The organism is Actinoalloteichus caeruleus (assembly GCF_049311605.1).
Classification (GTDB): Bacteria; Actinomycetota; Actinomycetes; order Mycobacteriales; family Pseudonocardiaceae; genus Actinoalloteichus_B; species Actinoalloteichus_B caeruleus.
In genome coordinates this window covers 6,087,549-6,144,306 of the sequence record NZ_CP186005.1, presented here as the reverse complement: position 1 = coordinate 6,144,306, position 56,758 = coordinate 6,087,549, and the positions used below count along the sequence as shown (strand labels likewise).

Genomic DNA, 56,758 nt, shown 5'->3' with positions numbered 1-56,758 from the left:
ACCCGGGGAGCCGCTGCGCGTCCCGCCGCCAGCCGGCCGCGGTGGTCCACGAGCCCCGGGGACCTCGCCGCCCCGGAGCCCTCCTCCCCGCTCGTCCCCCGAGGCGTGCCCGTCCCGGAGTCGAGCGCGTGCCTAGTCGGGGTCGCGGTCCAGACCGTGCTCGATCGCGTACCTGGTGAGTTCGACGCGGTTGTGCAGCTGGAGCTTCCGCAACGTCGACTGCACGTGGTTCTCCACCGTCCGGTGCGAGATCACCAGCCGCCGGGCGATCTGCCGCGCCGTCAGTCCCTTCGCGACCAACCGGAGCACCTCGGTCTCCCGCTCGGTGAGCTGAGGGGCCTCCTGGCCGCTGTCCCCCGAGGCCGCCATCCGCCGGTACTCCCCCAGTACGAGCCCGGCCAGGCCGGCGGTGAAGACGGCGTCCCCCGCCGCCGTCTGCCGCACCGCCGCGACGAGTTCCTCCACGGAGGCCGACTTCACCAGGTAGCCGGACGCCCCGGCCTTCACCGCCTCCAGCACGTCGCTGTGCTCCCCGCTCGCTGAGAGCACCAGCACCCGGGTCTCCGGCAGCGCGGTCGTGATCTCCCTCGTCGCGTCCACTCCCGAGGAGGAACCCAGGTTCAGGTCCATCAGGACCACCGCCGGCCGGACGGTGCGGGCGATGCGGGCGGCGGCGTCCGCGTCCGACGCGGTCGCCAGGACCTCGAATCCCCGTTCGGTGAGGTCGCGGGCCACTCCGCCGCGCCAGATGGGGTGGTCGTCGACCACCATCACGGAAATCGGTGGGTCGGTCACCTGCTCCTCTCCTTCCCCGCCGGTTGTCGTCTTGGCACCCGCATCTCCCATTCGGTCCCCTCCCCCTCAGCCGTCTCCAGCGCCAGGCTGCCACCAAGCAGCTCCACGCGACGGCGCATGGAATGTGAAACACCCATCCGGCCCTCCACGGCGGCCGCCCCCAGCCGACCAGGTGGAATGCCCGGCCCGTCGTCGCGCACGCTGAGCACCACCTCGTCGCCGAGGTCCTCCAGCAACACCCAGGCACGCGCGGTGGGCCCCGCGTGCCGGTTGACGTTCGCCAGTGCCTCCCTGACCACCGCCAGCAGCTCCGAGGTGTCCGCCGAGGGCAGTACCACGGGCGTGGCCGGCACCGAGACGGCGACCCGGGAGGTGTTCAACAGCCGCAGCTCCCTGCCGAGGTCGGTCTCCCCGTCCACCGAGGACTCGGGAGGAGCCGTGGTCACCAGGGCGCGCAGCGCGATCTCCTGTTCCCCCGCCAGCCGGGCGAGCTCGGCGGCCTCGCCGCCCAGGTCGGCGCCACGGCGCCTGACCCGGGCGAGCACCTGGAGCACGCTGTCGTGCACCATCCGGGCCAGCCGCTCCCGCTCGGCGGTCGCGGCCTCGGTCCGCAGTGCGCGGCGCAACCGCTCGTCCGACGCGCGGGCCGTGCTCGCCGCGTTGCCCAACACGAAGCCCACCCCGACGAGCATGACCGTGTCCCTGGCGATGTCGGTGTCCACATAGCCCCGGATCAGGTAGCTCACCAGCGCGGTCAACGACCCTGCCAGCACACCGCGCAACGGCCCGCCCTGGACCGCGACCGCGACCACGGCGCCGGAGGCCCAGACCGTGGTCACCGAGGGGGTGGGCACGTCGAGTTGGTCCCTGCTCAGCACGAACAGGGACAACAGCACGAGGACGTTCGTCAGCGCCAGGTCCACGTAGGCCGCGGCGCCCCGCCACCGGGGCCCCCGCACGTACGCGTAACCGATGACGCCGGTCCACAGCACCATCACGACCAGGATCGCGGCCCCCAGGCCCTGGTTCGCGTACCCCTCCCGGTGGACGGCGAAGGCGACGACCGCGTAGGCCAGGGTGACGACACGGAGGATCACGGCGGCGATCCACAGCGGCCCGAGCAACCGCGAGTGGCGTTCACCAGTGGAAACAGTCACCGTCGCAACCTATCCGAGTGAAGCGGCTCCTGATCCGGGGCGGTGGCACGATCCCTCTCGCGGAGCAGCCGCGCCCCGCCGACCGGACCAACGGGCGGGCTGCCCACCCGATGCCACCCACTGGTCACGAACTGATCACGGTGCGCGACGTCGATGCGACGACCGTGCGACGGGTGGCGGTTGGCCTTCTGCCCGCCGCGCGACTGTGCCAGGCTGTTTTTCCAACCGAGCGGTGTCGGACCGCAGGGGACGGAGGCGTCAGCCACCGCGACGGACATCGTCGGGCGCCAGCTGACCGGGCGCCCACGTCGGTCGCCGACGACGAGGGCCGTGCCGTGCGACGCCCGCGACCCTCAGCACGCGGGAGGACTGCTTGCGTCACTGGGAGCTGTGGTCCCTGCGGTGGAGCGCGCTCGCCTACTGGCTGGTGGTCTGGGCGGTGGCGCTGGCCGTCTGCGTCCTCGCCGTCGCCGCGTCCGGACGGCCGGAACCCGAGGAGCTGCACCGCTTCGGTGCCATCGCGTTGACCGCCGCCCTGGTCATCGTCTGCACCCGGCTGGTCGGGCGCATCCGGGGCGAGCGGGAGCGCAGCCCGTGGGCCATCCACTGCTGCTACCTCCTCGCCGGGCTGCTCACGCTACCGCTGAACCTCGTCGTCCTCCTCCTGCTCGGTCCGGCCCTGCACGGAGTCCTCGGCGCGCGTCCAGCCCCGCACCGCTGGGCCTTCACCACCGCCGCCACCGTGGTGGCCACCTTCCTCGCCCGTGCCTTCGTCGGGTGGCACGACGTCACCGCCAGCCCCAACGACATCGTCCTGGCGGGTGTCGTCCTCGTGCTCACCCGGGCGCTGCTGGTGGGTGTGGGGTTCTGGCTGCGGGACCCCTCCGCCGGGGTGGTCCCGGTCGCCGGTGACCCGATCGACATCGTGCTCGGCGTGGTCGCGGTGTGCCTGGGCGGCCTGATGGGACTCGTCGCCATGTCCCACGGGGCGGCCTACGCGCTGCTGGTCGGCCCGCCGATGGCCCTGCTGGACCAGGTCGGTCGACTCCCGCACTGGCGGCGGTCCGCGCAGCACGACGCCAAGACCGGTCTGGCCAACGCCGTGCACTGGGACCGGGTGGCCAGGGACGAACTGGCCCGCGCTCGCCCGAGGAGGACCCCGGTCGCGCTCCTCCTCCTCGACATCGACCACTTCAAGCGGGTCAACGACCAGGTCGGCCACCTCGCCGGTGACGCCGCGCTCGCCGCCGTCGCGCTGCTCCTGCGCAGCAGCGTTCGCCGTGGGGACGCGGTCGGTCGTTTCGGGGGTGAGGAGTTCGTGGTGCTCCTCCAGGACGCCGGCTCCCAGGAGGCCAGGGCGGTGGCGGAGGCGCTGCGGGGCGCTGTCGCCGAACTGCGCGTCCCGGTGCCGTGCGCGGACGGCGAGTGGCGCGACCTGGACGGCATCACCATCAGCATCGGCGTCGCCACCTCGGAACGGTTCGGCTACGACCTGTCCAGCCTGCTGACGGCCGCCGACGCCGCACTCCTCTCCGCCAAGGGCGCCGGCCGGAACCTGGTGACGATGGCCTGAGCCGGACCCGATCGGGTGGACGGGCGGACCCCCGCTGGTGCGGGGGTGGCATGGGCGGGCCGGCGCGTGGGACGAGGAGGTGACGGGTCACCGCTGCCGGATTCGGCGGGGCGCCGGGGGCCGTCCGACCGCGCACGCTCGAGGCCGGCGCGCGCACCTCCCGGACCGGCCCCGCGACCCGGCCTCGAACGGAGCCCAGCCTCCTCGGCGGGCGGACCACCCCGCGCCGGGATCGCACCCCGCGACGGGATGCCAGCCGACGAGGCGGGTCACGGGTTCCGACGTGGCCGGCGGCACGGCAGGCTGGGCTCCCGGGGTCAGCTGTCCTTGCTCGCCGGGCCGCCGGACGGATCCGAACCGCCCGAGTCCTCCGAGGAGCCGGATCCGCCGGACCCACCAGCAGGACCGGACGACCCGGGACCGGAGGAACTCGGCTTGCCCCGGCGCCGCACGTTGGGCAGGACCGATCGTGCCTTCGCCGGGTTCAGCCGGCTCAGCTTGGGCAGGCTGAGCCGGGGCGCCGGCTCGTCCTCGGCCGGCCGGTTCTCGGCCTGGCGGCGCAGTGACTTGATCCCGGCGTTGAGGACGGCCACCAGCGGGACCGCGAGCAGAGCGCCGGCGATACCCGCCTGCACGACTCCGACCGTGATCGCGAGGACGACGGCGAGCGGGTGGAGTCGGACGGCCCGGCCGAGCAGCAGCGGTTGCAGGACGTGACCCTCCAGCTGCTGGACCAGCAGGACGACGCCCAGGACCAGGAGTGCCGTGACCAGGCCGTTCGCGACCAGGGCGACGAGGACCGCGACCAGACCGGACACCACGGCGCCGACGATGGGCACGAACGCGCCGAGGAAGACCAGCGCCGCGAGCGGGATCGCCAGCGGTACCTCGAGGACGACCAGGCCGATGCCGATGCCGACGGCGTCGACGATGGCCACCAGCGCGGTGGCGCGCACGTAGCCCACCAGCGACTGGAAGCCGTGCACACCCGCCAGCCGGACGCGCTCCCGGGTGGCCCCGGAGAACACCCCGGTCAGGTAGGTCCAGATCCGGGCGCCGTCGTGCAGGAAGAAGATGAGGGTGAAGAGCGCGAGCAGGAGTCCCGTGAGCAGTTCGCCGACGGTGGTGGCCGTGGAGATGGCACCGGAGGTGATCAGGTCCTGGTTGGACTGGAGCATCGTGGTGAGCTGGCCGAGGAAGTCGTCGATCTGGTCCTGCTGGAGTTGGAGCGGGCCCTCGACCAGCCAGGTCCGGATGGTCTCGATGCTGTCGACGACCTTGTCCACCAGGTCGGGGAGACCGGTGCTGAAGGCCGTGATCACGAAGGTGAGCACCCCGGCGAGGACCGCGAGCCCGCTCACCATGACCAGTGCGGTGGATACCCCGCGCGGCACCCCCCAGCGCACGAGCCGGTCGACGGCCGGCGCGAGGAGGGCGGCGAGCAGCAGGGCGATCGCCACCGGGACGACCACGACGGAGAAGGCGCCGATCAGCCAGGCCACCACCCAGACGGCGGCGGCGACCACCAGGAGACGTCCGCAGACAGCGGCCGCGACCTGGAGGGGACGTGGGACGGGGGGACCGGGGTCGACGCGCGCTTCCTGTTTCGCCTCACTCACCCCAGCTACGGTAATCGTCCTGGTGGGCCGGGTGGTGCGGGTTCGCCCCGGAAGCCGCTCGCGCCACCTCCCGCTGACCGTCGTGGGTCCGCCCGCCGAGCGGGGCCGGCCGGGCCCGCGACCGCCCCTCCCGATCGGACCCGGGTGGCATCGCCCCTGGTGGAGGGCCTCGGGTGCCCCGCGGCGTCATCCGGTCCGGTGATCTTTGCGGACGGGGCTGCCATTCCGCCGATGGCTGTGAGTAACGTATGTGTCGCAGCCGGTCCACTCCGGATCGACTGAAATTCCCTGACGTCGTGCCGATTCTCGCCGCGCCGGAGAGTGACCCAGGTCATCTCCCGCCGGTAGACCTGGAGGGTCCAGTTGTCAGCCGCCGACCAGCACACGGGATCAGGAGGCCGCCGTTTCCGGCGCCTGCTGTCACGTGCCGCGCTGGCCGCCGGGGGCACGCTGGCCGCCACGGCGATCGCCTGGACCCTCGGTAGCGGCACCGCCGCCGCCGACCAGAAGGACCCCGCTCCCCGGAGCCTCGTCGGAGTTCTCCGTGAGATCCCGGCGGCGCCGCCGGTCCGCTCCGTGCTCGGCACGGTCGACGAACTGGGGGGAGCCACTCTCGGTGCTCCTCGCCGCCTCGTCGCCGGTGAGCCCGAGGGGGCTTCGCCGGCGCACGCCGCTCCGGAGGAGGGCGAGCCGGCGGAGGACGGCCGGGAGAGCGCGTTGGGCCGGGTCGTCAAGCCGGTCGGTTCCGTGGTGAACCGGCTCTCCGACGCCGTGCTGCACGGCGGGCGGGACGACGCCGAGCACGACGACTCCACCGGGGCGTCCGACGGCGGGTTGCTCCCGCTGCCCATCGGCAAGGACGGCCTCGTGGGCGCGGTGCTGCCTGGCGGCGGTTCGGCCCAGGAGAACCCCGCCACGGACGCCACCGGTCCCGGCCAGGGCACGGGCGCCGAAGGTTCGGAGCAGCTCGGCGACCGCCCGGAGCAGGACCGCCCGGACGAGGACGACGACACCGACGAGGCCCGGGAGGCGGAGGACCGCCCCTCGGATTCCCGTACGAGCCGTCCCTCGACCGGTGTGGGCGTGGATCCCACGTCCCCCTGGGGCGCCACGGGCGTCCCGTCCCCCCTCGGCCACGGTGCCGAGCAGGAACACGGTGAGCAGGACACCTCCTCACCCAAGCTCCCCCGGGGTGCGTCCCACGCCCCCGCGACCCACCCGGCCCCCGCTGGTTCCTCGGCGAGCGCATCGCCGTCCGGACCGGGTGCCCTCATGCTGGGCCACGTCGTTCCGACCGTGAACGCTCAGCTCCTCTCCAGCGGCCTCGCCGTCCAGCCGATCGCGCAGGGCGTCGCCGCGGAGCAGCCGGAGCAGCCCGGCGTCACCCCCGACTGACACCTCGCGCGGATTCAGCACCCCTCCGCGGTGCGCTGGTTCTCCAGCCTGTGCGAGGTCCTTCGTGTTGAGTCCGCGAGCCACCACCCCCTGGGCAGGCGGCATCGCGCTCTGAGCGCCTTCTCCCGCCGCTGCCCCGTCGAACTGGGTGGCCGGACCACTTCCCCTCACGGTGCGCACTGGTCCGACTACCTGACCCACTCCCCCTCGGGTAAGCGAAACGGAAGGAGCCCCCATGCAGTCCTGGGCGAAGCGAGGCGTGCAGGCAGCTCTCGTCACCAGCGGCCTGCTGATCGTCGGCCAGGGCGGTGCCGCGGCGGCGGCCGAGTGCTGCCCCGACCGGCCGAGCTCTCCACTGACCGGCACGATCCCGCTGCCCCACGGTGAGAACGCCGCCGAGGTGACGATGCCGCTGGGGCGGGTTACCCCGGCCGGTGCGGCGGCCGTTGGCCAGTCCACCCGGCACGTCATCGAGCCACTCACGACCGCCCCGTCTCCCACCGACGGCGCCGACGACCTCCGTCCCGACCACGACCGTGCACCCCGAAACGAAAGCAGGACGAACATGGCCATGCCCGCTGCCGACGACGCAGCGCTGAACCACTTCGACGAGAGCCAGTACAGCCAACACCAGGAGGCCGCCGAGTACTGGCGGCCCGTCGCCGACGCGGCGGCGCTGGACGGGCTCCCGGGCGGTCGGTTGTTCAGCGGGCTCTACCGCGCGCTGGCCGGTGACATCTTCGCGGGCTCCCCCGAACAGCCGGCGGACAACTCCAAGACCACGGAGCTGTCGCTCCGCGACGTGCGGGCCGCCCTCGCCGCTGACCCCCGTGGCCAGGAAGCCGGAGTGGGGGTCGAGCACTCGGAGCGGGACTCGGAGGACGTCACCACCTCCGTCCTGCCGGACGGTTCGCTGCTGACCCTCAACGGGGTGCCCACCGAGGTCATCCGGTCGGCGCTCGGGCAGGCCCACCCGGAGACCGAGGACAGGGACCCGCTGGTCGTCTGGGGCGAGCAGCTGCCCGACGCTGGCGAGCTGCCGAGGATCCCCGAGATCAGCGAGTTCGTGCGCACCAGTGCCCTGTCGAAGGCCAGCGTGCTGCCCGGGATGGGACTGCTCGCCGGGCTGGGCGACGCCACCGGAGTGGCCCTACCCGCCGCCCCGCGGGCCCGGGACGCCGGTGAGGGCACCGAGGCCGACCCCTTCGTCGACGACCGGCCCACGGTCGAGTTCCCGAGCGTCGCGGCCACCGACGCGGCGGTGCTGCCCGAGGTCGGCAGCGGTGAACTGAGCAGCGTTCCGGCCCCTGCCCTGGGCCAGTTCACCAAGGACCTCGACGCCGAGCTGTCGATCCTCGACCCGCTGCGCTCGCTGTCCTGGGGGCTGCTGCTGCCCACCGAACTCCCCGAGTTCCCGGAGATCGGCCAGCTGAACTCGGAGAACGGGCTGCCGAGCCTGTCGGACCTGACCTCGGTTGGTGTCGCGTTGCCCGCGGTGCACTCCGAGGACGAGGTGGCGGGCCGGAGTAACATCCTGCCCACCAACAAGCTCGGCCTGGACGGGCTCCCCGACCTGAACGTGGGTCGCCCGAACCTCCAGGTCGGCCAGATCTCGGGTGCTGAGCAGCTGCTGCCCGCCTCGCTGGGGAGCGCTGACCAGCCCCGGCGGACGGCTCTCGCCACGGCTCCCGCCGGCCGCAACAACGAGACCGGAGTGCGGCTGCCCGTCGCCAACACCAGCGACCTCCCCCTGCGGGGCGCGCTTGACGCCGTGCAGATCGACGCCCTCAACAACATGGACGCGGTGCGGATTCCCCCGCGTACCTCCCAGGCTCCAGCGTTGAGCACGCTGGACACCGCAGTCCTGCTGCGGAGCGTGACCGGTGACGAGGAGGGCAGCAGCCGGCTGTCCCAGAGCTGAGCCGTACTGACCGGGAAGTCGCGGTCGGTCGTGTTGGGCGGCGCCACGCGCACGCGTCGACCAGCACGGACGGTCGCCCCGGTCGGTGGTTCGGGAAGGACGGGTCGGAGGCCGTTGCCCCCGGTCTCCGACCGCACCTTCCCACCGGATCCACGCGAACGGTGATTCCGATTCCGGCGGGCCCCGAGAGCGACGCTCTCGGGGCCCGCCTCCGTCGTCCGGTGGGGAGGCGGGGATCAGCCGCGCCCGGGCGGGCCTCGCTGCCACCGGCCACCCACGGGGCTCGTCGGAGCGTCGTGGACGGGCCCGGCGACCGCCGGTGGGCTCGCCTGGGGGCCGTCCCGCCCCCATCCCCGAACTCGCCACCGGAGCCGGCGGCCCTCCGTCCGATGCGGTCGTCGTGGTGCCAGGCGGCCCACCCTCCGGCGCTGGTGGAGACGAGGGTGATGCCCCTGCACGTCGGCCGGGGGCGCGGTGGGGGTGTTCCCGGGGGGGGCAGGGGAGGCGAGCTGGGCGGCCTCCCCGCGCGTTGGGCGAGCGGTGCGGTGGTGGTGGTCCTCGCGGGTCCCGCCCCACGCCCGGTGCCGGGTCGAGGGTTCCCGGCGCCGCTCCTCGCGCGAACCACCCGGCCACCAGGTCCTCCAGGCCTCCCCGTGGCCACGCACCACCTGGTCGCGTCTCCTGGTGCGCCTCCGGTCGGAGCCGCAGCGCCGGCTCTTCCCGGCACCTGCGGTTAGCCCCCGTATCCGCGCTGGTCCGCCGGGGTTGGTGGAGGTCGCGGAGGGATGGGTGCCTCCCCCGGCTGGTCGGCGCCACGTCGACGACGGTTCCCGGCGCTCCGGCGGGAGCGGCGCCCCGGTCGGGCGCCGCGTTCCCGGCTCCCAGACCGGCGCGCACCCCGGCTCCGCCGCCGGAGTCCAGGGGCGGAGCGGCGACGATCCAGGAGGGACTGCCCGAACACGCGGTGTTGTCGGGAGCAGCGAGTACCGGCCGTTGGTGGGAGGCACTGTTACCAGGCGGTGCGGGCACGGGATGGTGGTGCGCGGCGGCGGACGGCCCCCCGGTCGGTGGGTACCCCGCCCTCGCTGGTGTTCCGGGGTGCAGGCGGCCCGGGGCCGCCTCGACAGGAGGCAGGGCCGCCGGCGGCCTGGGCGGTCCGGGTGTTGACCGAGGGGGTCGAACCGTTCCCCGGGCGGGCCGCGCCGCCGGCGCGGCCGGTTTCGAGCGGCTGCTCCGCCGGCGGCGAGCCGAGTCGGCTGTCCCTCGGCGGGTGGCGGGTGGAGCGGGCCCGGCTCGGTGATCGTGCCGGGGACGCGGACGTCCGCCCGGGGCACGCGACGTCGCGGTGCCCTGGAGCCGCCAGCCGGTCAGCCGCTCTCCACCTCGGGCAGCTCCAGCCGGCCCGCGAGGTGTGGCACGGGCCAGGCGTGCGGTTCCGCCCGCAGCAGTTCCTCCGCCTTCGCCATCATGGCCAACACGGATGCCGAGCCGTCCCCGGTGACCCAACAGCTCCGGAGGCGGGGCCGCAGGCGGGCGCCACCGAGCCGCGTGGGCTGGCTGACGACCTCCCGGGCCCGGAGTGCGATCGGCGCCCCGTTGCCCCGGGGGTGTTCGGCGATCACGGCGAACTCGTCACTGCCGTATCGGGCGACGGTGTGGTCGCGACGCATCCCGGTGCGGAGCCTCATCGCGATGAGGTGCAGCAGCTCGTCACCCCGCTGGAAACCGTGCCTGCTGTTGAACAGCGCGAGTTGCTGCACGTCGAGCAGGACGAGGGTGACCAGGGTCCCGTGCACGTCGGCACGGGCGAGCGCCTGTTCCAGCCGGTCGAAGAGCAGGGCGCGACCGGGGAGACCCGTGAGCGGGTCCCTGCCGACGTCCTCGCCGAGCCCGGGACTGTCCACCGGGCGCAGCAGGACCAGCAGCGCCGGGCGGCCCCGGTGGCTCACCAGGTGGTAGGTGCCGATCAGTCGCGTCTCGGGGGTGGCCCGGTGCCGGACGACCAGGGGCAGCGTCAGGGTCCCGGGGTTCCTGCGGAGCTGGGTCAGCAGTGCGGAGGTGTCCGGGAGCGGGGCTCCCGAATCGTCACGCAGCGCCCAACCCGCCGGCCTCCTCCCGTTGAGCAGCCTTTCGCGGCTCAACCCGAGCAAGGCTCCGGCGAGCTCGTTCGCGGCGATCAAGTCGCCGCGTTCGTCCTCCAGCAGCACTCCCACCGGTAGTTCCGCGACGAGCTCGTCCCAGACCGTCCCGGTCCCCCGCCGTGCCGCCGTCCCCACGGCACCCATGTGGCCCCATACCTTCCGCCGAACGGAGCACTGGGGCTGAGCTTCCCCCGGAAGCACGAACAGTTCAAGCGCGCCGCTACCACTCGGAAGGGTGGGATTCTGCTGCCCCGTTGACGACGGGTAGCTGGTTCGTCGTGGGGACGTCCTCGGAAGCAGGATGGGAGTCGCGGCGTCTCCCGGTTTTGCCCAGTTCAGCCGCGACCGCGCGGGTGACGATCAGTCGATCGGGTAGCACTCTTCAACTGAAGGGCTAATCAGGCTTGCCTTGTCGGCCGGGCCTCGCCGGAGGAGCCACGTGGCCGTCCGAGGAAGCCGAGCCCTTCGCGGTCGGCCCCGGGGGAGGGGCCGCGCCCGGCGGCCCGGTCCGGTTCCGGCCGTGCCGTCGCCTGGGCGGACCGCGTCGGCGTGCGGGCTCGCTCGCCGGACGGCCGGGTCCTCGGAGGAACCGCGTCGAGCGGGCCGGCGTCCCACATCGTGGCGGCCCCGTGGAACGTCCGGTGAGGGGAGATGGTGTGGAGGACGAGCCGGCACTCGCCCGACTCCGGGAACTCGACGAGCGGGTGGTCGCGGTGTCCTGGCGGCACCTGACCTCGGTCGGTGCGGGCTCCCTCGCCGCGGGACTGGTGGGAACGCTGCTGGGTGTCGTGGTGGGCCTGGTCGCGGTGTTCTCCGCGCGGGACGCCGGCATGCCGACGTTGGGTCTCGTGGTGGTGGGCTGGGTGGCGCTGCTCGCCCTGGTGTGGTGGACGACGCTGCGCCCGCTGACCGCGCGGCACGGTCCGGTCGGGGCGGAGTACCGGCGGGCGGTGGCGGATCGGAACGCGGCGGAGGCCGAGCTGACGACCTGGGCGGCGCGGCCACCACGCGGCAGCGCCTCCCAGGACTGGGCGCGCATCGACGCGGTCCACGCCCGGATGGACGCGTGGTACACGCGGGCCACGTCCTTCGAGCAGCGGCATCGGGCCTCGAAGCCCGATTCGGTCCTCGTCGGGCTCGTCCTGGTGGCGCTCGTCTTCGTGCTCGTGCTCGTCTCGCTCCCCCCGAGGGGAGCGCTCGGGCTGCTGGTGGCTGGCCCACCGCTGCTGGTCGGCTGGGGTCTGGTGATGTCGGTCGCCCTCCGCCGGCTCTCCGAGGACGCCTTCGTCCGGTCCGCCCGGATCCGCGGTTGGCGTCGGGAACTGGACCACCTGGCCCGCCGGCTCCGCACCGGAGCCGGTGCGCCGGCGTGGCGGTTCCCCCGGTTCCGGGTGCAACGGCTGTGGTTCCGCCTCAAGGTCGGTCCCTCGCCCGCCGTGGTCCTGCGGTCGCTGCCCGCCGAGGGGAACCCCCTGCGCCGGTGGTTCTGGCGCTGGCTCGGCCGCTCGGCACTCGTTCCCGTCGGCGTCCTCGCGCTGCTGGTGGTTCTCGGGCTGTTCGCGAACCGGTGACCGGGCGGCGCGGGGGACGCGCCGTCGCCGGCCAGGGGCGCCGTTGGCGGACCGGGCCCGCTCCCGCACCTGGGAGCCGAAAGAACGACCGGCGCCGACCACGCCGGGTTACGATCTCCGCGTGCGGACCGGTGACCAGGACCTGGCCGTGTTCGAGGAGCAGCGCCCCCGCATCTTCGGGCTGGCCTACCGGATGCTGGGTTCGGCCACCGAAGCCGAGGACATCACGCAGGAGGTGTTCCTCCGCTGGTTCGGGGCCGATCGGGGAGCCCTCGTGTCGCCCCCGGCCTGGCTGACGCGGGTCACCACCAACCTGTGCCTGAACCAGTTGTCGGCCGCCCGGACGAGGCGGGAGCGCTACGTCGGTCCGTGGCTCCCGGAGCCCGTGCTCACCGGTGACGACGTCCCGGGGCCACCGGAGACGGCGGAACGGCGGGAGTCGGTCTCGATGGCCGTGCTGGTGGTGTTGGAACGGCTGACCCCCCCGGAACGTGCCGCCTTCGTCCTGCGTGAGGCGTTCGGCCACCCCCACCGGGAGATCGCGGAGATCATCGGTGTCAGCGAGGCGGCGTCCCGGCAGCTGCACCGCAGGGCCCGTGCTCGGCTCGCCGAGGAGCGGGGTCGGTTCGGCGCGGACGCCGACCAGCACCGCAGGGTCGTGGAGCGTTTCCTGACGGCCGCCACGGAAGGGGATGTCCGGGGGCTGGAGGAGCTCCTGGCCGAGGACGTGGTGTCCTGGTCGGACGGTGGGGGACGTACGACCGCCGCCCGCCGGCCAGTGGTGGGACGGGAGTCCGTGCTGCGGTACGTGCTCGGCCTCGCCGGGCACCGGGACGCCGCACTCCTCCACACCCGGTTCGCCGAGGTGAACGGCCAGCTCGGCGTGCTCCTGCTGCGGGGGGACGATCTCGTCGCCGTCCTGTCCCCCGACACGGACGGCCAGCGGATCACCACGCTGCGGGTGGTCGTCAACCCGGAGAAGCTGAGGTTCGTCGCCTCCCAGCTCGCGTGACGCACGTCACCGCCGCTGCTGTCACGGCGTGGTCCCCCACCTGGTCATCCCGGGTGAGGGAAAGGGGTACGACCATGACGCACCACATCGTCGTCCTGGGCGCCGGGTACGCGGGTTTGACGGCCGCTCGACGCGCCGCCCGGCTGCTGCGGGGCTCCGACGTCCGCCTGACGTTGGTCAACAGGTCCGAGCGGTTCGTTGAGCGGGTGCGACTGCACCAGCTCGCGGCGCGGGGGATTCCGCCCGGGCAGTCGTTGTCCCGCGTGCTCGCCGGGAGCGGGGTCGAGTTCGTCGTGGGCGAGGTGGCGGAGGTCGACGCCGAGGCCCGCGCGGTGACGCTGGTGGATGGCCGAGGCAGTCTCACCTACGACTCGCTCGTGTACGCGCTCGGCAGTGCCGCCGACCTCGACGCCGTGCCCGGGCTCCGCGAACACGGGTTCGCCGTGGCGGACGCGGAGGGGGCCGGGCGCCTCCGGGCCCGTCTCGACGAGCTGCCGGGTGGGGCGGTGGTGGCGGTCGTCGGCGCGGGGCCCACGGGTGTCGAGGTGGCGGCCGAACTCGCGGAGGCCAGGCCCGACCTGTCGGTCGAACTGGTGACCCGATCGGAGCTGGGGGGCGGGTTGTCCCCCGGGGCGCGACGTCACCTGCGTCGGACTTTCGCGCGGCTGGGTGTCGGGGTTCGCGAGCACCAGCGGGTCACGGCGGTCGAGCGGGACGGGGTGGTGACGGCCGAGGGGGCGCGGCTCGCGTGCACCGCCCTCGTGTGGGCCGGCGGTTTCCGGGTGCCGTCTCCCGCCGCGCGCTCGGCGCTGCGGACCGACGAACGCGGGCGCCTCGTCGTGGACGGGCGGCTGCGTTCGGTGTCGCACCCCGAGGTGTACGGAGTGGGGGACAGCGCGAGTGCGGCGACGGTGACGGGTGGGGAGACGCGGATGTCCTGCCAGGCCGCTCTACCGATGGGCCGCTACGTCGCGGTGGACCTGGCACGGACCCTGCGGGGGCGGCGGTCGGGGAGACCAGCCCGCATCCGTGACCTCGGGCTGGACGTGGCTCTCGGCCGTCGGAACGCCGTCGTCCAGCTGTTCCGGGGAGGCGGTCGCCCCGTGGGCGCCGTGCTGACGGGGCGACCCGCCGCATGGATCAAGCACAGGGTGGTTCGGGCCGCCGCGTGGCTGGCCGGGGCCTGACGACGGTCGTTCGGGCGGCGCGTTCGCGGTGCGTCCGGCCGGTTGGTCCCGGGGGTGCCGGGCGGGAGGTGGGTGGCGTCGCCGCCGCTCGGTGGGCACCGGGCCGTGCCCACCACCTCCGCTGCCCGAGGCGCGGGCGGGGTCCCCACCAGGGGGGGCGGCACGGCGGTCGGCGTCACGAGGACCGGTCCAGGGGCGTCGGGGCTCCTCCCGGTCGGATGGTCGCCGCGGCTCGGAGGGTCACGCCGGCGCCGGCGCCGGGGGCAGCGGTGCGCTGGCAGCTTCCGGGGACAGGCCGTCGAGCACGAGCGCGAGGTAGCGCGACCAGCCCCGTCCGACGTGGTCCGCGCTCGCGACGAGCATGGTGACCAGGCAGGGGAAGTCCTCCGGGGTCAGGTCGGCGCGCACCACGCCCGCCTGCCTGGCCCGGGTCAACACCTCGTCAAGGGGCCGCAGGTAGCGGCTGGCGATGGCGGCGGCCCGACCACCCCCGACCAGTTCGAGGATCCTCGGGTGCTCGACGAACACGGCGGTGCTCTCCGCCAGGGCGGTGGCCAGCGCGCGACGTGGATCGTCGTCGGCGGCGGCGCGCCGCAGGACCGGTTCCACCCGCTCGGAGAAGTAGTCCTCGAGCACCGCGGTGAGGAGGTCCTCCTTGGTGGGGAAGTGCCGGAACAGCGTGCGCGCGGTGACCCGCGCGTCCTTGGCGATCCGCTCCAGGGGGACCTCGCTGCCCAGTTCCTCCACTGCCGCCCGGGCCTGGGCCACGATGGCGGCCCGGTTGCGCCTGGCGTCCGCGCGTAGGGGCCCGTTCCTGCTCTCCGCCACCGCGCAACGCTAACACCCCTCCCAGTAAATGTCAGTTAAGTGACAGTTGTGTCATGATGCGTCCATGGAACACGGCATCGTCACCTTCCTGACCGACTACGGCATCGACCCGGTCCGCCTTGGCCATGCGGTGGAGGAGCGCGGGTTCGGGTCCCTGTTCCTCACCGAGCACACGCACATCCCCGCCAGCCGCATCACCCCGTGGCCGGTGGGCGCGCCGGTCCCGCGACCCCTGCCCCGCCACTACTCGCACACCTACGACCCGCTGGCCGCACTGGCCGCGATCGCGGCGACGACCGAGCGCGTCGGCCTCGGCACCGCCGTGTCGCTGGTCAACCAGCACCACCCGATCACGCTGGCCAAACAGGTCGCGAGCGTGGACCGCATCTCCGGAGGACGGCTCGAACTGGGCGTCGGCCCTGGTTGGAACAACGAGGAGATGGCCAACCACGGTGTCGACCCGGCGCGGCCGATCGCGCGGATGCTGGAGCTCGTCGCGGCCATGAGGGCGATCTGGACCGAGGACGAACCGGAGTTCCACGGCGAGTTCGTCGACTTCGACCCGATCTGGTCCTGGCCCAAACCGGTCCGCCGCCCACCGGTGCTCGTCGCGGGCGTCGGGCCGACCGTGCTGGACCGCGTGTTGAGCCACGGTGACGGCTGGTTACCGCTCCCGCTCTTCAGCGCGGAGCGGTTCGCCGCGCGCATCGCGGAGCTGCGTTCCCGGGCGGCTGACGTCGGGCGCGCGGTGGACGTCACCCTCTACGGCGGCAGCCCGGGGGCGCTGGGCTCGTACCACGAGGCGGGGTTCGACCGGGTCCTGTTCGAGTTGCCCGACCACGAGGACCCCGACGACACCCTCCGTGAACTCGACCGCTTGGCCGGCGTCATCCACGGGAGGCGGTGATCGCGGGTGGGACCTGGGCCGAGCCACGGCCGATCGGCCGACGTGGTCGAGGAGCAGAGGTGGTCGGACCCGAGTCACCATGCCAGCCCCGCGCCGGGTGACGGGTTGATCCGGGGCGTCCGGGGCCGTCTCCCACCGGCACCCGCGCGCCACGTGCCGGTGCGTGAGTGCCACCTCCGAGACACGTGCGATCAGGGGCCCGGGTGCCTCGTCCTCCAGCCAGTCGAAGCGGGGGTGACCGTCCCGTTCCTGGCCCGGCCTCCTGGCCGAGATGGCTATCAGGGCCTGGCGACGACCCACCTCCGTCGCGCGTGGGCATCGGTCGCGGCCGCCCGGGAGCTCGGAGTGGCGTCCACCCGGTGACCGGCGGAACCAGGAAGGCACCACACGGGCCAGGCCCTACGGGTGCCGGGGCTCAGGTCTGGGCCATGTCCACGAAACGGCTGTAGTGCAGCTGGTGGGCGACGGTGATCGTCGAGGTCGGGCCGGCGCGGTGCTTGGCCAGGATGAGGTCGGCCTCGCCCATCCGGGGGTCGTCCCGTTCCCAGGCGTCCGGGCGGTTGATCAGGAGGACCATGTCCGCGTCCTGCTCCAGCGAGCCGGACTCCCGCAGGTCGGAGAGCATGGGGCGTTTGTCGGTGCGCTGCTCGGGGCCACGGTTCAACTGGCTGATCGCCACTACCGGGACCTCGAGTTCCTTCGCCAGGAGCTTGAGGTTCCGGGAGAACTCCGAGACCTCCTGCTGGCGGGACTCCACCCGTTTGCCCGAGGTCATCAGCTGGAGGTAGTCGACGACGACGAGTTTGAGGTCGTTGCGCTGCTTCAGGCGCCGAGCCTTGGCCCGGATCTCCATCATGGTCAGGTTGGGCGAGTCGTCGACGAAGAGCGGTGCCTCGCTGACCTCGCTCATCCGCCTGGCCAACCGGGTCCAGTCGTCGTCGGACATCCGGCCGCCCCGCATGTCCTGGAGCCGGATCCGAGCCTCCGCCGAGAGCATGCGCATCACGATCTCGGTCTTGCTCATCTCCAGGGAGAAGATGACGCTGGTCATGCCGTGCTTGATGGAGCAGGACCTGGCGAAGTCCAGCCCCAGGGTGGACTTGCCGACACCGGGACGCGCGGCCACGATGATCATCTGGCCCGGGTGGAGGCCGTTGGTCACGGCGTCCAGATCCGTGAAGCCGCTGGGGACCCCGAGGGACATCCCCCCTCGCGACGCGATGGCGTCGATCTCGTCCATCGTCGGCTGGAGCAGGTCCTCCAGCACCGAGTAGTCCTCCGAGGTGCGCCGTTCCGTCACCTCGTAGATGGAGGACTGGGCGCGGTCGACCACGTCGTCGATGTCGGCGCCCTCCGCGCCGTGGTAGCCGAGCTGGACGATGCGGGTGCCGGCCTCGACGAGCCGTCGCAACACCGCCTTCTCCGCGACGATCTCCGCGTAGTAGCCCGCGTTGGCCGCGGTGGGCACGGTCGCGATCAGGGTGTGGATGTAGGGAGCACCACCGACCCTGGTCAGCTCCCCCCGGCGTTCCAGTTCCGCCGAGACGGTGATCGGGTCGGCCGGTTCACCCCGCCCGTAGAGGTCGAGGACGCAGTCGTAGATCGACTGGTGTGCCGGGCGGTAGAAGTCGTTGGGCGTGATGACCTCGACCACGTCCGCGATCGCGTCCTTGCTCAGCAACATGCCGCCCAGTACCGACTGCTCGGCCGTCAGGTCCTGGGGTGGCTGCCGCTCGAAGCCCTCCGGCGTGGCAGCTCGCTCGTCGGTCAGCGCCACCTGTCCCCCTCGAACTCCTGTGGTGTCGGTCTCGGTCTGGTCCCGGCCCCAGCTGGGCGCGACAGCGCAGCGCACCGCCGTGCGGGCACGCTAGGACGCCCCGGCGTGCCCAGGCAAACAGGCATGGGGGCAGCCTGTGGACAACCTGGGGACAACCTGGGGCGGGTTGACCACATTTCGGTGGAGAACTGGGGATAACTTGGGGACAACTCACGGCACCCCCGACATCAGTGCAGGTCAGGGGCTGTGGATAACTTGTGGATAAACCGACGGCCGGTTGTGCGGCGTGTCGGTCCAAGTTGTGAATTCGGCGTGTCGCGCCTGTTCCTCACCGGCACCGCCGGGAACGCACGACCTGTCGCGGAGGGCCGGAACGACACGGACCCCACGTGTCGCACCGATCAGGAGCGGGACACGTGGGGGTCCGTCAGTCACTACGGCACCGCTGCCGGGGTTCGCCCGGTCGCGGAGCCTCAGCTCGCGGCGACGACCTCGAGCCGCAGGTCGACCTTGACGTCAGGGTGAAGGCGGACGTCAACGCCGTACTTGCCGGTCTTCTTGATGTGGCCGCGCAGCTGCACGGCCCGCTTGTCGAGCAGGGGGCCACCGGCGGCCTTGACGGCCGAGACGACGTCGGCAGTGGTGACCGAGCCGAACAGCTTGCCGGAGTCGGCGCTGGCACGGACCTCGTACCGGACCGGACCCAGGTTGTCCAGCGTCGCCTTGACCTCCTTGGCGTGGTCGAGGTCGCGGATCCGCCGGGACTCCTGGGAGCGGCGGATCGTGGCCACCTGCTTCTCCGCGCCCTTGGTCGCCAGGATGGCGTAGCCGCGGGGAACGAGGTAGTTGCGGCCGTAACCGTCCTTGACCTCGACGATGTCGCCCGGGCCACCGAGTCCCGTCACGTCCGTGGTGAGGATGAGCTTCATCTTCGATCCTCTTCCTGGTCAGCGAGCGGTGGAGGTGTAGGGCAACAACGCCATCTCGCGGGCGTTCTTCACCGCGACGGCGACATCACGCTGGTGCTGGCTGCAGTTGCCGGTCACCCGACGGGCGCGGATCTTGCCGCGGTCGGAGATGTACTTCCGCAGCAGCGTGGTGTCCTTGTAGTCGATGTTCGTCAGAACACCCTTCCGGGCGTCCTTGCAGAAGACGCAAACCTTCTTCTTGGGCTTGCGAACGGGTGGCTTGGCCATCTGGTGTTACTCCCGAAACTCGTCAGATCTTCGACGGGGCGGCGCGTGCCGTGGTTGATCCGGGACCGGATCAGAACGGCGGCTCGTCGTCGTATCCGCCACTGTTGCCGCCGGAACCGGCCGGCGGTGCGGAGCCCCACGGGTCGTCCGAGGGCGCGGCGGCGGGCGCGCCGCCACCGAATCCGCCGGAACCGCCGCCACGGCTGACCTTGTTCACCTTCGCCGTGGCGTAGCGCAGCGACGGACCGATCTCGTCGACGTCCATCTCGATCACGGTGCGCTTCTCGCCGTTGGACTCGAAGCTCCGCTGCTTGAGCCGGCCCTGCACGACCACCCGCATGCCTCGCTGGAGCGACTCGGCGACGTTCTCCGCCGCCTGCCGCCAGATGCTGCACCGCAGGAACAGCGCCTCGCCGTCCTTCCACTCGCCGCTCTGGCGGTCGAAGGTGCGCGGGGTGGAGGCGACCGTGAAGCTGGCCACCGCCGCTCCGGTCTTGGTGAACCGCAGGTCCGGGTCGGCGGTGAGGTTGCCGACCACCGTGATTACCGTGTCACCGGCCATCGTGGGTCACGCCTCTCGCTGGTCAGGACTTGGCGGTCTCGCGGCGGAGCACCTTGGTCCGGAGCACCGACTCGGTCAGGGAGAGCTGGCGGTCCAGCTCCTTCACCGTGTCGGAGTCGGCACGCAGGTCGAGGACGGCGTAGATGCCCTCGCTGTGCTTGTTGATCTCGAAGGAGAGGCGACGGCGACCCCACACCTCGACGTTCTCGACCTCGCCGCCACCCGTGCGGATGACGTTGAGGAAGGTGTCGAGCGAGGGAGCCACGGTGCGCTCGTCCAGACTCGGGTCCAGGATGACCATGACCTCGTAATGACGCATGACTGACCTTCACCTCCTGTGGGCTTGGTGGCCACGGGCTCTCCGTGGCAGGAGGGTCGTCGCGTCAGCAACGGCGTCCACCGTAGCAGCGTCGGCCGGCACCGGGTCCTCGGCCTCCCCTCGTCCTCGGGGGATGAGGTGGGCCACACCAGCGACGACGTGCCGGTACCCCACTGGCCGGCCGCCGGCGAGGCGACGTCGTCGGCGTCGGGCGGACCACGGGCGGCCGGCGGCCACTGATCCGCCCACGGGGCCAACCGGGCAGCTAGGCTCGGGGCCATGCTCATCGGTGCCCACGTCGGTGACGACGATCCGCTCAACGAGGCCGAGGCCAGGGGCGCCGAGGTCGTGCAGGTCTTCCTCGCTGACCCCAAGAGCTGGAAGGCCGCCACGCCCCACCCCCAGGCGGAGCCACTCCGCGCCGCGGGGGTCCAGCTCTTCGTCCACTCGCCCTACGTCATCAACGTCGCCTCCACCAACAACCGGATCCGGATCCCCTCCCGCAAGCTCCTGCTGTCCCATGCCGAGGCGGCGGCGGCCTCGGGCGCGGCCGGTCTGGTCGTCCACGGCGGGCACGTCCGCAAGGGCGAGCCGGAGGACGTGGGGATCGAGAACTGGCGCAAGCTCTTCGGCCGGCAGCACGCCGAGGGGGGCTTCCCGGTTCCCGTCCTGGTGGAGAACACCGCGGGAGGTGACGGCGCGCTCGCCCGGCGGTTCGACGTGCTGGCCCGCCTGTGGGACGCGATCGGCGAGTACGAACCGGGCTTCTGCCTCGACACCTGCCACGCCTTCGCCGCGGGTGAGGACCTGGGCGACGTGGTCGACCGGGTCCGGTCCATCACCGGCCGGATCGACCTGGTGCACCTGAACAGTTCCCGGGACCCGTTCGGTTCCTCCCGTGACCGCCACGCCAACATCGGGGACGGCACGATCGACCCCGAGCTGCTGGTCAGCGTCTGCTCGGCGGCGAACGCCCCGGTGGTGGTGGAGACTCCGTCCGAGGGGCAGGCGGAGGACATCGCCTTCCTGCGCGGCAGGCTGGGCGCGGGCTGAACGGCGCGGGTGCCGCCGGCCGGGCCCGCGCGGACGACGACGACCAGCGACGGGACGACGGGACGAGTCCTCGGATGACGGGAGTTGGACCGGCCCGCCGCGTCCGACTCGCCACCGGTGGGCTGGTGCCCTCGCGGTGGCTGAGGGAGCGGGGGGAGACCGGCCAGTGGTCAGGCTGACGGAGCGGGCACAGTCAGGTGGATGAGATGCGGGGCGAGGAAGGGGTCGGCGCCGGCCCGGCGGCCGACGGAGCCGAGAACCGACCGGCTGGTCGGGCGCGCGGGTTGGCGGGACCGAGTACCGCCAACCGGCTCACCCGGTACGGGCTGGCGCTGGTGGTCCTGCTCAGCGGGCTGACGCTGCTGGCGGGATACGCCAACAAGGCCCGCTGCACCGGACCCGAGTTCGACGAGTACGGGCGCAGCGGCCCGATGTACAAGGAACGGATCGACGGCGACGTCTGCTACTCCGACATCCAGCACCTGTGGCTGGGCCGGGACATCGACAAGCACGTCTTCCCGTACCTCGACGGCAGCCTGAACGAGTACGGGCAGCCCGAGGGCGGCACCGTCGAGTACCCGGTGCTGACCGGCGTGGTCATCTGGGCTGGCGCGATCTTCGCCCACAACGACGCCGAGTTCCTGCTCGGGTCGGCGCTGGTGATGGCCCCCTTCGGCCTGCTGACGGCGTGGATGCTCGGTGGGCTCTCCCGGTGGCGCGCCCTGATCTGGGCGCTGGGACCGCCCGTCGTGCTGTACGCCTTCCACAACTGGGACCTGCCGGTGGTGCTCTGCGCGGTCGCCGCCGTGTACGTCGTGCACCGGGGCTGGGGGAGGCGGGGCGCGCACCGGCCGCTGACGGATCGGGCGTTGGTCGCCTCGGTCCTGCTCGCGCTCGGGTTCGCCTTCAAGATCTACCCGGGTGTCTTCGTCCTGCCGCTGCTGCTCTACGTCCTGACGGGGGGCATCGGTGGCCGGGAGTTGCCGGCCTCGGTCCGGCGGGCGGGGCGGCGCCTCGACCCGGCCGGCGCCATGCGGGTGGCGTTCGCCGCCGTCGTGACGGTCGTGCTGGTGAACCTGCCGTTCATGCTGCTCGGGTTCGAGGGCTGGCGGGCCTCCTTCGAGTTCCAGGGCAACCGCAAGGTCGACCTGACGACGAACTCGATCTGGTACTGGGGCTTCCGGCCGTGGTCCAATCCCGACAACGGCGCCTTCCAGGCCGCGATGGACGTGCTGTCGCCGACCCTGATGCTGGCCTCGTTCGCACTCGCCTGCTGGCTGGGGTGGCGGCGTTTCCAGCGGGAGGGCACCTACCCCTGGATCGCGGTCTCGGCGGCGATGCTCTGCGGCTTCCTGCTGCTGCACAAGGTGCACTCCCCCCAGTACACGCTGTGGCTGTTGCCGTTCTTCGTGCTCATGCGCATCCGGTGGCAGTGGATCGCCGCCTACTTCGTCGCGGACCTGGCCATGGGGATCGGGATCTTCCGGTGGTACTACATCACCACCTGGGGCTTGCCGCCGACCATCTACGACGGTTTCGCGCCGCAGGCGGTCATGATCGGGGTCTGGGGGCGGGCCGCCCTGTTGTTGGCGTTGTTCTTCGTGTTCCTGAACAGCCGGTCGACGGTGGACGGTGAACCCGCGCCCAGTCCGCGCCGCCGCCGGCCGGGGCTGAGCCGGTCGCCGGCCCAGGCGGCCGTGTCGGCGGGAGCCGTGGCGCGGGGCGGGGACCCGGCGGAGCCGGGCACCGGCGCGGCGGACGCTCCGGTGGGACGGGAGGACGACCTGGGTGGCGACGCCGAGGGCACCGCCGAACGCGGCGTACCCCCGGGGGATGTGAGGTAGCGGCGGCGCAGGCCTGGTCGGGGGGCGTACCAGGCCGGCGCCACCGAGTCCTAGTGTCGACCATGAGCGCCGTTTACGTAAGCCCTTGGTGGCCTTCCTCGCTTACGTTGTGTTGTTGAGGTGTGAACCGCCGGCAGCGCTGGCCCCGCTCAGGGGCGCGGTTTTTAGCCCGAACGGCGTAGATTCTCGTCACGGTCCTGGGTGTTCACGAGTCCAGCGTGCCTCGGTGGAGGGGCGTTGCTGGTGTGGCTCGGGTGAGTGCTCCGGCCCGCGCGGGTCGCCGGCTCGCGATCAATCGCAAATATGTTTCACGATTTCCGTCGGAGCAGCGCTCCACGAGGCACGAGACCCGACCCGACGGGAGTGGTGAGGATGAACCAGGAGGGAGCTGCCGGGTCCGGGTGGCGCAGCAGCAGCCACAGCGACGGGCAGTGCGTGGAGGTGCTGTTCGGGGACGGCGTGATCGGCGTCCGGGACTCCAAGCGACCCCGGGAACCAGTCCTGCTGGTGACCAGGATGGCGTGGCGGCGGTTCCTCCGGGGTCTTCGCCGGGACGAGTTCGTCACCCGGGAGGTACCCGAGGAACTGCGCGACTGGCCCGGTGCCGCCCGCCGATAGTTCACCACCGGGGCGGCGCGTTCGGGGAACACCTGGCGGCGGGAACCCGTAGCATCCGGCCGTGTCCAACCCTCCCGAGCGGCGTCAGCAGCACCCACCGGCTCCACCGGAGCGGAGCTCCGGCTCCGGGGCCGGCCAGCGGCGGGCCGCCGGGGCGAGAGTCGACCAGGACACGCTGACCCCGTCGACCAGGGTCGTCCCCAGCTGGACGGAGCCGCTCGCACGCCGGGCCGCCGCCCCGTTCGGCGGCCCCCTTGGCCGGCACGCGGTGATCGGGAGGCACTGGTTCTGGTCGCCGCTGCGGGTCGGGCTGCTGTTCGCGATCGTCGTCCTCTGCCTCGGCTGGGGCACGAAGGCCGCCTGCATCCAGCAGTTCGTCCAGGACGGGGAGGCCTTCCTGGACTGGCGCGGCAACCGGCAGTACGTCGCGATGTGCTACTCCGACATCGTCCCGCTCTACACCGCGGAACACCTCGACCAGGGCGCCTTCCCCTACCGGGACAGCTGGACGGAGAACGCCGGCACCCCGGACGAGCAGGTCCGGTACATGGAGTACCCGGTGCTGACCGGGATGTTCCAGTGGGTCAACGCGAAACTCACCGACGCCTGGCTCAGCGTCGCCGAGAGCGGCCTGCTCCCCGCCGCCCTCCCCGTCGCGGTGTTCTTCAACCTCTCGGTGCTGTGGTTGGCGGTCGGCTGGTTGGTCACCGTGTGGGCGCTGTTCCTGCTGAGCGGGCGCCGGCCGTGGGACGCCGCGATCGCCGCGCTGTCGCCGCTGGTCATCGTGCACGCCTTCACGAACTTCGACACGCTCGCGACCGCCTTCGCGACCGCCGGCCTCCTGGCGTGGGCCCGGCGCAGACCGGTCCTGGCCGGTGTCCTGATCGGGTTGGGCGGGGCGGCCAAGCTGTACCCCCTGTTCCTCCTCGGACCGCTCCTCGTGCTCTGCCTGCGGGCCGGGAGGGTGGGTGACGGCCTGCGGGCCACCCTGGCGGCCGGGGCGGCCTGGCTGGCGATCAACGCTCCGATCTGGCTGCTCTACCCCGAGGGCTGGCGCGAGTTCTTCCGGCTGAACACCGAACGCCCGGCGGACCCCGACTCGCTGTACAACGTCGTCTCCTACTTCACGGGCTGGGCCGGGTTCGACGGGCCGCTCTCCCCCGGGGAGGCGCCGCTGGTGTTGAACCTCGTCAGCCTGCTGCTGTTCCTGGCGTGCTGCGCTGGCGTCGCCTGGGTGGCGCTCTCCGCGTCGAGGCGTCCTCGGCTCGCGCAGCTCGCGTTCCTGGTGGTGGCCGCGTTCCTGCTCACCAACAAGGTCTGGAGCCCCCAGTACTCGCTCTGGCTGGTGCCACTGGCCGTGCTCGCGCTCCCGAGGTGGCGCGTGCTGCTGGCCTGGATGACGGTGGACGCGCTGGTCTGGGTGCCCCGCATGTTCTTCTACCTCGGGGTGGACGACAAGGGCCTCCCCCCGGACTGGTTCCTCGGCATGGTCGTGCTCCGGGACCTGGCCGTCGTCGGTTTGTGCGTGTTGGTGCTGTGGGAGATCTACCGGCCCACCCGGGACCGGGTCCGGTCCGCCGGGGACGACGACCCGACCGGCGGGGTGCTCGCCGACGCGCCCGACGTGGTGGTGCTCGGGCGCCGGCGGCGGGGCGGCGGGGCGGACCGGCCCGACACCATGCGGTCGGTGGGCGGCGACGGGAAGTCCGACGTCGCGGTCATGCCCCCGCGCCCCGAGTAGCCGCCGGTCCGCTGGGCCACACGCGGGGCTCGGCGGGACACCGCCACGAGCACCCGCCCGTGCCGGGCGGCCTGGGGCGTCCCGCCACCTCGGCGTCGGTGTGCGGCGCTGGACGGGTGGCGCGGGAGGCAGCGGACCGCCGCCCCCGTCCCTCCGACACCCGGACCCGTCGTGGCGGGATCGACCGGCACGGCGAGCCCCTCCCCGGAGCCATCTGACCGGTCGACCGGATCTCACGACGTGCGTTCGGCCGTGGGACGAGGCTCGACCGGGGCCGCGACGCCTGGTGGGGACGGCACGCCCGCGTGGCGGCTGGCTCGCAGGCGTTCGGCGCCACCCGGCCCTGGCGGCACGATGTGCCCGCCGTGGTGGCGGCCGCTGGCCGGGTGACCGGGGAGGGAGTCACCGATCCCGGCCAGCGGTGGCGACCCGACCGCTGGCACGGGAACGAGGTCCTGGTCCCGTGGTCAGCTGATCGGCTGCGGGGTGGTGGTGAGCTGGGGGTCGTCCGACCGCCAGCCGAAGCCGTTCAGCACCTGGCCCCTGCTGCCCCGGTCCGGACCGTCACCCCAGCCGTCACCCTGCCCGTGGCACTCCCACGGGCGTTCCTCGCAGTCCCCTGGCGGCGGGCCGCCGGGATCAGGCTGGTCGTTGCCGTCGGACGGGTCCGGATCGGGTTGGTCGGTGTCCTCGGGCTCGGTGGACTCCTCGTCGGTGTGGCTGGGATCCGGGGCATCGGACTCCCGCTCCCGGTTCTCTTCCTCCTCCTGGCGGCGGCGCTCGGCCTCCTCCTCGGCCTGCCGGCTGGCCTCGATCTCCTCGGGCGAGGGACCGGCCTGGTGGGTGCCGATGCCGACCGCCTGCGGGAAGTCCTCCACCGGCTTGTCCGCCAGGTAGGCGTCCATGAAGGCCCGCCAGATGTCGGAGGGCACGGTCCGCCCGTACAACGGGTTCCCGGCGGCGTCCCGCATCTCCTGCTCCTGGTCGGAGCCGACCCACACCGCGGTGGAGATCTGCGGGGTGTAGCCGACCATCCAGGCCTTGGCGTTGCCGTCGGTGTTGCCGAACTGGTGGGTACCGGTCTTGGACGCCACCGGGCGCCCGTCGGCCAGCGACTGCTGGCTGGCGGCGGCGACCGGCAACAGGCTCTCGGTCAGGTTCCGGGCCAGCTGGCGGTTGTGCTCGGTGTCCTGCTGGTCGAAGGCGGGTACGCCCGCGGTGGCCTCCTCGTTGAGGAGCACCTCCTCACCGGTGTCCTCCCAGATCACGCTGGAGACGAAGTGCGGGTCCCGTTTGGTGCCATCGGCGGCGAAGGTGGCGTAGGCGGCGGCCATGTCGATGGTGCGCACCTGGTACTGGCCGAGGGCGATACCGAGGGCGGTGGCCTGGCTGCCCGGCTCCACCATGGTCTCGGCACCGTTGATCTCGTCGGGGATGCCGGAGAACACGGCCGCCTCCCGCACCCGCTTGGTGCCGAACTGGTTCGCCATGTCGATGAACGGGGTGTTCGCCGACACCTCGGTGGCCTCCCGCACGGTGCACCAGGTGGTGCTGGCGCACTTGGAGGAGTTCCGGAAGCTGGTGCCCTCGCGTTCGATCACGTCGGGCGACTCGTACCACTCGCCCAGGCCCTTGCCCTGCATGAGGCCGGCGAGGGTGACGAAGGGCTTGAAGGAGGAACCGGGCTGCTGGAGGCTCGTCGCGTAGTCGATGCCGGTCCCCCAGCCGGTGTCCTCGCCACCGGTCGGGTTGAGACCGCCACCGATGTAGGCGATGACCCCGCCTGTCTGCGGGTCGACCGCCACCAGCGAGCTGCGGAAGTGGGCCGGTTCGGTGGCCAACCGCTGCTCGACCGCCTCCCGCGCGGCCTGCTGGGCCGCCGGGTCGATGGTCGTCCGGACGGTCGCGCCGCGTTCCTGGAGCACGTCCATGCCGTAGCCGTTGGCGTCCAGCTCCCGCATGATCTGCTCGCGCAGCAGGTACTCGGTGGCGCTCACCCCGCTGGCCCGGGTCTCCTCCGGGTCCTTCAGGGTGTCGATCGGGTACTCCATGGTCTCGGCCTCGGCCGCGGTGATGGTGTTCGTCTCGACCATCTTGTTCACCGCGTGCTGCCACCGCGTCTCGGCGTGCTCGTGGCTGGACCGGGCCGGGTCGTGGCTGTAGGGCAGCTGGATCATCCCGGCCAGGAAGGCGGCCTGGGACGGGGTGATGTCCTCCAGCTTCGCGTCCCTGCCGAAGTAGGCCTGCATCGCCGAGGAGGGCCCGGTCGTGCCCCGACCGAAGGTGATGATGTTGATGTAGCTCTCGAAGATCTTGTCCTTGCTGAACTCCTGGGTGATCTTCACCGAGAGCACCAGTTCCTTGAACTTCCTGGTGTAGGTGGAGTCCATCTCCTGGGTGGCCTGCTTGATGTACTGCTGCGTCAGGCCGGACCCGCCGCCGTAGCCGGTGATGGCGGCCCGGGCGATACCGACCGGGTCGAAACCGCTGTTGCGCTCGAACGACTGGTCCTCGACCGAGATGATGGCCTGCTTGAGGACCTCGGGGATCTCCTCGGCCGGCACGAACTGGAAGTCACCGCCGTCCTCGGCCTGCGGGGTGTAGCGCATCAACTCCCGCTCGTCCTCGGACTGGATGATCACCGTCTTGTCGCGGCCGGACAGGATCTCCTGGGGGTCGGGCACGTCCCACATGAAGTAGCCGACCGCGAAGGCGGTGGCCGGGGCGAGGAACGCCAGGGCCGCCGCGACATAGCCGGTGCGGCGGATGCGCCGCCACACCTTCTTCTTGCGGGCCTTCTTCGCGGCGAGTTCGTCGACCTCGTCGTCGGGGTCGTCCCCGTCGTCGAAGCCCGGCGAGTGCGCCGAGGTGGTGAGGGGCTCCTCGTGGGTGATCAGGCGTTCGCGCAGGACGGTCGTGGGTGCCTCGTCGCCGGGCGGCATCCCCGCGCCGTTCCGGGGCGGTGTGCCCAGCCCCTGGGGTGGCTGACCACCCGGCGGGGTGCCGCCGGGAGCGGGGGGTGCCTGGTTCATCCGGGTCGCGGCGTCCTGACCCGGTCCCTGCGGACCGGGGGGGCCACCTGGCGCTCCTGGACCACCCTGCGGACCGGGGCCGTGTCCCCCGGGGGCGGGCGGTTGCTGGTTCATCCGGGTGGCCGGGTCCTGGTTCGGCGATCCCGGCCCGCCTGCCGCCGCGTGGCCGGCGGCCGCGCCGGCCTGCTGGCCTCGTGGCGGGCGTCGATCGCCCTCGGGCTGGTCACCGGGCCTGCCCTGAGGGCTGGCCGAGGGGCCGTTGAGAGCGCGGTCCACGCGGTTGGGCTGGTCACCGGGTTCCGGCCGGTTCTGCGGGGCACCGCCCTGCGCGCCGGGGCCGTGCTGCGGGTTGCCGGGGGTGCCCTGGTGCGCGCCGGGGGGCGGCGGTTGCGGGGGTCGACCACCCGGGCCGCCGGGGGCCTGGGGTGGCTGCGGTGCTCCCGGCGGCTGCTGGGGCGGCGGACCGCCCGGGCGCTGCTGGCCGGCGGGCGCGCCCGCCGGCCTCTGGTGACCCGGCCCGGGCTGGGCCGGAGGGCGCTGGGGCTGCTGGCCCGGGGGCGGGTTCTGCCCCTGCGGCCCGGCGTTCGGGGCGGAGGGGCGCTGGCCTCCCGGCGGACCGGCGGGGGGCGGCGAACCGCCCAACTGGCCGCTCAGGGAGGGTGGCGCGCCGGCCGCCCCGTGGGGTGCACCGGGCGGCGGGCCGCTGATGGGCTGGCCGCCAGGGGGCGTACCCGGAGGGCGGCCGGACGGCGGCGGCTGACCGGGGCCGGCGGGTGGCCGTTGTCCTCCCGGGCCGGGCCGTGGTGGATGCGGGCCGGGGCCGTGCGGCGGCTGCGGCGGGCGCTGCGCGCCTCCTCCCGGCCAGGACGGCGGCTGGTCTCCGCCGGGGCCGTGGTTCGCCGGACCCCCCTCGCGGGGGGCGTGGCCACTCGGTGGATCATTCACATCATGACGTGCACCACCGGGGTGGCGTTCGTCACGCGGTCCCCGGGGTGCGGGGCCGCCCTGCGGCGACCGGGGTTCCCGGTCACCCTGCGACCGGTTGTCATGTGCGTCGTTCACGAGTAGGGCCTCCCAAACTGACGCCCCATCCTGGCACGTCGTTCGGCGTTCTCGGCGGTTCCGGTGTGTTCTCGGCGCTGGTGGTGGTCACGGTGTGCTCACTCGGCGGCCGTCCACCGCCGGGAACCGCCGTCGCGCGATCCGCGCCCTCCCAAGACGTATGACTGCACCAGGTGGTTCCAGCCACACGTCCGGCAGACCTCGACCACGTATACCGAGAACTCCTCGAACATGGTCGCCATCCGCGCCAGTTCCTGTGGCGCCCGCGCCGACCCCGCGGCGTGCTTGAGTTCGTCGCCGTAGATCCAGGAAACCCTGGTCAGCAACTCCTTCCGGCACATCGGGCAGGTCACGTCGCTTGGCTCGCCGTGGAACTTCGCCGCCCGCAGCAGGTACGGGCTGGCGTCGCAGACCTCCATCACCCCGACTCGACCCGAGTGCACGTCGGCGAGCAGCGCCCTGCGCTGCAACGCGTAGTCCACCACCTGTCGTTGGGTCCGCACGAGAACAGCGTACGTGCCCGGGGAAGGGGGGCCATGCGCTGATCGGGGGTCCTTCGGCTGCCGCCCGCGCGGACCGTGACGGAGCGCACCGCGCGGGGCCGCTCACAAGTACGCACCCGATGTATCGACGCGATATAGTGGAGCGACGCATCTGTCAGTGTCGACGATGCACCGTACCTGGGTGAGTGGATCGGGGGTGTTGTGCTGGAACTGGCTGTCCTCGGCCTGTTGCATGAGGCGCCGATGCACGGGTACGAGCTCCGGAAGCGCCTCTTCACGCTCCTCGGCGGGTTTCGGGCGTTCTCCTACGGCTCCCTGTACCCCACGCTGCGGCGACTGCAACGTGCCGAACTCATCGCCGAGGACGGTGAGGACGCTCCGCCCCGAGCGTGGGGGCGACGCGCCAGGAAGGTGTACCGGCTCACCCCGGAAGGCAAGGAACGCTTCGCCGACCTCGTCGCGGACGTGGGACCGCAGACCTGGGAGGACGCGTCCTTCGGGGTGCACCTCGCCTTCTTCTCCCGCACACCCGCGGAGGTGCGGATGCGCATCCTCGAGGGCCGTCGGCGGCATGTGGAGGAACGCCGGGAGGGCCTGCGGGCCGCGCTCGCGAGGGCCGGGCAGCAGATCGACCGGTACACGCGGGAGTTGCACCGGATGGGGTTGGAGACCTCCGACCGCGAGGTGCGGTGGCTGAACGAGTTGATCGCGCACGAACGGGACGAGGAGAGGCCGAACGTCGCCCCGGAGCCCCAGAGCCAGGCGGGAGACGGCCAGGCGGGACACGAGGCCGAGCGGGACACCGCGCCGCGGGAGCGGGAGCCGTGAGGGTTCCCGGCCCGACCAGGGCTGGCGTGAGCCAGCCGCACAGCACACCGGTCTTGGAAGACAGAGTGAAGGAGGACCCGGCCATGGGCGGAGAACGCCGCAGCGTACGGGTGGCAATCGTCGGCGTCGGCAACTGCGCGGCGTCGCTGGTGCAGGGCGTGCACTACTACCGGGAGGCGGCTCCCGACACCAACGTGCCCGGGCTGATGCACGTGCAGTTCGGTGACTACCACGTCCGGGACATCGAGTTCGTCGCGGCCTTCGACGTGGACGCCAAGAAGGTCGGCCACGACCTCGCCGAGGCCATCGTCGCCAGCGAGAACAACACCATCAAGATCTGCGACGTCCCCCCGGTGGGTGTCACCGTGCAGCGCGGCCACACCCTCGACGGCCTCGGTCGCTACTACCGCGAGACGATCGAGGAGTCGGACGAGAAGCCGGTCGACGTGGTGGAGGCCCTGCGGCAGAGCGAGGCCGACGTCCTCGTCTGCTACCTGCCCGTGGGGTCCGAGGAAGCCGCGCTGTTCTACGCCGACGCCGCCATCAGGGCGGGCGTGGCCTTCGTGAACGCGCTGCCGGTGTTCATCGCCTCCGACCCGGAGTGGGCCGAGCGGTTCAGGGCGGCCGGGGTGCCGATCGTCGGGGACGACATCAAGTCCCAGGTGGGGGCGACCATCACCCACCGGGTGCTGACCAGGCTCTTCGAGGACCGGGGCGTGCAGGTCGACCGGACCATGCAGCTGAACGTCGGCGGCAACATGGACTTCAAGAACATGTTGGAGCGCGACCGGCTGGAGTCCAAGAAGATCTCCAAGACGCAGTCCGTCACCTCCCAGGTCGACCGGGACCTCGGCAAGCGCAACGTGCACATCGGTCCCTCCGACTACGTGGAGTGGTTGGACGACCGCAAGTGGGCCTACGTGCGGCTGGAGGGCCGGGCCTTCGGTGACGTGCCGCTGAACCTCGAGTACAAGCTGGAGGTCTGGGACTCCCCCAACTCCGCCGGCATCATCATCGACGCCGTGCGCGCCGCGAAGATCGCCAAGGACCGAGGGGTGGCCGGCCCGGTGTACTCGGCGTCGTCCTACCTGATGAAGTCGCCGCCCACCCAGTACTCGGACTCGGTGGCCCGCGACAAGGTCGAGTCGTTCATCCGGGGCGAGATCGACGAGTGATCCACCCGCGTCGCGGATGACGGGGGCCACGCGGACGCGTGGCCCCCGTCTGCTCTGCCCCGCGGTCGCCGGACACCGGGTGTGGACCCGACGCGGTCCCCGGGTGGGTGCGGGCTGGCCAAGGTCGCGTGCCGCCGGCGACGCGCGGCGGGCTCGACCGGCGGGCGGGCGGCGTAACAGCGGGACGGCGACCGGCCAGGGGTTCGGGTCGGCGGCCGCCGAGGGCGGTGGCGGCCGCGCGGGGTCGGGCGTCGACCCCGCTGGGAGCATTGGCCTCACGAGTCACAACGTCGTGGTGACCACCGTGGGATTCCGCTGACCAGGCCCAGGAGCTGGCACGTGGCGCCGTCGAAGCACGGCTGCCGGCGTGCGCGCGGGTGGTCGGGCCCGTCGTCAGCGTCCACCGGCGGGAGGGCGAGGTGCGGACGGACCAGGAGTGGCAGGTCGTCGGCAAGACCACGGCCGCCGCCACCGACCGGTTGGTGGAGCACCCGCGTTCCACCCACGGCTACGACGTGCCCGAAGTGATCGTCAGCCCCATCACCCGAGGGAACCCGGCCTACCTGTCCTGGCTGGACGAGGAGACCGCCTAGGCCCCGGTGGGTTCGGGTCCGCCAGCCCTGGTTCGACGCGCGGGCGAGGCCGGCGGTGCGAGCGGTCGTGCTCCACCTCCCGCCGGGGCCACGAGCGGGAGGTGGCGGGCGATGGCGCCGATCTCGTACTCGCGGTCGTCCGGTGGCGGTCGGGACATCCCCGGCCCCCGGCTGGGTGGTGGCACCGCTCGGTCGGCGGCGGAAGCCTGGCGGCACGATGCTCGCGTGGGCGCGGCGTGGTGTTCCCCCGTCGTTCACCTCGCGGACGGCCGCCGCTCCTACGGTCGGCTCGTTCCCGTCGCCGAGCTCCCCGGAGGACCCCCGTGTCCATCCCGCCACCCGGAGAAGGCCGCACCATCCCCCTGCCGCTCGCCGCCGGGCACGTCGGCGGCCGCTCGGGCATCACCTGCCGGTACCGCTGCGCGGACGCCTGCGCGCACGACGCCCCCAACCGTTCCGACAACCCGTACTTCGGTGACCTCGTCCGCACGGCGATGAGCCGGCGCGGTGTGCTGCGTGCCGCCGCCGTGGTGACCGTCGGTGGTGGGGCGCTGGCGATGACGGCCGGCCAGGCGGCGGCCGGGCCCGGCGGCAGCCAGGCCACGGCCCGCGGCGGTGGCTCGGGGCCCGCGATCGGCACGGACTTCGAGTCGGTCACGCCGAACACCGAGGACGCGGTGGTGATCCCGACCGGCTACCGGCAGCAGGTGGTCATCCGCTGGGGTGACCCCGTGGCCGGGGACGCGCCCCGGTTCGACTTCGACCACCAGACGGCCGCCGCGCAGGAGGCGCAGTTCGGGTACAACTGCGACTTCGCCGGTCTGATCCCCCGGGACGCGCTGGGCCAGGACAACTGGCTGGTCGTCAACCACGAGTACACCACCGAACCGGAGATGTTCCGGGGTTACGACCCGGACGACCCGACCGAGGAGCAGGTGCGCATCGGTTGGGCCGCGCACGGCCTGTCGGTGGTGCGGGCGCTGCGGGACCCGGTGGCCGGCGGGCTGCGGGTCGTGCCCAGCCGGTACGGCCGCCGCATCACCGTCCGCACCCCGTTCGAACTGACCGGTCCGGCGGCGGGCAGCGAGCTGCTGCGGACGTCGGCCGACCCGACCGGGCGCACCGTGCTCGGCACGCTGAACAACTGCGCCGGCGGCGTCACGCCCTGGGGCACGGTGCTCTCGGGCGAGGAGAACTTCAACCAGTACTTCGGCAACGCCGACCAGGTGACAGACCCGGTGGCCGCGGAACGGCTGGCGCGTTACGGCATCAGTGGCGGCGCCAGCACCCGCAAGTGGGAGCGGTTCGACGACAGGTTCGACCTCGCGGTCGAACCGAACGAGGTCAACCGGTTCGGCTGGGTGGTCGAGGTCGACCCGAGCGACCCCGACTCGACTCCCGTCAAGCACACCGCCCTGGGCCGGTTCAAGCACGAGGGCGCCACCATCCGGCTGACCGAGGACGGCCGGGCCGTGGCGTACCAGGGGGACGACGAGCGCTTCGACTACCTCTACAAGTTCGTCTCCCGGGGGCGGATGGTGCCCGGGAACACCCGGGCGGCCCGCCGGCACAACATGCGCCTGCTCGACGACGGAACCCTGTACGTGGCGAGGCTGACGGGCGACAGCCCCGCCGAGGAGATCGACGGTTCCGGGGCGTTGCCCGCCGACGGCGAGTTCGGCGGGACCGGCGAGTGGGTCCCGCTGGCCAGGGGCGACCGTTCCCTCGTGCCGGGGATGACCGCGGAGGAGGTGTACGTCTTCACCCGCCTGGCCGCCGACCGGGTCGGCGCGACCAAGATGGACCGGCCCGAGGACGTCGAGGCGAACCCGGTCACCGGGCGGGTGTACGCGGCGTTGACGAACAACGCGAACCGGGGTGCCGCCGGCAGCGCCGGCCCGGACGAGGCCAACCCGCGAGCGGGGAACAAGCACGGTCACGTGCTGGAGTGGGAGGAGGCCGGCGGGGACGCGGCCGCGACCACGTTCCGGTGGCGGTTGCTGCTGGTGTGCGGTGACCCGGAGTCGCCGGACACCTACTTCGCGGGCTTCGACAAGAGCCAGGTCAGTCCGATCACCAGCCCGGACAACCTGGCCTTCGACGACCACGGGAACCTGTGGATCTCCACCGACTCCACCGGGGCGCTCGGCATCAACGACGGGCTGTACGTGGTCCCCACCGAGGGCGAACGCCGAGGTGAGCTGAAGCTGTTCCTCACCGTCCCCCGGGGTGCGGAGGCGTGTGGACCGATCGTCACCGAGGACCTCGTCACGGTCTGCGTGCAGCACCCGGGGGAGATCGACGGGTCGAGCGCGGAACGGCCGGGCTCGGACTGGCCGGACGGTGGTGGCGCGAACCCCCGCCCGTCGGTGGTGGGGGTGTGGCGCACCGGCCCGGGTGGACGGGGAGTCGGCCGGATCGGCCGGTGACGAGCCGGGGCGCCCCCGGTTCGGGGCGGGGGCGCCCCCACCCCACCAGCCCGGCCCCGTCTGGCTGGCCGTCGCGACGGGTGCGGGACGGCCCCCGTCTGGTCGGGTCGGCCGGACGAGGCGCGGGAGTGACACCGGGACCCCGGACTCGGTCGGACGGGTCGGCCGTGGGACGAATACGGTCGGGGCCATGACTTCCTCTCGTCCCCTAGCCCTGATCACCGGCGCCTCCCGAGGGGTGGGTGCCGCCGTCGCCCGGGAGTTGGCGCCGACGCACCGGCTGTTGCTCGGTGGCCGGGACACGCCGACGCTCCACGAGACCGTGTCCTCCGTGGAGGGTGCGGAGCCGTTCGCGGTGGAGCTGACCGATGCGGCCTCGCTGGCGGACGCGGTGCGCGGCATCGACCGGCTCGACGTCCTGGTGCACAGCGCGGGAGTCGCCGAGATCGGTGCCATCTCCGACCAGGGTGGTGAGGTCTGGCGGCGGACGATGGAGGTCAACGTGATCGCCGTCGTGGAGCTGACGAGGCTGTTGCTTCCGGCGTTGCGGGCGGCCGGGGGGCACGTGGTGCTCGTCAACTCGGGAGCGGGGCTGCGGCCCCCGAACCCGGGGTGGGGTTCCTACGCGGCCAGCAAGCACGCGTTGCGCGCCTTCGCGGACGCGTTGGGGGTCGAGGAGCGGGAGCACGGCGTCCGGGTCACCTCCGTCTTCCCGGGGCGGGTGGCCACGGACATGCAGCGCCAGGTGCGGGCGGCCGAGGGGACCGACTACGTGCCGGAGCACTACCTGCGGCCGGAGACGGTGGCCAGGGCGGTCGGCCAGGCGCTGTCGACACCCGCTGACGGGCTGACGACCGAGATCGTGCTGCGCCCCGCCTGATCCGGGCGGGGGTCCGGCGGCCCCGGCCGTTGGGGCCGGGTCGTCGCTCGGGGTGCCTCCGCGACGGCGTCCCGGCCGGGCGCGGGGTCGCCTCGGTCGACGTCGTGCTCGCCCGCGCCGAGGGGGTGGACTTCGGCCAGCGCCGCCCGGAGCCGGGCCACCTCACCGGGCGGCGGTGAGTGGTCGGGAGCGCGGTGCCGGTTGAGGCTCGTACCGGTTGGGGCGGTGCCAGCGGGCCGGACGGCTCCGGCGCCGTGTCGTCCCGCGCGGGGGTCGTCCCGCCGCGAGCGCGGGGTGCCGAGCGCGGGGTGGGCCGCGGCGATGGCGGTCCTGCCCGTGCGCGGACCGCGAGGTGCCGGCGTTGGCCCGGGAACCCGGGGGCGGGGCCAGGGCTGCCCGGGGAGGTGACCCTTGCGTCCCCTCGGCGTCGTTCGTCCGCGTCCTCGGCGCCCGACGTCGTCCGGGTGGAGGGCGTGACGTGCCGCCCGTACGGGCTGGAGGGGGCGTGGGGCGGTCGGCCTCCACGAACGCGGTGGAGGTGACATCCCGCCTCGGAGTCGGTGCGTACCGGGGCGGGGGAAGTGTTCCGCTGGTCAGCGGGAGGGTGACCTGGAAATTGGAAGACCCCGCAGTGCTGCCAGGTCGGGGGTCCGCCAGCACCGCAGGGTCACAATGCTCATCGTAAGACCACCCGAACGTGTTACACCCACAAACTTTGTGAGCCACGTCACCGAACTGGTTGGGGGTGGTCTCGGGGGGTCAGCGCTGGATCGTCTCGTGGCGCTGCTGGATCATCAACAGCTCGTCGCGCAGCGCCGGGCTGCTCGCGGCGTTGTCGATGGCGCGCTGGATCGCGCGGCGGCCACGGTTCCGGGCACGGCGGGCTCGAAGGGTGGCGGCGATGTTCATGGTGATCGTGACCTCTTTGTGTGTTGACTTGATGTTCGATTCCTATTATTGCCCATCGCGGACCAAGATTCACCCGATTCGTCGGTGACATGGTCCACATGCCGAAGATTGTCCGGTGGCTAACGTTCCGGGCCGGACGACCGATACCCAGGTAATAGCGTCCGCCCGGTGCGCGTCCCGTGCGCGTGCCAGGGAACCGGTCGGCGAGTGGGCGGTGCGGGTCGCGCGAGCCCGCCCCGGTCGCCACCGGAGCCAGGGCCCCGCCGCCCCTACGTCGGGCGGTCACCCCACCCGACCCCCGCCGCCGGCATCCGCCAGGAGCGTTGCGCCCGGCCGGCGACCACGGTTGGGTGGATGTCGTGACTGAGGTAGTGACCCACGGGTCGGGAGAAGCCGTCCGCATCGCCGATCGGGCGTGGCTGGTCGCCACCTTCGCCGCGGCGGGGGAGGACCGGAGCACGGCGGTCAACGAGCTGGGACGCCGGGTCGGTGATGTCGAGGCGATGCTGCGCCGTCCCGGAGTGGCGGTGCGTTCCCGGCGGCTGTCCGTCCGCGCGAACTGGGAACGCAACCGCCGGGTCGGGTGCCGGGCCGAGCAGCACTACCAGCTGCTGGTCACCGACACGGCAGCGCTGGAGGAGCTGAGCTCGGCACTGCTCGCACGGGAGCCCGAGAGCCTGAGCGGCCCGAACTGGGAGCTGACCTCGGACGCCGAGGCCGTGCGGGAGGCGCAGCACAACGCCGTCGCCGACGCGCGGCGCCGCGCGGAGGGCTACGCGGTCGCCCTGGGACGTCGTCTGGGCAGCCTCCTGCGGATCAGCGACGCGGAAGCGGAACGGGTGCAACCACGGGGTGCCTACGGTGGCGCGCCGATGGCGGCCCGCTCCGGGGCGGCGCCGGACGTCCGCGAGTTGAACCTGGAGCCCCAGGAGGTGACGGTCACCGCCCGCTGCGTCACCACCTGGTCCCTGCTGGACTGACGCCCGAGCCGGGTCGGCCCGTCACCGCTCGCCGGAGGGCAGCCGGAACGGCGAGGTCGCCGACCGGATGTCGGGGAGCGGCGCACGGCGAACAGCGCACCGGGCGGCCTCGTGGGGCCGCCCGGCGGCACGCCGCTCCCCGGACCTGCCTGCCGGCCGGGGGGTCAGAAGGTCAGTGCCATCCCGGGGTCGGCCAGCAGCGCGCCGACGTCGGCGAGGAACTGGGAACCCTGCTGCCCGTCGACCACCCGGTGGTCGAAGCTCAGCGCCAGCTGGCAGACCTTCCTGGGCACGATCTGCCCGTCCACCACCCACGGCATGTCGCGGATCGCACCCAGCGCGAGGATCGCCGACTCACCGGGGTTGATGATGGGCGTTCCCGTGTCGACCCCGAACACGCCCACGTTCGTGATGGTGAAGGTGCCGCCCAACATGTCCGCCGGCGCCGTCCTCCCCTCCCGTGCCGTCGTGGCCAGGTTCTCCAACGCCGACGCGAGTTCGCGCAGCGTCAGCCGGTGCGCGTCCCGGACCTTCGGCACGACGAGGCCACGCGGGGTGGCCGCCGCGATACCGAGGTGCACGGAGGACTTGTAGACGATCTCGCCGCTCTCCTCCTCCCAGGCCGCGTTCACGTCCGGGGTGCGCCGCACGGCGAGGCACACGGCCTTCGCGGCGAAGGCCAGCGGGGTGAGCCTGACGTCCCGGAAGTCCGGGTGGTTCCTCAGCCTGGCCCGCAGGTCCATCATCGGCGTCACGTCGACGGTGAGGAACTCGGTGACATGGGGAGCGGTGAAGGCGCTGCGCACCATGGCCTGGGCGGTCGCCTTCCGCACCCCGCGCACCGGGACCCGCCGATCCGGGGCCTCGGGCTGGAACGGGGCGCCCGAGGTGGGCACCTCGGGCTCGGTGACCACGGCGTTCTCCACGTCGTCCCTGGTGATCACGCCGCCGGGCCCGCTGCCCCGCAGCGAGCGCAGGTCGACGCCCAGGTCCTTGGCGAGCTTGCGCACCGGCGGCTTCGCGAGCGGAACGGTGCCCGTCCGCCGCTCCGCCTCGGGAGGTGCCGGAGCGGTCGCCGGGTCCGGGGCCGGAGCGGTCGCCGGGGCGGGCGACGCGGAGGCTGCCGGCCGCTCCGGTCGGGCAGGCGCGGCCTGCTTCCTGGTCCGCCGTCGAGCGGGCCCGGTCCGGGCACCGTAACCCACGAGGGCGGCCACCCTGCCGTTGTCCGACTCCTGGCCGTCCCCCGCGTCGGAGGAGGAGCCGTCCGCCTCCGACGGGGTCCCGTCCCCACCGACGTCGATCGCGATGATCGGCACGCCGACCTCGACGACCTGCCCGACCGGGGCGAGGAGGTCGGAGACGGTGCCCGCGTAGGGGCACGGCAGTTCCACGACGGCCTTGACCGTCTCGATCTCGACGATCGTCTGGTTGACCTCGACGGTGTCACCGGGACCGACGTGCCACTTGACGATCTCGGCCTCGGTCAGGCCCTCGCCCGTGTCGGGCAGCGGGAAGTGCTTGATGCGCGACATGCTCTCCCTCACCAGCCCAACGACTGCTCGACGGCGTGCAACACCCGGTCCAGGTCGGGCAGGTACTCCTCTTCCAGCTTGCTCGGCGGGTAGGGGGTGTCGAAACCGGTGACGCGGACCACGGGTGCCTCCAGGGAGTAGAAGCACTCCTGCTGGACCCTGGCCGCGATCTCGGAGGCGATGGACGACTCGCCGGGAGCCTCGCTGGCGACCACCAACCGGCCGGTGCGGCGCACCGACTCGTGGACCGGCTCCAGGTCGAGGGGGGAGAGCGTCCGGAGGTCGATGACCTCCAGGTCGTGCCCCTCCTGCTCGGCGGCGGACTCGGCCGCCTCCAGGCACGTCTTCACCATCGGCCCGTAACAGGCGATGGTGGCCGTGCCGCCCCGCCGCAGCACCCGGGAGGAGTGCAGCGGGACGGGCGTCGCGGTGAGGTCCAGCTCCGCCTTCTCGTGGTACCGGCGCTTCGGCTCGAAGAAGAGCACCGGTTCGTCGGACTCGATGGCCTGCTGGATCATCCAGTAGGCGTCGACCGGGTTGGAACAGGCGACGACCTTCAGCCCGGCGGTGTGGGCGAAGTACGACTCGGGCGACTCGGAGTGGTGTTCGACGGCGCCGATCCCACCACCGAAGGGAACACGGATGACGACCGGCATCCGGATGCGGCCCTGGCTGCGGTAGTTCAGCTTCGCCAGCTGGCTGACGATCTGGTCGAAGGCGGGGAAGATGAAGCCGTCGAACTGGATCTCGCACACCGGGCGGTAGCCCCGGATCGCCAGGCCGATCGCGGCGCCGACGATGCCGGACTCGGCCAGCGGGGTGTCCAGCACCCGCTGCTCACCGAAGTCCTTCTGGAGGCCGTCGGTGATCCGGAAGACACCGCCGAGCCGGCCGATGTCCTCCCCCATGAGGATCACCTTCGGGTCGCGCTCCATCGCCGCGCGCAGACCCAGGTTCAGCGCCTTCCCGATCGTCACCCTGCTCGGGGCCTGCCCGGGGTCGGACCCGTCGGCGGGGCGCGGACGGGATCGGGCGTCCACCTCGGTCATCACCGCTCACCTCCGGTCTGCTCGAACTGGGACAGGTACGTGAGGAACTCGTCGCGCTGGGCGGAGACCGCGCTGCTGCCGTTCGCGTACACCTCGGAGAACATGCGGTCGGCGGAGGGGACCGGCATCCGTTGGCAGAACTCCCGCAGGCGGGCCGCCAGCGCGTCGGACTCCCGCTCGACCTCCGCGAAGTAGTCGCCGTCCGCCCACTGCTGGCGGTGCAGGTACGCCTTGACCCGCTCGATCGGGTCCTTGAGCTTCCACGCCTCCAGTTCGTCGGCCAGCCGGTAGCGGCTGGGGTCGTCGGAGGTCGTGTGGGCGTCCATCCGGTAGGTGAAGGCCTCGATGAGGACCGGCCCGTTCCCGCTGCGGCACTCCTCCAACGCCCACCGCGTGACGGCGAGCGTGGCCAGCACGTCGTTGCCGTCAACCCGGATCCCGGGGAAGCCGTAGCCGCTGGCCCGCTGGTAGAGGGGGATGCGGCTCTGCCGCTCCATCGGTTCGGAGATGGCCCACTGGTTGTTCTGGCAGAAGAAGACGACGGGGGCGTCGTAGACGGCGCCCCAGACGAAGGCCTCGTTCACGTCGCCCTGGCTGGTCGCGCCGTCGCCGAAGAAGACGACGGTGGCCTCGGCGTCGGCGCTGTCGTGCCCGTCACCGATCCGACCGTCGAACCGCTGGCCCATGGCGTAGCCGACCGCGTTCAGGCACTGGTTGCCGATGACGATCGTGTAGGGGTGGAAGCGGGTGGCCATCGGGTCCCAGCTGCCGTGGTCGGTGCCCCGGAAGATGCCGAGCAGCTCGGTGGGGTCGATGCCCCGGCACCAGGCCACTCCGTGCTCCCGGTAGCTGGGGAAGGCCATGTCCCTGGGGCGCATCGCCCGGCCGGCGCCGATCTGCGCGGCTTCCTGGCCCAGCAGCGGGACCCAGATGCCCAGCTGGCCCTGCCGCTGGAGCGCGTTGGACTCGCGGTCGGCTCGACGGACCAGGACCATGTCCCGGTACAGCCCGCGCAGCTCGTCGGGCGTGATGTCGATGTCGAAGTGGGGGTGCGCCACCCGCTCCCCCTCGGGGGTCAGCAGCTGCACGAGGTCGGGGCCACCTTCGCTGGTGGCGCGTAGTCCGGCTATCACTTGCTCCGCCGTGGGTCGGGCCGCTGTGGCGGCTGGGGGACTCCCTGACGGTGACTCCGGCCCAGCCGCGTCGGGCGGCTGGGGTTTCGTCCAGTACTCCGGCGACGACATACGTGTCTCCCTCAAGGTGGGGCCGCGCGTCCTGGCTTGTGGCCGTGAGCGCGGGTACGCCGACAGACGAGATCACCGCCCTGGTGGGACGGGATGCCGATCGTCGGCGCTGACGGATCGCTTCCGCCATATTGGCATGGCGCGAGCCCGGACCGTGAGCCCGAACACAGCTCTTTTTCCTGGCTAAGAGATCGTGGTTCCTACTAAGAGTGGTTCCGACTACGCGTGCTCCGACTAAGCGGGGTTCCGACAGACGGACCTCGTCCTACCTGCGGGAACGGCCCCGGTGCTCCGGCCGGCCGCGGTGGCCCTTGCGTGGTACCGGTACCGGGGCCGAGGATCTGGCACGTGCCTGAGACAACCCCGCGCCCCGCCTCCACCCCGTCCACCAAGGCCCTCTCCGAGGCCGTCGAACGCCGGTGGACCGAGGACGTCGTGCCCAGCCTGTCCGAGCTGGTCGCCATCCCCGCCCTCTCCCCGGTCTTCGACGAGGACTGGGAGGCGAACGGCCAGCTCGACGCCGCCATCGACCACGTCAGGGCGTGGCTCGCCCAGCGCCCGATCGCGGCGGAAGCCACCGTCCGCACCGTGCGGCTGCCTGGGCGCACACCGGTGCTCCTCATCGACGTCGCGCCCACCGAGGCGGCCGTGGACCGGGGGACGGTCCTGCTCTACGGCCACCTGGACAAGCAGCCGCCGGTCGGCGGCTGGTCGGAGGGCCTGGGGCCCTGGACCCCGGTGCTCAGGGACGGCCGCCTGTACGGGCGGGGGGCGGCGGACGACGGCTACGCCGGGTACGCCGCGGTCGCGGCGCTCGAGGCGGTCCGTGAGCTGGGCGCCGACCACGGCCGGGCGGTCGTGCTGCTGGAGACGGGGGAGGAGTCCGGTTCGCCGGACCTGCCCGCCTACCTGGAGCACCTCCGCCCCGAGCTCGGCGAGGTCGAGCTGGTGGTGTGCCTGGACTCCGGGGCCGGTGACTACGAGCGGCTGTGGCTGACCACCTCGCTGCGCGGGATGGCGCAGGTCACCGTCACCGTCCGCGTGCTCGACGCCGGTCAGCACTCGGGGCTGGCGAGCGGGGTCGCCCCGAGCTCGTTCCGCGTGCTCCGGCAGCTCCTCGACAGGCTCGAGGACTCGGCCACGGGGGAGGTCCTGCTGCCCGAGCTGGTGGTGGAGGTCCCAGCCGACCGGGTCGCCGAGACCAGGGCCGCCCTGGACGCCGTTCCCACGCTGGTCCTCGACAACGTCCCCCTGCCCGAGGGGGTGCGGCCGGTGGTGGACGACCCGCTGGAGCAGGCGCTCAACAACACGTGGCGCCCCACCCTGTCCGTGATCGGCGGCGACGGGCTGCCCACCCCGGCGGAGGCGGGCAACGTGCTGCGGCCCCAGACCACGCTGGCGCTGAGCTTCCGCCTGCCGCCGACCGCCGACCCCGAGGCCGCGCTGGCGGCCGTGAGCGCCGCCCTCACCTCGGACGTGCCCTACGGGGCGTCCGTCGAGCTGAGCCGGACGGAGTGCGGCCCCGGCTGGAACGCGCCCGACCTGGCGCCCTGGCTGCGCTCGGCCCTGGACCGGGCCGGCGCGGAGGTGTTCGGGGCCCCGTGGCTGACGCTGGGACTGGGCGGGTCGATCCCGTTCATGGGACTGCTCCAGGACGCCTACCCGTCCGCGCAGTTCGTGGTGACCGGAGCGCTGGGCCCCGGCAGCAACGCGCACGTCCCCGACGAGTCGCTGCACCTGGCCTACGCGGCGCGGGTGACGACGGCGGTGGCGATGGTCCTCGCGGCACACGCCCGGGGGTGATGTCCGGCGGTCGAAAACCGCTCACGGAGAAGCTCGGGAATTCCGACAAGATCATTCCTTGTGGCTCGCGTGAGTGATACCTCCGGCGACGGAAGGTGACCGGTCGGGAAACGGAGAACACGGTTTCGCGTCAACTGTTCTCAGATCGCGCTTCCGGGTGCGAGGATGCGCACGTTTTCGCCCGGACAAGTGTGTGGGGGTCTCCGTGTCGCGGTCGTCGCTCCGTCGCGCGTTCGTCCTGCTGGCCGTCCCGGCTCTGCTCGTCGCGGGGTGCGGCGGGGAGCCGGTGGACGGCGGGAGCGCGGTGGGTGGTGCGGACCCCCGGGTCGAGCTGGTGCGGCCGGGCACGCTCTCCACGTGTGTCCGGCTGCCCTTCGAACCCTTCGAGTTCCGCGACCCCGACTCCGGGGAGATCGTCGGCTTCGACATCGACCTGGGTGGGTTCATCGCCGAGGAACTCGGGGTGGAGCAGGAGATCGTCGAGACCTCCTTCGCCCGGATCACCAGTGGGGCCGACCTCGACGACGGCGTCTGCGACATCGCGATCAGCGGGGTCACCATCACCGAGGAACGGGCGCGGGACGTCGACTTCGGCGAGCCCTACTTCAACTCGAGCCAGGCCCTGCTCGCGGGCGTGCACGAGGAGATCACCGGTATGGCGGATCTGCACGGGCGTCGGCTCGGTGTCAAGGAGGGCACCACCGGCGAGGCGTACGCCGTCGACCACAACGAGCGCAACGGTTCGCTGGTGGAGCTGGTGCGGTTCCCCGACCAGACGGAACTCACCTCGGCGGTGCGCTCGGGCCTGGTCGACGCCGTGCTCTCCGACAACGGCCCGCTCTACGGGTTCGCGCGGGTCTACCGGGACACCTCGGTGAAGGTGCAGATCGACACCGGTGAGCAGTACGGGTTCGCGGTGCGCCGGGGGAACACCGCCCTGCTGGACGTGGCGAACGAGGTGCTGGCGGCGATGCGCGCCGACGGGAGGCACGTCGAACTGCACCGGACCTGGCTGGGCGTCACGCCGAACCAGCTCTGACCGGGGGGACCTCGGGCGCCGGGTGCCCGGACGCGGCCTCGACGCGCCAATGTGACCACACCGTGCCGGACGAGGGTTTCCGGCCGGCCCGCGCGTTCGTGGCAAGAAAACGCTCGATTACTCCTTTCGGGGTTACATTCTTGGTGTCGGTCGTGATATCCGTACTCCGCGTCACCATTGTTCATCCGATGGTTATTTATTTTTCCGCCGTTCGGTGCGAAGATGCAGGGCGCCGTTAATCGGGAAGTGTTCGGGAGTACGCCTTGGCAGAGCACACGCGTCGCCTGTCCGCGATCGCCCTCGTGGCATCCTCCCTCGCCGCGCTCGCCGCGTGCGGGCAACCGGGGCAGACGCTCGACGCCGCCACGCCCAGCTCGCCGGCGGTCACCCTCGTCGACGCCGGCACGCTGCTGACCTGCACACACCTTCCCTACGAGCCGTTCCAGTCCCTGGACGGCGACACCGGGGACATCGTCGGGTTCGACGTCGACCTCGGAGATCTGGTGGCCGACAGGTTGGGGCTGGAGCAGCGTGTCGTCGACGTCCCCTTCGACCGCATCACCAGCGGAGCGGCCCTCGAGGACGGGACCTGCGACATCGCCTTCGCGGGCATGACCATCACCGAGGAACGCGCGGAGGTCCTCGACTTCGGCGTCCCCTACTTCAACGCCAACCAGGCCCTGCTCGCCGACTGGGACTCCACGATCGCCGGCCTCGACGACCTGCACGGCGGGGGGAGACTCGGAGTCCAGGAGAACACCACCGGCGCCGACTACGCAGGACGGTACGCGACCGAACACGACGCCGCGCCCACGATCCACACCTACCGCGACCTGCCCGCGCTGACCCAGGCCCTGCGCGCCGGCGAGATCGACGCCGCACTCGCCGACAACGGACCCCTCTACCACTTCGCCAGGAGCCACCGGAACACCTCGGTGAAGGTCGAGATCGACACCGGCGAGCAGTACGGGTTCGCCGTGCGCAGGGGGAACACCGAACTCCTCACCGTCGCGAACGAGGTCCTGGCGGGCATCCGCCAGGACGGGCGGTACGAGGAACTGCACCGGAAGTGGTTCGGCGTGACACCGAACCAGTGGTGACCTGGGCGGCGCCGCTCGCCCAGGCGTGCCGTCACCGTCTACGGTGCGTCCAGTCCATCGGCACAACCGGATGAAATCGAGGAAAAGTACATTGCGTCGTCGTAGCGGACAGCGGAGCGGAGCCCTCGCCCCGGTAGCCCTGGTCCCCGCCCTCGCCCTGGTGCTCGCCGGGTGCGGCGGCGGTGAGCAGGGCGTCGAGGTGGATGGCGTCCCCATCGTCGAGGAGGGAGCGCTCAAGACCTGCACCCACCTGTCGTACCGGCCCTTCCAGTTCAACGAGGGTGGCGAGGTCGTCGGTTTCGACGTGGATCTCGTCGATCTGGTGGCCGAGGACCTGGGGCTCGAGCAGCAGATCGTCGACATCTCCTTCGACACCATCACCTCCGGCGCGGCCCTGGACACCGGGGAGTGCGACGTGGCCGCGGCCGGGATGACCATCACCGACGCGCGGTCGGAGAACTTCGACTTCTCCGACCCGTACTTCGACGCCAGGCAGGCGCTGATCACGACCGCCGACTCGGGCATCACCGGGGTCGACGACCTCGCGGGTGGCTCGGTCGGAGTGCAGAACGACACCACCGGCAAGGACTGGGCCGAGGCGGAACTGGCCGACGGCACCGAGATCCGCAGCTACGACGACCTGCCGCTGCTGCTGGCGGCCGTCGAGACCGGTGAGGTCGACGCGGGGATCAACGACAACGGCGTCCTGTACGACGCGGCGAACGAGAACGACACCTTCGCCGTGGTCGCCGACATCGAGACGAACGAGCAGTACGGCATCGGGGTCCGCAAGGACAACGACGCGCTGCGGGAGCGGATCAACGAGGTGCTCCAGGCGGCCAGGGAGGACGGCCGCTACGAGGAGATCTACGTGAAGTGGTTCGGCGTGGCGCCGGAGGGCGTCGGCACCGACGCCACGGTGGACGAGGACGAGGAGGCCAGCGACGAGTCCGAGGCCGCCGACGAGTCCGAGGCGTCGGGCGCCTCCGAGAGCGCCGACGCGCCCGCCCTCTCCGAGGACCCCGAGAGCTGACCCGTCGTGACCGGGGCCGGCGTGTGGACGCCGGCCCCGCCGCCTACCCGGCACCTTCTGGAGAACTGACCACATGTCGCGTGACACCGAGCTGGGCGACACCCAGCACCGGGACCAGGAACCGCCCGGTGAACCCGGCCGACGAACCCCGGCGCCCACGGCGCCTCCCCGACGACGGATGAGCAAGCGACAGCGGGCGCGGCTCTTCCGCGGCATCCAGTACGGCATCCTCGTGGTCGCGTTGCTGGTGCTCGTTCTCGCCGCTGACTGGGACAGCCTTGGACGGGCCTTCTTCGACCCCGCCGTCATCGTCAACCAGTTCCCCGAGGTCATGACGGTGGCCCTGGTCAACACGATCACCTACACCGCGATGGGCTTCGCGTTCGCCCTCGCGTTCGGTCTGGTGATCGCGCTGATGAGGCTGTCCTCGGTCGGTCCCTACCGCTGGATCGCCACCCTCTACATCGAGTTCTTCCGTGGGCTCCCGGCGCTGCTGGTGTTCCTCGCGTTGGGTGTCGGGGTCGGTTACGCCTTCGGACTCAACCTGGACCGCAGCATCTCGATCATGCTGGCGTTGGGGCTCGTCGGTGGCGCCTACATCGCGGAGACGATCCGCGCCGGTATCCAGGCGGTGCCCAAGGGGCAGGTCGAGGCGGCGCGTTCGTTGGGGATGAGCCCGGCGAGGACGATGATCACCGTGGTGATCCCGCAGGCCTTCCGGATCATCCTGCCCCCGCTCACCAACGAGCTGATCCTGCTGACCAAGGACTCGTCGCTGGCCTTCATCCTCGGCAGCACGCTCGCGCAGCACGAGCTGACCCAGTTCGCCCGCAACGCCCTGAACACCGACCGCAGTCTGACCCCGATCGTGGTGGCCGGCTTCTGCTACCTCATGATCACCCTTCCGCTGTCCTACCTGTCCCGGCGCCTGGAGCGGCGGTTCGGCAAGGGCGCGAAGACGGGACCAGGGAGGGAATGAGCATGAGCGACACCACACGACCGGTGGTCGAGATCTCCGGTCTGCACAAGAGCTTCGGTTCGCTCCAGGTCCTCAAGGGGGTCGACCTCCAGGTCAGGCGCGGGCAGGTCGTCTGCGTCATCGGACCCTCCGGCTCCGGGAAGTCGACCCTGCTGCGCTGCGTCAACCTCCTCGAGGAGCCCTCGAGCGGCAGCGTGGTGGTCAACGGGGTCGAGCTGACCGACCCGGACTGCGACATCGACGCCGCGCGGGTGCGGATCGGCATGGTGTTCCAGTCGTTCAACCTCTTCGCGCACCTGTCGGTCCTGGAGAACCTGACGGTCGCCCAGCGCAAGGTGCTCCGCCGGTCGAAGGAACAGGCCGAGGAGGTCGCCCGGCGCAACCTCGCCAGGGTGGGGCTGACCGACAAGGAACACTCGATGCCGGCGCAGCTCTCCGGTGGGCAGCAGCAGCGGGCGGCGATCGCCAGGGCGCTGTCGATGGACCCCGAGGTGATGCTGTTCGACGAGCCCACCTCGGCGCTGGACCCCGAGCTGGTCGGCGACGTCCTCGGCGTGATGCGGCAGCTGGCCGAGGAGGGCATGACGATGCTCGTGGTCACCCACGAGATGCAGTTCGCCCGTGAGGTCGCCGACCAGGTCGTCTTCATGGACGGCGGCGGGATCATCGAACAGGGCGATCCGGCCGACGTCATCGGGGCACCCAGCCACGAACGGACCCGCACCTTCCTCAGCAGGGTGCTCGACCCCACCCACCACGGGCCGAGCGACCCGACCGGGTGACCGGAACGGTGGGGGTGTCACCGGTCCGACACCCCCACCGGCTCCGGTGCCGAGTGGTGATCCGGGGTCAGCGGCGGTACACCCAGAGCGCTCCGATCAGCATCCCCAGCACCAGCACGCCGGCCAGCGCGGTCCACAACGGGAGGTCGACGACCGGGACGAGCAGCCGGATCGCCACCTCGTCGCGGTTCTGCACGATGAAGACGACCGCGAGCACGCCGAGGAGGAGGCCCACCACCAGGCGGGTCAACGACCGACGTCGAGCGCGGTCCTGGTCCTCCGCCGGCCGGGTCGGGCCGGTCCGCTCTGACCACCGCATCACGCCTCCCGGATCCGGGTCGGACGGGGCCTGGTGCGTCCGACGCTACGCCTGGACCGGAGGGCCGGCCAGCGCCGTGCCAGGGCCGAGGCCGGGCTGATCGGCGGGCGGCCGACCGCCCACGGTGGCGGCGCCTCGCGGGCTGCTGGGACGCGTGGCACTCGGGTTAGGGTGCCTGCCGTGACAGCAGCCACCCCCTCCCCAGCTCCGGTTCCCCCCGACGACACCTACCTGCGCGCGCTGAACGAGGCGACCGCGCGGGCCGTCGCGGCGGCGGAACCCCTGACGTCGCCCTTCGCCGGCGCGGACACCGAGGTCGGTCAGCTCGTGGGCGCGGAGCTGGGGCGGCACGAGGACGCGTTGCTGGCGCTCAGCCACGACCTCCACGCCCACCCCGAGGAGGGCTTCGAGGAGCACCGGTCCGCTGGCGTCGTCGCCGAGCTGGTCCGCGCGGCCGGGCACGAGGTGACCGTCGGTGTCGGCGGGCTGGACACCGCGGTGCTGGCGACCTCGGGCACCGGCGGCCCGCACATCGCCGTCCTCGCGGAGTACGACGCCCTCCCCGGGATCGGGCACGGCTGTGGGCACAACATCATCTGCTCCAGCGCGGTCGGCGCGTTCCTCGCCGCCGCCCCGGCGGTGGCGCGCACCGGCGGCCGGGTCTCGCTGCTGGGCACGCCCGCCGAGGAGGGGGGCGGCGGCAAGGAGTTCCTGGCACGGGCCGGCGTCCTCGACGACGTCGACGCCGTGGTGATGCTGCACCCGTTCTCCCACGACGTGGCGATGCACCCCTTCCTGGGGCGTCGTCAGCTGGAGATGGTCTTCCACGGAGTGGCGGCGCACGCGTCCGCCCAGCCCTTCATGGGGCGGAACGCGCTGGACGCCGCCGTGGCCGCCTACCAGGGGGTGGCCGCGTTGCGGCAGCACCTGCCCGACAGCGACCGCGCGCACGGCGTCTTCACCGACGGTGGAGCCCGGCCCAACGTCGTGCCGGACCGGGCGGCACTCCGCTTCTACCTGCGGTCCGCCCGACCCGAGACGCTGCGCGACCTGGCGGGCCGGGTGGCGGCGGTCGCGCAGGGAGCGGCGCTGGCACATGGCTGCGGTGTCGAACTCCGCTGGGACGAGCGGCCGCCCTACCTGCCGATCCGCTTCAACGAGGCCCTCGCCCGGCGCTGGGCGACGCACCAGGAGAGCCGGGGGCGACGGTCGCTGCCCCCGAACGTGGTGCCCTCCTCCCTCACCGGGTCGACCGACCTGGGCAACCTCAGCTTCCGGGTGCCGGCGATCCACCCCATGATCGCGATCGGCCACCCGGCGATCTCGATGCACACCGTGGAGTTCGCGGAGGCCGCCGCTGGCCCTTCGGGGGACCGGGCGGTGCTCGACGGCGCCTTCGGGCTCGCGATGACGGCGGTCGACTACCTCGCCGACGACGAGCTGCGCGCGGCGGTCCAGGAGGAGTTCGCGGCGGCCGGCGGCCCGTTGGACGTTCCTCGGTTCTTCGACTGACCGGTTGGGGGACACCGGCGGCCCCCCTCCTACCGTGGGGGCGCGCCGCCGGGGGCGGTCGCGGTCCGAACGGGCCGGACCGACCCGCCCTCGGCCCGGGCACCGGAACGGCCCGGTCCTGACGTCGTCCCGTGGGGCGCCTGGCGGAACGCCCGCGTTCGGGGCCTGGTGCGCGCCCGGCCCGGCCGTGGTGGTTCCCCGGGTGCCCGCGTCGGTTCGGGGACTCGGACCTGGGCGGCGTGGGGACGGGCCTCGGCGGCCTCGCGTCGCCCGGCGTCCCCCGCCGCTCCGACCGCCCCGTGCTCCCGGTGGTTCGCCGCCGTGCCCCGGTGGGCCCCCCGGTGGGCGCGGAGGTTCGGTCGGGGGCCGCGCCAGGCCCCCGGCCCCCCGCCTGGACCCCTGCCGACGTCGTGGGCCGGCCTTCCCACCAGTCCCGGCCCCGGCCCGCCCCGGCCGTCCCGGGAGGACCCACGTTCGGCTGATTGCTCGTGATCTCCCTTGTGGCGCCTCAGGTCCACCCGAAGGGTGTGCACCGGCGTACGGCACGGGGAGGTGGCGCGAATGGCTGGCCGGTGCTGCTGCCCCGTCCCCTCAGGGGCGCTGCCACGACGGATCGGTCAAGTGCCTGCGATGGGGCCGCTCCCCGAACTGAAGCGACCTCGGCGCATCGGCCCGCATGATCAGCGCGGCCGGTCGAACTCGCCTTCCTTTGCCGCAGAAAGGAATGACGTCCAGCCTTCCGGCGTAAAACGGAAGAGCGGCGTACCGGGGTTCTTTGAATCCCGAACGAAGACGGCAGCTCCGTTGACGATGCGGCACTCCACGCAGTTGTTAGAGCTATTGTCGCTATAGCTACTCTTGAACCACCCCGTGTCAGGGGAGATGGGAACGAGCATTTCCTTGCAACCTCTCTAGCTTTCGGATGACTGCTTTCTTCGTGTCGCCTGGAGTTAGTGAGAGGTCACATAGCCGCTGGAACGTGCGAAGCATTGCGGTGGTGTCCTCCCCGTCATCGTAGTAGGTGGATGGACCGTGAACTACGGACGCGAACCCAATACGAGGAACGGAGCTTCCGAACTCCAGGACTGTCAACCCTCCGCCGCGCGCCGGATTGTCCGCCGCAGTCCTCGGCAACAGCTGAATGGTTGCGTTCGGCCTGCGTTCGGCCACGTCAAGCAGGTGTTGTAGCTGCTCTCTCATGACTTCAATGTCGCCGGTCAGGTCGTCCACAGCGGCCTCGCCTACGACAAAATGAAGCCCCTTATCCTTCTTTGCTCGCCAAGTCGTCTCTTGTCGCCGGAATCGAAAGTTGGCCCGGTTCTGGCGGATGGCATCGGACGGTTCCCACCAAACGCTGTCCGCGGCGGCGAACAGGGCGTTGACGTACCTGGGCGACTGCAAAAGGCCAGGGATGACACCCGATTCGTAGCAGTGAATCTTGGTAGCGGCAGCTTCCAAGTCGGCGAACCGCTGAAACGATCCGGGCAGCAGGTCAATGTAAGCCCGGCGAGGCTGGCGCTTCCGGGCCTCCGCGCCTACGGCGATGATCGTGTCCTTGTCATCTCCTGTGACGCCGTAGAGGTCCAATAACCTGTCGAGATGGTCCGCACTCAACGTAGCAAGGCCGTCTTCGATCTTGCTGATTCGAGAATCGTCCTTCCCAATGTGCTGCCCGGCGTCAAGTTGCGATTTACCGGCCTGCTCACGTAGTCGCTTCAAGGCAAGGCCAAGTTGCCGACGCTCCACGGTCGGACGCGCGTTGACCACCGATCGACCTCCCTCAGCTCCGGGCACTTCGCAGTGTCTCGTGTGCACTGTGTCATTACCAAACGGCAGAGTTCACCCAGTCAGGGTAGTGACTAGCGGGCAAGTTGCCCCTTACCTGCGTGGGCTTGCACTCGGGAGGCGTGGACTCATGGCGATAGATCGTAGAACGCTCCTTCGGCGGACCGACGATGGCCGTCCGCCAGCCGCTCCCTCCCTGGTCAGACTCGGCAGTGGCGTCAAGGCGACCGACCTCATCCACGGTTCGGGCGGTCAAGTTGAGGGCGAGTCGAGCGGCGCGGTTCCCGTCGTCGCCAGAGGATCGAATGATCGAGTCATGGCCCGAACACCCCGTCCGTTGCTGGGAAGCCGCCGGGTGGTCGTCGGGTTCACCCAGGAAGCGCTTGCCGAGGCGCTGGGAGTCGATCGCACGACGGTCAGCCGTTGGGAGCGTGGCGCGCACGTTCCCAACCCTGGGCAACGACCCCACCTTGCCCGTGTTCTTGGTGTCACGATGGAGCGGTTGGACCACCTGCTTCTGCCCAACGCCGTGACGTGCGACGTGCCGCCCTGCGGACACGGGGCGAGGTGAAAGGCATGGGTCCGTGTTTGGTGTTCGTCGGCGCGATCGTTGTTGCTGTCCTCGCCGGGTTCGGCGGCGGCCTGCTGTGGACGGCGACTTCGGGCGCTCATTGAAGAAGAATCGGCCCGCACTTGAGGCAAGTCCTGAATATTCAACACGAAATGTTCACACACCACGTAGCCGCTAGCTCTGTTGCGGCATGAAAGGCGCGGGGAAATGTTCATCAATCAAGGAATATCGGTCGGCGCGTGGGTCAATCTGGACTCATCGTGCTCTGTTGAGAAAGACGTGTACGGAGGTGAACTGCAAATCGAATTCGGATCGCGTACCGGATCGTTGGGTATGGTGATCACGCGCGACATGGTGGACAGGTTGGTCGCCGTTCTCGCAGAGGCAGTGGCCCGGTTCCGCCAGTTGGACGAAGATGCCGAAGGTGAGCATCAGAACGCCGCGTGAAGGTGTGGCGATTCTTGCCATGCCGTCGTACGACGGTAGCGAATTTGCTGACAAACTCGCCCGGCCGTTATATGATCGAGTGGCGCGTGTCGTCGTAGATGACCACTCGTATCCGGCAGTGCGCAATCTCCGTTGCGGGTACGCAAAGAACGAATGACCGGTACGAATCGGGTGAACACCATGAAAGGCAGGGCAGAAATGGAGACAGTCACCGACCAGTCGGACGACGGCCGGACGGCCGACGCGGCTGTGTTGTTGGTCAGCATCGGTGAAGCGTCGGCGGTGACGCTGGGGCAGGGCAAGGGCAGCTCCGAGGACAAGCGGCGCGCATACAACTAACCCACGTCCGTTCTGGTGCCCGGTCCGGATTCGGGCCGGGCACCAACCATGTTCAGGACACACCACAGGAAGGCGCAGCCATGCGTTGGTTCGGGGGGTTCAGTAACCCCACGGCACCACCACGAACCCCGGCCGACAGCGGGCGGCCGTGGCCTAGCGTGCCGGGAGTCTGGACGGCCGGACAGTGGACCGGACCCGAGGTCCGCACGACGTGCACCGGCCGCCGGTTCGTCGTCGTGATCGGCCCGTGCGGCATCGCACAGGAAGACCTTGCACGGCTCGGCGCGTTTGGAGCTCCCGATGACGTCGCTTGGCGCTGGTCGGGGAGCTACACGACGGTAGAGATCACCGACGAGCACACGAAGGTGTGGACCGATCTCGGTGGAGCGTGGCCGATCTACACCATGTCGGCGGATGGTGGCGCGTATTGGGCATCGAGTTCCCGGGCGCTGGCGGGGCTGACCGACGCGGGGCTGGACCTGGACCGACTGGCCGCATGGATGCTCGCCCCAGCGGTGCCCCTGCTGTTGGCCGGACAGTCCGCGTTCACGGGAGTGGATCTTGTGCCGGCGGGGCACCGCCTGACCGTGACCCGCGACGGGATGATTCGGACGAACCGGATGTGGTCGCCTCGGCCGCGCTCGGGGTCGGCCCGTCGACGTTTGCGGGCCGAACTCGCGGCGGCTGTGGCCCTGCGAGTGGACGCCGCGTCCGCGCCGACCGTGGACCTCTCAGGCGGTTGTGACTCCACTGCGCTCGCTTTGCTGGCCCACGAATCGGCCGGCCACGGTCAAACGGTGACCGGGGTGACCGTGTATCCAGTCGGCCACCCGGCGGGCGGAGACCTGGAGTATGCACGGTTGGCGGCAGAGCGTTCCGGAATCACGCACCGTCTCATGCCCTTGGACTCCGACCACGTGCCGTACACCGCACTGAGCGCGGTCCCCGTCACAGACGAACCCGCACCGTCAACGGTCGCGCACGCACGGTTCTCCGGCCAGCTCCACTGGATGCGGGACGCACTCGGCACCGATTGCCACTTGACCGGCGACGGCGGAGACAGCCTGCTGTGCTCCCCACCGATCATGCTCGCCGACCTCTTGGCGACCGGGCACCACCGGCGGGGGCTAATCGAGACGATTCGATGGGCCAGGCTGCGACGACTCCCGGTATGGCCATTGCTGACATCGGCCTACCGCTCCGCGCGCACCACTCGTGCGGGCGCGCTGGCGAGCCTGTCCGTTGACCTGTTCACGGGCGCGCGGAAACCCACGGATGGGGATATCGCTTGGTGCGCAACGGAATTGGTACCACCGTGGGCCACCTACGACGCGCGGTCACGGGCTGTGGCCGTCGCGTCAGCGATGACCGAACAGGCAGACCAGCCTCCGATCGGCTTGTTCGCCGCGACCGTGGCAGCCGAAGGGATAGCCGACGTGGGCCGCTCCGCACGCGCCGACATTCAGTTGGCCGAAGCGGCCGGAGTGCCGCTGCACAATCCGTTCACCGACTCTCGCGTAGTTGACGCCTACCTGTCGCTTCCTCTGGACGAGCGACCCGGCCCCGCCGACTACAAACCGATACTGCGGGATGCTCTGGCCGACCTGTTCCCCGCCGCACTGGCCGCGCGGACCACCAAAGGTGATTTCAACTCCGACCACTACCACGGAATGCGCGCGAACCTGAACGAACTTCACGCCCTGGTGGACGGCCGGTTGGCCGCGCTGGGCCTCGTGAACCCCGCGGAGTTCCGGCGCACGCTGACGATGACAGCGGCCGGACTGCCCGTCGCCTTCTCCACGGTGGAACCCGCAGTAGCGGCGGAAGTGTGGCTACGCGCCTTGGCCGACGCGCCGAACGTGGCGTGGACACCGGCAGCAGCCACGAAGGAGGCCAGGTGAAGCGGCACCGGTACATCACCGTTCCTGAACACGTCCGCGCCGTCGACGTCGGCCCGGCAACGGTGATCGTGAACTACGGCAACGGCCGCGTAGAGACGCTGATCGGTCCGGCCGCACGCTGGTGGGGCGAAGCGACAACCACCGGCAACGGCGACGCGCGCGGCGTGCTGGACGGACTGGCAGCACAGACGTTGCGTCGCCAACTCCTGGCCGCCGGACTGATCGTGCCGACGTTCCCGCACCGACCGGGGCGACCTACGGCCGCCGGGCCGTCGTGGGTGCCCAGCTGGGGCACACAGGAGATGGCGGCCGGACGCGCCGAGCCGGTTCGCGTGCCGTTCGGGGCGACGGTGCGTGCGGGCGCGGCCCTGGCTGTCGTGCTCGGCGTGCTGGCGGCAGGCCGTAGGCACCGACGCATGGCACGGCTGATGTGGCTACTGACGCGGATGGTCCGGCGCGGCACCGGTAGCGCCACCGCCGATCAAGCTTGCCAAGCCGTCAACGCGGTACGGCGGGCGGGGCTGGTCGCACCGGGACGCGTGGCCTGCCTGGAAGAATCAGCGGCCGTCGTGGTGATGCTGGCCGCGTCCCGCCAACGGGTGACGTGGTGCCACGGCGCGGCGGCCGACCCCGTCCGGCTTCACGCATGGGTGGAAACTGATGACGGACACCGGGTGGCCGAGCCGCCATCCACGGCGCGGTTCGCCGTGCTGCGCACCATCCCGGAACGTGACAGCGGAGGTGAGAACGATTAGCGAGCAAGGCGAACCGATCGTGTGGATTCGTGGGAAGCGTGCCGGACTCGGCCCGTTCTCCGGTGACCTGGTGGACTTGTACTGGCAGTGGGAACAGGACCCGGGCGTGTTGATCGGCTACGGCCGTCAGACACCGGACTCGCTGGAAAACCGCCGGGAAGGATTCCAGCACCAAGCGCGCGGCACCGATGACCAACTCAGGTTCACCGTCTACGACATGACCACCAACCCGCCGACGCCCGTCGGCACCACGGCCGTCCTCATCGATCACCACGTCCGGACCGGCGAATTCGTGATCCAACTCCGCCCGGACAGCAGGGGTAACGGCATAGGCACCGAAGCAACCCGCCTCACGCTGGACTACGCCTTCCACATCACGAACCTGCGGTGTGTCCACCTGGCGGTCTTGTCCCCGAACACGGCAGCCATCCGAGCCTATGAGAAGGCCGGGTTCCGCAAGATCGGCGAGCGCCGACAGTCCGGATACTGGCTCGGGCAGCCCTCCAACGAAACGCTTATGGACGCCATCCCGGCCGACTTCCCCGGCCCGTCCGTCGTGCGACACATCGTTGAACCGGCCCTGTAGGACTCCGGACAGGCCCAGCGGCGGGACGGCACCCGGTGGCCGGCCTGCTCGGCGGCTTCGCGGCCGCGGGTGCGGGTTACTCGACGTCCGTGCTGGTCACGAGCCTCGACGCGCTGTTCGCCGGCATCACCGACAGTGTCGTGTCCTCCCTGGCCCAGCCGGGCACCGAGGTGACGGCCCTGTCCAACTACTACGTGAACGTCGTCTCGGCGGTCGTGCTCAGCCTGCTGGTCGGGGTGGTCATCACCCGGGTCGTGGAGCCGGGTCTGGAGCGGTCCGGATTCCCCCGGTCACCGGTGGTGGAGGACGACCCGCCCACCGGCCCCGCGGACCCGCCCGTCGACCTGGACCAGGTGTCCCCGACGGTCACCGCCG

At 71.7% G+C, this 56,758-nt stretch carries 50 protein-coding genes and 1 pseudogene (1 of these 51 running past the window's edge); 32 read left to right on the top strand and 19 right to left on the bottom strand.

The features are described from left to right. Positions 1–132: 132 nt before the first annotated feature. Both ACOJVX_RS25575 and macS read right to left on the bottom strand, forming a co-directional pair. Positions 133–795, bottom strand: coding sequence for a response regulator (locus ACOJVX_RS25575; RefSeq protein WP_026417875.1), 663 nt, complete (start codon positions 793–795; stop codon positions 133–135). Next, complete coding sequence (macS, locus tag ACOJVX_RS25570; protein ID WP_245588713.1) at positions 792–1,952, bottom strand: MacS family sensor histidine kinase; 1,161 nt, start codon at positions 1,950–1,952, stop codon at positions 792–794. Before macS ends, ACOJVX_RS25575 begins: the two co-directional genes overlap by 4 nt. 373 nt (positions 1,953–2,325) lie before the next feature. On the opposite strand from macS, the gene ACOJVX_RS25565 reads away from it, so the two are divergent. Further along, positions 2,326–3,525, top strand: coding sequence for a diguanylate cyclase (locus tag ACOJVX_RS25565; protein WP_026417877.1), 1,200 nt, complete (start codon positions 2,326–2,328; stop codon positions 3,523–3,525). A gap of 317 nt (positions 3,526–3,842) precedes the next feature. Here the strand turns inward: ACOJVX_RS25565 and ACOJVX_RS25560 are convergent, their stop codons facing one another. Further along, positions 3,843–5,144, bottom strand: coding sequence for an AI-2E family transporter (locus ACOJVX_RS25560; protein ID WP_211237466.1), 1,302 nt, complete (start codon positions 5,142–5,144; stop codon positions 3,843–3,845). A 363-nt stretch (positions 5,145–5,507) separates the two neighbouring features. On the opposite strand from ACOJVX_RS25560, the gene ACOJVX_RS25555 reads away from it, so the two are divergent. Both ACOJVX_RS25555 and ACOJVX_RS25550 read left to right on the top strand, forming a co-directional pair. Continuing rightward, positions 5,508–6,539, top strand: a complete 1,032-nt coding sequence (locus ACOJVX_RS25555; protein WP_035275353.1) for a hypothetical protein — start codon at positions 5,508–5,510, stop codon at positions 6,537–6,539. 235 nt (positions 6,540–6,774) lie between these two features. Beyond that, positions 6,775–8,460 carry a hypothetical protein gene (locus tag ACOJVX_RS25550; protein WP_030227387.1) on the top strand — a complete coding sequence of 562 codons (1,686 nt, stop codon included), beginning with the start codon at positions 6,775–6,777 and terminating at the stop codon, positions 8,458–8,460. A 1,367-nt stretch (positions 8,461–9,827) separates the two neighbouring features. Here ACOJVX_RS25550 and ACOJVX_RS25545 read toward each other — a convergent pair. Beyond that, positions 9,828–10,745: a diguanylate cyclase domain-containing protein gene (locus ACOJVX_RS25545; RefSeq protein WP_418154761.1), complete on the bottom strand. Its 918-nt coding sequence runs from the start codon at positions 10,743–10,745 to the stop codon at positions 9,828–9,830. A gap of 497 nt (positions 10,746–11,242) precedes the next feature. Between ACOJVX_RS25545 and ACOJVX_RS25540 the strand changes: the two genes are divergently transcribed. The 3 genes from ACOJVX_RS25540 to ACOJVX_RS25530 all read left to right on the top strand — a co-directional run bounded on the left by ACOJVX_RS25540 (position 11,243) and on the right by ACOJVX_RS25530 (position 14,371). Next, complete coding sequence (locus tag ACOJVX_RS25540; RefSeq protein ID WP_155886050.1) at positions 11,243–12,172, top strand: hypothetical protein; 930 nt, start codon at positions 11,243–11,245, stop codon at positions 12,170–12,172. A 121-nt stretch (positions 12,173–12,293) separates the two neighbouring features. Next, positions 12,294–13,184 carry an RNA polymerase sigma-70 factor gene (locus ACOJVX_RS25535; RefSeq protein ID WP_026417881.1) on the top strand — a complete coding sequence of 297 codons (891 nt, stop codon included), beginning with the start codon at positions 12,294–12,296 and terminating at the stop codon, positions 13,182–13,184. Positions 13,185–13,258: 74 nt separating this feature from the next. Then, positions 13,259–14,371, top strand: coding sequence for an NAD(P)/FAD-dependent oxidoreductase (locus tag ACOJVX_RS25530; RefSeq protein WP_418154763.1), 1,113 nt, complete (start codon positions 13,259–13,261; stop codon positions 14,369–14,371). 240 nt (positions 14,372–14,611) lie between these two features. Here the strand turns inward: ACOJVX_RS25530 and ACOJVX_RS25525 are convergent, their stop codons facing one another. Further along, positions 14,612–15,199: a TetR/AcrR family transcriptional regulator gene (locus ACOJVX_RS25525; protein WP_026417882.1), complete on the bottom strand. Its 588-nt coding sequence runs from the start codon at positions 15,197–15,199 to the stop codon at positions 14,612–14,614. A 64-nt stretch (positions 15,200–15,263) separates the two neighbouring features. Between ACOJVX_RS25525 and ACOJVX_RS25520 the strand changes: the two genes are divergently transcribed. Then, a complete protein-coding gene (locus ACOJVX_RS25520; protein WP_418154764.1) occupies positions 15,264–16,106 on the top strand; it encodes an LLM class F420-dependent oxidoreductase in 843 nt (280 codons plus the stop codon). A gap of 415 nt (positions 16,107–16,521) precedes the next feature. Here ACOJVX_RS25520 and dnaB read toward each other — a convergent pair whose 3' ends face one another. The 5 genes from dnaB to rpsF form a co-directional block, all read right to left on the bottom strand. Beyond that, entirely contained in the window at positions 16,522–17,883 is a 1,362-nt protein-coding gene (gene dnaB, locus ACOJVX_RS25515; RefSeq protein WP_026417884.1) for a replicative DNA helicase, read from the bottom strand. Between the two features lie 473 nt (positions 17,884–18,356). Further along, on the bottom strand, positions 18,357–18,812 hold the full coding sequence (rplI, locus tag ACOJVX_RS25510; protein WP_026417885.1) for a 50S ribosomal protein L9: 456 nt from the start codon (positions 18,810–18,812) through the stop codon (positions 18,357–18,359). A gap of 18 nt (positions 18,813–18,830) precedes the next feature. Then, the gene (rpsR, locus tag ACOJVX_RS25505) at positions 18,831–19,079 is read right to left on the bottom strand and encodes a 30S ribosomal protein S18 (protein WP_016698008.1); all 249 of its coding nucleotides are present in this window, start codon (positions 19,077–19,079) and stop codon (positions 18,831–18,833) included. A gap of 70 nt (positions 19,080–19,149) precedes the next feature. Continuing rightward, entirely contained in the window at positions 19,150–19,641 is a 492-nt protein-coding gene (locus tag ACOJVX_RS25500; RefSeq protein ID WP_026417886.1) for a single-stranded DNA-binding protein, read from the bottom strand. A gap of 22 nt (positions 19,642–19,663) precedes the next feature. After that, positions 19,664–19,960, bottom strand: coding sequence for a 30S ribosomal protein S6 (rpsF, locus tag ACOJVX_RS25495; protein WP_081715277.1), 297 nt, complete (start codon positions 19,958–19,960; stop codon positions 19,664–19,666). 279 nt (positions 19,961–20,239) lie between these two features. On the opposite strand from rpsF, the gene ACOJVX_RS25490 reads away from it, so the two are divergent. The 4 genes from ACOJVX_RS25490 to ACOJVX_RS25475 all read left to right on the top strand — a co-directional run bounded on the left by ACOJVX_RS25490 (position 20,240) and on the right by ACOJVX_RS25475 (position 25,216). Continuing rightward, a complete protein-coding gene (locus tag ACOJVX_RS25490) occupies positions 20,240–21,013 on the top strand; it encodes a deoxyribonuclease IV (RefSeq protein ID WP_030106392.1) in 774 nt (257 codons plus the stop codon). Positions 21,014–21,219: 206 nt separating this feature from the next. Beyond that, a complete protein-coding gene (locus ACOJVX_RS25485) occupies positions 21,220–22,857 on the top strand; it encodes a DUF2029 domain-containing protein (RefSeq protein WP_155886051.1) in 1,638 nt (545 codons plus the stop codon). Between the two features lie 372 nt (positions 22,858–23,229). Further along, positions 23,230–23,475 (top strand): DUF397 domain-containing protein, encoded by a 246-nt coding sequence (locus tag ACOJVX_RS25480; protein ID WP_051313643.1) that lies wholly within the window; start codon positions 23,230–23,232, stop codon positions 23,473–23,475. A gap of 175 nt (positions 23,476–23,650) precedes the next feature. Continuing rightward, positions 23,651–25,216: a glycosyltransferase family 87 protein gene (locus ACOJVX_RS25475; RefSeq protein WP_422647587.1), complete on the top strand. Its 1,566-nt coding sequence runs from the start codon at positions 23,651–23,653 to the stop codon at positions 25,214–25,216. 467 nt (positions 25,217–25,683) lie between these two features. On the opposite strand, the gene ACOJVX_RS25470 is transcribed toward ACOJVX_RS25475, so the two are convergent. Beyond that, a complete protein-coding gene (locus tag ACOJVX_RS25470; RefSeq protein WP_162147277.1) occupies positions 25,684–28,248 on the bottom strand; it encodes a transglycosylase domain-containing protein in 2,565 nt (854 codons plus the stop codon). Positions 28,249–28,410: 162 nt separating this feature from the next. Here ACOJVX_RS25470 and ACOJVX_RS25465 point away from each other — a divergent pair, with 162 nt between their 5' ends. After that, positions 28,411–29,316 carry a hypothetical protein gene (locus tag ACOJVX_RS25465; RefSeq protein WP_422647139.1) on the top strand — a complete coding sequence of 302 codons (906 nt, stop codon included), beginning with the start codon at positions 28,411–28,413 and terminating at the stop codon, positions 29,314–29,316. A gap of 92 nt (positions 29,317–29,408) precedes the next feature. Here ACOJVX_RS25465 and ACOJVX_RS25460 read toward each other — a convergent pair whose 3' ends face one another. Then, entirely contained in the window at positions 29,409–29,813 is a 405-nt protein-coding gene (locus tag ACOJVX_RS25460) for a DUF5318 family protein (RefSeq protein WP_026417890.1), read from the bottom strand. Positions 29,814–30,014: 201 nt separating this feature from the next. Between ACOJVX_RS25460 and ACOJVX_RS25455 the strand changes: the two genes are divergently transcribed. The 5 genes from ACOJVX_RS25455 to ACOJVX_RS25435 all read left to right on the top strand — a co-directional run bounded on the left by ACOJVX_RS25455 (position 30,015) and on the right by ACOJVX_RS25435 (position 35,718). Then, a complete protein-coding gene (locus ACOJVX_RS25455; protein WP_418154769.1) occupies positions 30,015–30,641 on the top strand; it encodes a PadR family transcriptional regulator in 627 nt (208 codons plus the stop codon). Positions 30,642–30,724: 83 nt separating this feature from the next. Continuing rightward, the gene (locus ACOJVX_RS25450) at positions 30,725–31,816 is read left to right on the top strand and encodes an inositol-3-phosphate synthase (RefSeq protein WP_026417891.1); all 1,092 of its coding nucleotides are present in this window, start codon (positions 30,725–30,727) and stop codon (positions 31,814–31,816) included. Between the two features lie 332 nt (positions 31,817–32,148). Next, a complete protein-coding gene (gene cutA, locus ACOJVX_RS25445) occupies positions 32,149–32,409 on the top strand; it encodes a divalent-cation tolerance protein CutA (protein ID WP_103055892.1) in 261 nt (86 codons plus the stop codon). Between the two features lie 323 nt (positions 32,410–32,732). Further along, complete coding sequence (locus tag ACOJVX_RS25440; RefSeq protein WP_418154770.1) at positions 32,733–34,838, top strand: PhoX family protein; 2,106 nt, start codon at positions 32,733–32,735, stop codon at positions 34,836–34,838. A gap of 190 nt (positions 34,839–35,028) precedes the next feature. Further along, entirely contained in the window at positions 35,029–35,718 is a 690-nt protein-coding gene (locus tag ACOJVX_RS25435) for an SDR family oxidoreductase (protein ID WP_418154771.1), read from the top strand. A gap of 759 nt (positions 35,719–36,477) precedes the next feature. Here ACOJVX_RS25435 and ACOJVX_RS25430 read toward each other — a convergent pair. After that, positions 36,478–36,627, bottom strand: coding sequence for a hypothetical protein (locus ACOJVX_RS25430; RefSeq protein WP_169731680.1), 150 nt, complete (start codon positions 36,625–36,627; stop codon positions 36,478–36,480). Between the two features lie 359 nt (positions 36,628–36,986). Between ACOJVX_RS25430 and ACOJVX_RS25425 the strand changes: the two genes are divergently transcribed. Continuing rightward, on the top strand, positions 36,987–37,607 hold the full coding sequence (locus tag ACOJVX_RS25425; RefSeq protein ID WP_035275418.1) for an SIMPL domain-containing protein: 621 nt from the start codon (positions 36,987–36,989) through the stop codon (positions 37,605–37,607). 164 nt (positions 37,608–37,771) lie between these two features. Here the strand turns inward: ACOJVX_RS25425 and ACOJVX_RS25420 are convergent, their stop codons facing one another. Genes ACOJVX_RS25420 through pdhA form a run of 3 tightly spaced genes read right to left on the bottom strand, consistent with a single transcriptional unit; the run spans position 37,772 to position 41,432 of the window. Next, complete coding sequence (locus ACOJVX_RS25420) at positions 37,772–39,139, bottom strand: dihydrolipoamide acetyltransferase family protein (RefSeq protein WP_030106403.1); 1,368 nt, start codon at positions 39,137–39,139, stop codon at positions 37,772–37,774. 8 nt (positions 39,140–39,147) lie between these two features. After that, a complete protein-coding gene (locus ACOJVX_RS25415; protein ID WP_030106404.1) occupies positions 39,148–40,188 on the bottom strand; it encodes an alpha-ketoacid dehydrogenase subunit beta in 1,041 nt (346 codons plus the stop codon). After that, positions 40,188–41,432 (bottom strand): pyruvate dehydrogenase (acetyl-transferring) E1 component subunit alpha, encoded by a 1,245-nt coding sequence (pdhA, locus tag ACOJVX_RS25410; RefSeq protein WP_081895367.1) that lies wholly within the window; start codon positions 41,430–41,432, stop codon positions 40,188–40,190. The genes ACOJVX_RS25415 and pdhA overlap by 1 nt, the downstream gene beginning before the upstream one ends. Positions 41,433–41,780: 348 nt before the next feature. Between pdhA and ACOJVX_RS25405 the strand changes: the two genes are divergently transcribed. The 6 genes from ACOJVX_RS25405 (at position 41,781) to ACOJVX_RS25380 (ending at position 48,168) form a co-directional block, all read left to right on the top strand. Continuing rightward, positions 41,781–43,235 (top strand): M20/M25/M40 family metallo-hydrolase, encoded by a 1,455-nt coding sequence (locus ACOJVX_RS25405; RefSeq protein ID WP_030106407.1) that lies wholly within the window; start codon positions 41,781–41,783, stop codon positions 43,233–43,235. Positions 43,236–43,440: 205 nt separating this feature from the next. Beyond that, the gene (locus ACOJVX_RS25400) at positions 43,441–44,274 is read left to right on the top strand and encodes an ABC transporter substrate-binding protein (RefSeq protein WP_026417900.1); all 834 of its coding nucleotides are present in this window, start codon (positions 43,441–43,443) and stop codon (positions 44,272–44,274) included. Positions 44,275–44,537: 263 nt separating this feature from the next. After that, positions 44,538–45,374 carry a transporter substrate-binding domain-containing protein gene (locus tag ACOJVX_RS25395; protein ID WP_026417901.1) on the top strand — a complete coding sequence of 279 codons (837 nt, stop codon included), beginning with the start codon at positions 44,538–44,540 and terminating at the stop codon, positions 45,372–45,374. A gap of 91 nt (positions 45,375–45,465) precedes the next feature. Continuing rightward, positions 45,466–46,407, top strand: a complete 942-nt coding sequence (locus ACOJVX_RS25390; RefSeq protein WP_245588715.1) for a transporter substrate-binding domain-containing protein — start codon at positions 45,466–45,468, stop codon at positions 46,405–46,407. 178 nt (positions 46,408–46,585) lie between these two features. Next, positions 46,586–47,386, top strand: a complete 801-nt coding sequence (locus ACOJVX_RS25385; RefSeq protein WP_026417902.1) for an amino acid ABC transporter permease — start codon at positions 46,586–46,588, stop codon at positions 47,384–47,386. Beyond that, on the top strand, positions 47,383–48,168 hold the full coding sequence (locus ACOJVX_RS25380) for an amino acid ABC transporter ATP-binding protein (RefSeq protein WP_372492983.1): 786 nt from the start codon (positions 47,383–47,385) through the stop codon (positions 48,166–48,168). The genes ACOJVX_RS25385 and ACOJVX_RS25380 overlap by 4 nt, the downstream gene beginning before the upstream one ends. Positions 48,169–48,235: 67 nt before the next feature. On the opposite strand, the gene ACOJVX_RS25375 is transcribed toward ACOJVX_RS25380, so the two are convergent. Then, complete coding sequence (locus tag ACOJVX_RS25375; protein WP_051313573.1) at positions 48,236–48,487, bottom strand: lipopolysaccharide assembly protein LapA domain-containing protein; 252 nt, start codon at positions 48,485–48,487, stop codon at positions 48,236–48,238. 180 nt (positions 48,488–48,667) lie between these two features. On the opposite strand from ACOJVX_RS25375, the gene ACOJVX_RS25370 reads away from it, so the two are divergent. Then, complete coding sequence (locus tag ACOJVX_RS25370) at positions 48,668–49,999, top strand: M20 family metallopeptidase (protein ID WP_026417905.1); 1,332 nt, start codon at positions 48,668–48,670, stop codon at positions 49,997–49,999. A gap of 680 nt (positions 50,000–50,679) precedes the next feature. Here ACOJVX_RS25370 and ACOJVX_RS25365 read toward each other — a convergent pair. Together ACOJVX_RS25365 and ACOJVX_RS25360 are read right to left on the bottom strand one after the other, a co-directional pair. After that, positions 50,680–50,895 carry a DUF397 domain-containing protein gene (locus ACOJVX_RS25365; RefSeq protein ID WP_418154777.1) on the bottom strand — a complete coding sequence of 72 codons (216 nt, stop codon included), beginning with the start codon at positions 50,893–50,895 and terminating at the stop codon, positions 50,680–50,682. Next, complete coding sequence (locus tag ACOJVX_RS25360; protein ID WP_418154778.1) at positions 50,873–51,766, bottom strand: helix-turn-helix domain-containing protein; 894 nt, start codon at positions 51,764–51,766, stop codon at positions 50,873–50,875. Before ACOJVX_RS25360 ends, ACOJVX_RS25365 begins: the two co-directional genes overlap by 23 nt. Here ACOJVX_RS25360 and ACOJVX_RS25355 point away from each other — a divergent pair. The 7 genes and pseudogenes from ACOJVX_RS25355 to ACOJVX_RS25325 all read left to right on the top strand — a co-directional run. Beyond that, complete coding sequence (locus ACOJVX_RS25355) at positions 51,663–52,355, top strand: helix-turn-helix transcriptional regulator (RefSeq protein ID WP_422647138.1); 693 nt, start codon at positions 51,663–51,665, stop codon at positions 52,353–52,355. The two genes, ACOJVX_RS25360 and ACOJVX_RS25355, sit on opposite strands and share 104 nt — an antisense overlap. A 207-nt stretch (positions 52,356–52,562) precedes the next feature. Then, positions 52,563–52,802, top strand: a complete 240-nt coding sequence (locus tag ACOJVX_RS25350; RefSeq protein WP_418154780.1) for a hypothetical protein — start codon at positions 52,563–52,565, stop codon at positions 52,800–52,802. Positions 52,803–53,000: 198 nt separating this feature from the next. Further along, on the top strand, positions 53,001–53,141 hold the full coding sequence (locus ACOJVX_RS25345) for an albusnodin family lasso peptide (RefSeq protein WP_418154781.1): 141 nt from the start codon (positions 53,001–53,003) through the stop codon (positions 53,139–53,141). 80 nt (positions 53,142–53,221) lie between these two features. Continuing rightward, positions 53,222–55,042, top strand: coding sequence for an albusnodin/ikarugamycin family macrolactam cyclase (locus ACOJVX_RS25340; protein WP_418154782.1), 1,821 nt, complete (start codon positions 53,222–53,224; stop codon positions 55,040–55,042). Continuing rightward, on the top strand, positions 55,039–55,797 hold the full coding sequence (locus ACOJVX_RS25335) for a lasso peptide biosynthesis B2 protein (protein ID WP_422647137.1): 759 nt from the start codon (positions 55,039–55,041) through the stop codon (positions 55,795–55,797). Before ACOJVX_RS25340 ends, ACOJVX_RS25335 begins: the two co-directional genes overlap by 4 nt. Continuing rightward, positions 55,772–56,383: a GNAT family N-acetyltransferase gene (locus ACOJVX_RS25330; RefSeq protein WP_418154784.1), complete on the top strand. Its 612-nt coding sequence runs from the start codon at positions 55,772–55,774 to the stop codon at positions 56,381–56,383. Before ACOJVX_RS25335 ends, ACOJVX_RS25330 begins: the two co-directional genes overlap by 26 nt. 29 nt (positions 56,384–56,412) lie before the next feature. Continuing rightward, positions 56,413–56,758 (top strand): annotated as a pseudogene (locus ACOJVX_RS25325) (AbgT family transporter); its annotated part runs 761 nt beyond the window's last position; the annotation flags it as partial.

What these genes read in the sequence shown, in the direction of transcription:
- rplI (WP_026417885.1), bottom strand. Translation starts at nt 18,812, where the DNA reads ATGAAGCTCATCCTCACCACGGACGTGACGGGACTCGGTGGCCCGGGC.
- ACOJVX_RS25375 (WP_051313573.1), bottom strand. Translation starts at nt 48,487, where the DNA reads ATGCGGTGGTCAGAGCGGACCGGCCCGACCCGGCCGGCGGAGGACCAG.
- ACOJVX_RS25380 (WP_372492983.1), top strand. Translation starts at nt 47,383, where the DNA reads ATGAGCATGAGCGACACCACACGACCGGTGGTCGAGATCTCCGGTCTG.
- ACOJVX_RS25345 (WP_418154781.1), top strand. Translation starts at nt 53,001, where the DNA reads ATGGAGACAGTCACCGACCAGTCGGACGACGGCCGGACGGCCGACGCG.
- ACOJVX_RS25480 (WP_051313643.1), top strand. Translation starts at nt 23,230, where the DNA reads ATGAACCAGGAGGGAGCTGCCGGGTCCGGGTGGCGCAGCAGCAGCCAC.
- ACOJVX_RS25350 (WP_418154780.1), top strand. Translation starts at nt 52,563, where the DNA reads ATGTTCATCAATCAAGGAATATCGGTCGGCGCGTGGGTCAATCTGGAC.
- ACOJVX_RS25385 (WP_026417902.1), top strand. Translation starts at nt 46,586, where the DNA reads ATGAGCAAGCGACAGCGGGCGCGGCTCTTCCGCGGCATCCAGTACGGC.
- ACOJVX_RS25430 (WP_169731680.1), bottom strand. Translation starts at nt 36,627, where the DNA reads ATGAACATCGCCGCCACCCTTCGAGCCCGCCGTGCCCGGAACCGTGGC.
- ACOJVX_RS25545 (WP_418154761.1), bottom strand. Translation starts at nt 10,745, where the DNA reads ATGGGTGCCGTGGGGACGGCGGCACGGCGGGGGACCGGGACGGTCTGG.
- ACOJVX_RS25485 (WP_155886051.1), top strand. Translation starts at nt 21,220, where the DNA reads ATGCGGGGCGAGGAAGGGGTCGGCGCCGGCCCGGCGGCCGACGGAGCC.
- pdhA (WP_081895367.1), bottom strand. Translation starts at nt 41,432, where the DNA reads ATGTCGTCGCCGGAGTACTGGACGAAACCCCAGCCGCCCGACGCGGCT.
- ACOJVX_RS25490 (WP_030106392.1), top strand. Translation starts at nt 20,240, where the DNA reads ATGCTCATCGGTGCCCACGTCGGTGACGACGATCCGCTCAACGAGGCC.
- ACOJVX_RS25340 (WP_418154782.1), top strand. Translation starts at nt 53,222, where the DNA reads ATGCGTTGGTTCGGGGGGTTCAGTAACCCCACGGCACCACCACGAACC.
- ACOJVX_RS25435 (WP_418154771.1), top strand. Translation starts at nt 35,029, where the DNA reads ATGACTTCCTCTCGTCCCCTAGCCCTGATCACCGGCGCCTCCCGAGGG.
- ACOJVX_RS25415 (WP_030106404.1), bottom strand. Translation starts at nt 40,188, where the DNA reads ATGACCGAGGTGGACGCCCGATCCCGTCCGCGCCCCGCCGACGGGTCC.
- ACOJVX_RS25530 (WP_418154763.1), top strand. Translation starts at nt 13,259, where the DNA reads ATGACGCACCACATCGTCGTCCTGGGCGCCGGGTACGCGGGTTTGACG.
- ACOJVX_RS25550 (WP_030227387.1), top strand. Translation starts at nt 6,775, where the DNA reads ATGCAGTCCTGGGCGAAGCGAGGCGTGCAGGCAGCTCTCGTCACCAGC.
- ACOJVX_RS25520 (WP_418154764.1), top strand. Translation starts at nt 15,264, where the DNA reads ATGGAACACGGCATCGTCACCTTCCTGACCGACTACGGCATCGACCCG.
- ACOJVX_RS25355 (WP_422647138.1), top strand. Translation starts at nt 51,663, where the DNA reads ATGTGCTGCCCGGCGTCAAGTTGCGATTTACCGGCCTGCTCACGTAGT.
- ACOJVX_RS25420 (WP_030106403.1), bottom strand. Translation starts at nt 39,139, where the DNA reads ATGTCGCGCATCAAGCACTTCCCGCTGCCCGACACGGGCGAGGGCCTG.
- ACOJVX_RS25500 (WP_026417886.1), bottom strand. Translation starts at nt 19,641, where the DNA reads ATGGCCGGTGACACGGTAATCACGGTGGTCGGCAACCTCACCGCCGAC.
- ACOJVX_RS25450 (WP_026417891.1), top strand. Translation starts at nt 30,725, where the DNA reads ATGGGCGGAGAACGCCGCAGCGTACGGGTGGCAATCGTCGGCGTCGGC.
- rpsF (WP_081715277.1), bottom strand. Translation starts at nt 19,960, where the DNA reads ATGCGTCATTACGAGGTCATGGTCATCCTGGACCCGAGTCTGGACGAG.
- ACOJVX_RS25365 (WP_418154777.1), bottom strand. Translation starts at nt 50,895, where the DNA reads ATGCTCGTTCCCATCTCCCCTGACACGGGGTGGTTCAAGAGTAGCTAT.
- rpsR (WP_016698008.1), bottom strand. Translation starts at nt 19,079, where the DNA reads ATGGCCAAGCCACCCGTTCGCAAGCCCAAGAAGAAGGTTTGCGTCTTC.
- ACOJVX_RS25470 (WP_162147277.1), bottom strand. Translation starts at nt 28,248, where the DNA reads ATGAACCAGGCACCCCCCGCTCCCGGCGGCACCCCGCCGGGTGGTCAG.